At 72.8% G+C, this 57,174-nt stretch carries 47 protein-coding genes and 1 riboswitch (2 of these 48 only partly in view); of the genes, 24 read left to right on the top strand and 23 right to left on the bottom strand.

Annotation, left to right across the window (positions count from 1 at the left end; genetic code table 11):
- From ABZ840_RS19145 to ABZ840_RS19135, 3 genes are all read left to right on the top strand, one after another.
- Positions 1-1,269: the 3' portion of an ATP-binding protein gene (locus tag ABZ840_RS19145; RefSeq protein WP_361561133.1), read on the top strand. 354 nt of this gene lie to the left of the window's left edge; the window shows 1,269 of its 1,623 coding nt (coding positions 355-1,623); its start codon lies off the left edge, out of view; it ends in the stop codon at positions 1,267-1,269.
- Positions 1,266-1,880, top strand: a complete 615-nt coding sequence (locus tag ABZ840_RS19140; RefSeq protein WP_361561131.1) for a hypothetical protein — start codon at positions 1,266-1,268, stop codon at positions 1,878-1,880. The genes ABZ840_RS19145 and ABZ840_RS19140 overlap by 4 nt, the downstream gene beginning before the upstream one ends.
- 76 nt (positions 1,881-1,956) lie before the next feature.
- Entirely contained in the window at positions 1,957-3,585 is a 1,629-nt protein-coding gene (locus ABZ840_RS19135; protein WP_361561129.1) for a GMC family oxidoreductase N-terminal domain-containing protein, read from the top strand.
- A 65-nt stretch (positions 3,586-3,650) separates the two neighbouring features.
- Here ABZ840_RS19135 and ABZ840_RS19130 read toward each other — a convergent pair whose 3' ends face one another.
- Entirely contained in the window at positions 3,651-4,958 is a 1,308-nt protein-coding gene (locus tag ABZ840_RS19130; RefSeq protein ID WP_361561127.1) for a DUF4185 domain-containing protein, read from the bottom strand.
- A 35-nt stretch (positions 4,959-4,993) separates the two neighbouring features.
- A complete protein-coding gene (locus tag ABZ840_RS19125) occupies positions 4,994-5,983 on the bottom strand; it encodes a multicopper oxidase domain-containing protein (RefSeq protein ID WP_361561125.1) in 990 nt (329 codons plus the stop codon).
- A 194-nt stretch (positions 5,984-6,177) separates the two neighbouring features.
- Here ABZ840_RS19125 and ABZ840_RS19120 point away from each other — a divergent pair, with 194 nt between their 5' ends.
- Together ABZ840_RS19120 and ABZ840_RS19115 are read left to right on the top strand one after the other, a co-directional pair.
- Positions 6,178-8,658, top strand: coding sequence for a ThuA domain-containing protein (locus ABZ840_RS19120; protein WP_361561123.1), 2,481 nt, complete (start codon positions 6,178-6,180; stop codon positions 8,656-8,658).
- Positions 8,655-10,832: a family 16 glycoside hydrolase gene (locus tag ABZ840_RS19115; protein ID WP_361561121.1), complete on the top strand. Its 2,178-nt coding sequence runs from the start codon at positions 8,655-8,657 to the stop codon at positions 10,830-10,832. The genes ABZ840_RS19120 and ABZ840_RS19115 overlap by 4 nt, the downstream gene beginning before the upstream one ends.
- Positions 10,833-10,912: 80 nt before the next feature.
- On the opposite strand, the gene ABZ840_RS19110 is transcribed toward ABZ840_RS19115, so the two are convergent.
- Positions 10,913-12,205, bottom strand: a complete 1,293-nt coding sequence (locus ABZ840_RS19110; RefSeq protein WP_361561119.1) for a YeeE/YedE family protein — start codon at positions 12,203-12,205, stop codon at positions 10,913-10,915.
- A gap of 269 nt (positions 12,206-12,474) precedes the next feature.
- Here ABZ840_RS19110 and ABZ840_RS19105 point away from each other — a divergent pair, with 269 nt between their 5' ends.
- Both ABZ840_RS19105 and ABZ840_RS19100 read left to right on the top strand, forming a co-directional pair.
- Entirely contained in the window at positions 12,475-12,918 is a 444-nt protein-coding gene (locus ABZ840_RS19105) for a YchJ family protein (RefSeq protein WP_361561117.1), read from the top strand.
- Positions 12,919-13,034: 116 nt separating this feature from the next.
- Positions 13,035-13,628, top strand: coding sequence for a hypothetical protein (locus tag ABZ840_RS19100; protein WP_361561115.1), 594 nt, complete (start codon positions 13,035-13,037; stop codon positions 13,626-13,628).
- A 24-nt stretch (positions 13,629-13,652) separates the two neighbouring features.
- Here ABZ840_RS19100 and ABZ840_RS19095 read toward each other — a convergent pair whose 3' ends face one another.
- The 10 genes from ABZ840_RS19095 to ABZ840_RS19050 all read right to left on the bottom strand — a co-directional run bounded on the left by ABZ840_RS19095 (position 13,653) and on the right by ABZ840_RS19050 (position 26,116).
- Positions 13,653-14,801, bottom strand: coding sequence for a thiolase (locus tag ABZ840_RS19095; protein ID WP_361561113.1), 1,149 nt, complete (start codon positions 14,799-14,801; stop codon positions 13,653-13,655).
- Positions 14,798-15,175, bottom strand: a complete 378-nt coding sequence (locus tag ABZ840_RS19090; RefSeq protein WP_361561111.1) for an OB-fold domain-containing protein — start codon at positions 15,173-15,175, stop codon at positions 14,798-14,800. The genes ABZ840_RS19095 and ABZ840_RS19090 overlap by 4 nt, the downstream gene beginning before the upstream one ends.
- Positions 15,176-15,186: 11 nt before the next feature.
- Entirely contained in the window at positions 15,187-16,332 is a 1,146-nt protein-coding gene (locus ABZ840_RS19085; protein ID WP_361561109.1) for an acyl-CoA dehydrogenase family protein, read from the bottom strand.
- Positions 16,333-16,495: 163 nt separating this feature from the next.
- Positions 16,496-18,835, bottom strand: coding sequence for a penicillin acylase family protein (locus tag ABZ840_RS19080; RefSeq protein ID WP_361561107.1), 2,340 nt, complete (start codon positions 18,833-18,835; stop codon positions 16,496-16,498).
- A complete protein-coding gene (locus ABZ840_RS19075; RefSeq protein ID WP_361561105.1) occupies positions 18,832-20,493 on the bottom strand; it encodes an amidohydrolase in 1,662 nt (553 codons plus the stop codon). Before ABZ840_RS19075 ends, ABZ840_RS19080 begins: the two co-directional genes overlap by 4 nt.
- Positions 20,490-22,037, bottom strand: coding sequence for a sodium:solute symporter family protein (locus tag ABZ840_RS19070; RefSeq protein WP_361561103.1), 1,548 nt, complete (start codon positions 22,035-22,037; stop codon positions 20,490-20,492). Before ABZ840_RS19070 ends, ABZ840_RS19075 begins: the two co-directional genes overlap by 4 nt.
- The gene (locus ABZ840_RS19065; protein ID WP_361561101.1) at positions 22,034-22,402 is read right to left on the bottom strand and encodes a DUF3311 domain-containing protein; all 369 of its coding nucleotides are present in this window, start codon (positions 22,400-22,402) and stop codon (positions 22,034-22,036) included. Before ABZ840_RS19065 ends, ABZ840_RS19070 begins: the two co-directional genes overlap by 4 nt.
- A gap of 111 nt (positions 22,403-22,513) precedes the next feature.
- Entirely contained in the window at positions 22,514-23,314 is an 801-nt protein-coding gene (locus ABZ840_RS19060) for an SDR family oxidoreductase (protein WP_361561099.1), read from the bottom strand.
- Between the two features lie 122 nt (positions 23,315-23,436).
- The gene (locus tag ABZ840_RS19055) at positions 23,437-24,891 is read right to left on the bottom strand and encodes an aldehyde dehydrogenase family protein (protein WP_361561097.1); all 1,455 of its coding nucleotides are present in this window, start codon (positions 24,889-24,891) and stop codon (positions 23,437-23,439) included.
- Positions 24,881-26,116 (bottom strand): M20 family metallopeptidase, encoded by a 1,236-nt coding sequence (locus tag ABZ840_RS19050; RefSeq protein ID WP_361561096.1) that lies wholly within the window; start codon positions 26,114-26,116, stop codon positions 24,881-24,883. Before ABZ840_RS19050 ends, ABZ840_RS19055 begins: the two co-directional genes overlap by 11 nt.
- A 135-nt stretch (positions 26,117-26,251) precedes the next feature.
- On the opposite strand from ABZ840_RS19050, the gene ABZ840_RS19045 reads away from it, so the two are divergent.
- Positions 26,252-27,025, top strand: a complete 774-nt coding sequence (locus tag ABZ840_RS19045; RefSeq protein WP_361561094.1) for a FadR/GntR family transcriptional regulator — start codon at positions 26,252-26,254, stop codon at positions 27,023-27,025.
- A 132-nt stretch (positions 27,026-27,157) separates the two neighbouring features.
- Positions 27,158-28,078: a cyclase family protein gene (locus ABZ840_RS19040; protein WP_361561092.1), complete on the top strand. Its 921-nt coding sequence runs from the start codon at positions 27,158-27,160 to the stop codon at positions 28,076-28,078.
- Between the two features lie 21 nt (positions 28,079-28,099).
- Here the strand turns inward: ABZ840_RS19040 and ABZ840_RS19035 are convergent, their stop codons facing one another.
- Both ABZ840_RS19035 and ABZ840_RS19030 read right to left on the bottom strand, forming a co-directional pair.
- Complete coding sequence (locus ABZ840_RS19035; RefSeq protein WP_361561090.1) at positions 28,100-30,064, bottom strand: FAD-dependent oxidoreductase; 1,965 nt, start codon at positions 30,062-30,064, stop codon at positions 28,100-28,102.
- A 182-nt stretch (positions 30,065-30,246) separates the two neighbouring features.
- Positions 30,247-30,879 carry a TetR/AcrR family transcriptional regulator gene (locus tag ABZ840_RS19030; protein ID WP_361561088.1) on the bottom strand — a complete coding sequence of 211 codons (633 nt, stop codon included), beginning with the start codon at positions 30,877-30,879 and terminating at the stop codon, positions 30,247-30,249.
- 181 nt (positions 30,880-31,060) lie between these two features.
- Between ABZ840_RS19030 and ABZ840_RS19025 the strand changes: the two genes are divergently transcribed.
- The 7 genes from ABZ840_RS19025 to ABZ840_RS18995 all read left to right on the top strand — a co-directional run bounded on the left by ABZ840_RS19025 (position 31,061) and on the right by ABZ840_RS18995 (position 40,225).
- Positions 31,061-32,545 (top strand): APC family permease, encoded by a 1,485-nt coding sequence (locus tag ABZ840_RS19025; protein ID WP_361561086.1) that lies wholly within the window; start codon positions 31,061-31,063, stop codon positions 32,543-32,545.
- A gap of 130 nt (positions 32,546-32,675) precedes the next feature.
- Positions 32,676-34,598, top strand: a complete 1,923-nt coding sequence (locus ABZ840_RS19020; protein WP_361561084.1) for a M64 family metallopeptidase — start codon at positions 32,676-32,678, stop codon at positions 34,596-34,598.
- A 53-nt stretch (positions 34,599-34,651) separates the two neighbouring features.
- A complete protein-coding gene (locus tag ABZ840_RS19015; RefSeq protein WP_361561082.1) occupies positions 34,652-35,977 on the top strand; it encodes a VWA domain-containing protein in 1,326 nt (441 codons plus the stop codon).
- Positions 35,977-36,894, top strand: coding sequence for a hypothetical protein (locus tag ABZ840_RS19010; RefSeq protein ID WP_361561080.1), 918 nt, complete (start codon positions 35,977-35,979; stop codon positions 36,892-36,894). Before ABZ840_RS19015 ends, ABZ840_RS19010 begins: the two co-directional genes overlap by 1 nt.
- A 181-nt stretch (positions 36,895-37,075) precedes the next feature.
- On the top strand, positions 37,076-37,726 hold the full coding sequence (locus ABZ840_RS19005; RefSeq protein WP_361561078.1) for a TetR/AcrR family transcriptional regulator: 651 nt from the start codon (positions 37,076-37,078) through the stop codon (positions 37,724-37,726).
- Positions 37,719-39,386, top strand: coding sequence for an FAD-binding dehydrogenase (locus ABZ840_RS19000; RefSeq protein WP_361561076.1), 1,668 nt, complete (start codon positions 37,719-37,721; stop codon positions 39,384-39,386). Before ABZ840_RS19005 ends, ABZ840_RS19000 begins: the two co-directional genes overlap by 8 nt.
- On the top strand, positions 39,383-40,225 hold the full coding sequence (locus ABZ840_RS18995; protein WP_361561074.1) for an SDR family oxidoreductase: 843 nt from the start codon (positions 39,383-39,385) through the stop codon (positions 40,223-40,225). Before ABZ840_RS19000 ends, ABZ840_RS18995 begins: the two co-directional genes overlap by 4 nt.
- Here the strand turns inward: ABZ840_RS18995 and ABZ840_RS18990 are convergent.
- Entirely contained in the window at positions 40,218-40,658 is a 441-nt protein-coding gene (locus ABZ840_RS18990) for an ATP-binding protein (RefSeq protein WP_361561072.1), read from the bottom strand. The two genes, ABZ840_RS18995 and ABZ840_RS18990, sit on opposite strands and share 8 nt — an antisense overlap.
- A gap of 158 nt (positions 40,659-40,816) precedes the next feature.
- On the opposite strand from ABZ840_RS18990, the gene ABZ840_RS18985 reads away from it, so the two are divergent.
- Both ABZ840_RS18985 and ABZ840_RS18980 read left to right on the top strand, forming a co-directional pair.
- On the top strand, positions 40,817-41,632 hold the full coding sequence (locus ABZ840_RS18985) for a helix-turn-helix transcriptional regulator (protein WP_361561070.1): 816 nt from the start codon (positions 40,817-40,819) through the stop codon (positions 41,630-41,632).
- A complete protein-coding gene (locus tag ABZ840_RS18980; RefSeq protein ID WP_361561068.1) occupies positions 41,629-41,853 on the top strand; it encodes a DUF397 domain-containing protein in 225 nt (74 codons plus the stop codon). The genes ABZ840_RS18985 and ABZ840_RS18980 overlap by 4 nt, the downstream gene beginning before the upstream one ends.
- Before the next feature lie 15 nt (positions 41,854-41,868).
- On the opposite strand, the gene ABZ840_RS18975 is transcribed toward ABZ840_RS18980, so the two are convergent.
- The gene (locus ABZ840_RS18975) at positions 41,869-43,158 is read right to left on the bottom strand and encodes an MFS transporter (protein ID WP_361561066.1); all 1,290 of its coding nucleotides are present in this window, start codon (positions 43,156-43,158) and stop codon (positions 41,869-41,871) included.
- A 180-nt stretch (positions 43,159-43,338) separates the two neighbouring features.
- On the opposite strand from ABZ840_RS18975, the gene ABZ840_RS18970 reads away from it, so the two are divergent.
- Together ABZ840_RS18970 and ABZ840_RS18965 are read left to right on the top strand one after the other, a co-directional pair.
- Positions 43,339-44,118, top strand: coding sequence for an FCD domain-containing protein (locus ABZ840_RS18970; protein WP_361561064.1), 780 nt, complete (start codon positions 43,339-43,341; stop codon positions 44,116-44,118).
- A gap of 66 nt (positions 44,119-44,184) precedes the next feature.
- The gene (locus ABZ840_RS18965) at positions 44,185-45,633 is read left to right on the top strand and encodes a pyridoxal-dependent decarboxylase (RefSeq protein ID WP_361561062.1); all 1,449 of its coding nucleotides are present in this window, start codon (positions 44,185-44,187) and stop codon (positions 45,631-45,633) included.
- A gap of 39 nt (positions 45,634-45,672) precedes the next feature.
- Here ABZ840_RS18965 and ABZ840_RS18960 read toward each other — a convergent pair whose 3' ends face one another.
- The 3 genes from ABZ840_RS18960 to ABZ840_RS18950 all read right to left on the bottom strand — a co-directional run bounded on the left by ABZ840_RS18960 (position 45,673) and on the right by ABZ840_RS18950 (position 50,395).
- A complete protein-coding gene (locus ABZ840_RS18960; RefSeq protein WP_361561060.1) occupies positions 45,673-46,446 on the bottom strand; it encodes an IclR family transcriptional regulator in 774 nt (257 codons plus the stop codon).
- A gap of 133 nt (positions 46,447-46,579) precedes the next feature.
- The gene (locus tag ABZ840_RS18955) at positions 46,580-48,820 is read right to left on the bottom strand and encodes a helicase (RefSeq protein WP_361561428.1); all 2,241 of its coding nucleotides are present in this window, start codon (positions 48,818-48,820) and stop codon (positions 46,580-46,582) included.
- A gap of 201 nt (positions 48,821-49,021) precedes the next feature.
- Positions 49,022-50,395: a cytosine permease gene (locus tag ABZ840_RS18950; RefSeq protein ID WP_361561058.1), complete on the bottom strand. Its 1,374-nt coding sequence runs from the start codon at positions 50,393-50,395 to the stop codon at positions 49,022-49,024.
- 59 nt (positions 50,396-50,454) lie between these two features.
- Positions 50,455-50,550: riboswitch (TPP riboswitch) on the top strand.
- A gap of 3 nt (positions 50,551-50,553) precedes the next feature.
- Between ABZ840_RS18950 and thiM the strand changes: the two genes are divergently transcribed.
- Together thiM and thiE are read left to right on the top strand one after the other, a co-directional pair.
- Entirely contained in the window at positions 50,554-51,390 is an 837-nt protein-coding gene (gene thiM, locus ABZ840_RS18945; protein ID WP_361561056.1) for a hydroxyethylthiazole kinase, read from the top strand.
- Positions 51,387-52,073, top strand: a complete 687-nt coding sequence (thiE, locus tag ABZ840_RS18940; protein WP_361561054.1) for a thiamine phosphate synthase — start codon at positions 51,387-51,389, stop codon at positions 52,071-52,073. The genes thiM and thiE overlap by 4 nt, the downstream gene beginning before the upstream one ends.
- A 72-nt stretch (positions 52,074-52,145) precedes the next feature.
- Here the strand turns inward: thiE and ABZ840_RS18935 are convergent, their stop codons facing one another.
- Positions 52,146-52,889: a GNAT family N-acyltransferase gene (locus tag ABZ840_RS18935; protein ID WP_361561052.1), complete on the bottom strand. Its 744-nt coding sequence runs from the start codon at positions 52,887-52,889 to the stop codon at positions 52,146-52,148.
- A gap of 960 nt (positions 52,890-53,849) precedes the next feature.
- On the opposite strand from ABZ840_RS18935, the gene ABZ840_RS18930 reads away from it, so the two are divergent.
- Positions 53,850-55,487 (top strand): penicillin-binding transpeptidase domain-containing protein, encoded by a 1,638-nt coding sequence (locus ABZ840_RS18930; protein WP_361561050.1) that lies wholly within the window; start codon positions 53,850-53,852, stop codon positions 55,485-55,487.
- Positions 55,488-55,509: 22 nt separating this feature from the next.
- On the opposite strand, the gene ABZ840_RS18925 is transcribed toward ABZ840_RS18930, so the two are convergent.
- Both ABZ840_RS18925 and ABZ840_RS18920 read right to left on the bottom strand, forming a co-directional pair.
- Positions 55,510-56,277: a dienelactone hydrolase family protein gene (locus tag ABZ840_RS18925; protein ID WP_361561048.1), complete on the bottom strand. Its 768-nt coding sequence runs from the start codon at positions 56,275-56,277 to the stop codon at positions 55,510-55,512.
- A 27-nt stretch (positions 56,278-56,304) separates the two neighbouring features.
- Complete coding sequence (locus ABZ840_RS18920) at positions 56,305-56,724, bottom strand: DUF3662 domain-containing protein (protein ID WP_361561046.1); 420 nt, start codon at positions 56,722-56,724, stop codon at positions 56,305-56,307.
- A 210-nt stretch (positions 56,725-56,934) separates the two neighbouring features.
- Between ABZ840_RS18920 and ABZ840_RS18915 the strand changes: the two genes are divergently transcribed.
- A protein-coding gene (locus ABZ840_RS18915; RefSeq protein WP_361561044.1) for an STAS domain-containing protein crosses the window boundary here: on the top strand, positions 56,935-57,174 show its 5' portion. It continues 237 nt past the right edge of the window; the window shows 240 of its 477 coding nt (coding positions 1-240); its start codon is at positions 56,935-56,937; its stop codon lies off the right edge, out of view.

The raw sequence follows: 57,174 nt of genomic DNA, 5'->3' as shown, positions 1-57,174 counted from the left end.
GAGCTGCGGGATTCCGTGGAGCGGCGGCACGTTCCGGCGTTCCAGCGGGTCGAGCGCGACGGCGAGCCGTGGCTGCTGATCGGCATGCCGGTCACCCGGGCGCACGACCGCGCGCCGTCGAAGCTCTCCGTCTACGCCCGGCTGCCGCTGCGCGCCGAGGAGGCCAACGTCGAGGAGCTGGTGAGCGCCGCGCGGCGGGGCGCGCTGCCGGTGCTGGCGCTGGCCCTCATCCCGGCGCTGTTCGCGGCGCGGGGCGTGCTGCGGCCCGTCCGCAAGCTGCGGCAGGCCGCCGGGCGGATCGCCGAGGGCAAGCTGGACACCCGGCTGGAGGTCAAGGGCGAGGACGAACTGGCCGAGCTGTCCCTCACGTTCAACGACATGGCAGCGCACTTGGAGGAGAACGTCGCCGAGCTGCGCCGCCTGGAGTCCAACTCGCGGCGGTTCGCCGCGGACGTCTCGCACGAGCTGCGCACGCCGCTGGCCGCGATGACCGCGGTGACGGACGTACTGGACGAGGACGCGGAGGCCGGTGGGCTGGACCCGGACACCGCGTCGGCGGTGCGGCTGATCAGCCAGGAGACCGGCAAGCTGGCCCGCATGGTGGAGGACCTGATGGAGGTCTCCCGGTTCGACGCGGGAGCCGCCGCGCTCCATCCGTACGAGGTGGACGTCGCCGAGGCGATCCGTAAGACGCTGCAGGCCAGGGCGTGGCAGGAGCGGGTGGCCGCGGAGCTGCCGACGGGCGTGCGGGCACGGCTGGACGCGCGCCGGCTGGACGTGGTGGTCGCCAACCTGGTCGGCAACGCGCTGCACCACGGGGGCGAGCCCGTCGCGGTACGGCTGCGCGCGCCGGTGGACGGCCGGCTGCTGATCGAGGTGGCGGACCAGGGCCCCGGCATCGATCCGGAGGTGCTCCCGCACGTCTTCGACCGCTTCTACAAGGCCGATTCCGCCCGCGCCCGGTCCGAGGGCAGCGGCCTGGGCCTGGCGATCGCGATGGAGAACGTACGGCTGCACGGCGGCACCCTGCGCGCCGCCAACGCGCCGGACGGCGGCGCGGTCTTCACCATCGACCTGCCTCTGCGCATGGACGGGACGGACGATCCGGAGGACGAGCTGGAAGGCGAGCCGGACCGGCCACACGCAACGGGCGCAACGGGCACGAAGAGCGCGAAGGGCTCGCCCCGCCCGACCGGCACGACTCGCCCGACCGGCACAACCAGCACATCCGGCACGACTCGCACGACCGACAGCGAGGAAGACGCATGAGCCGCCCCCCGAAAGCGCGCACCCGCACCGCGGTCGCCGTCCTCGCCGCGCTGCTGGCCGGTGCGCTCGCCGGCTGCGGCATCGAACCCAGCGACGTGATCGACGCCGGGGAGCCGGCCACCGGGCTGAAGTCGGACGGGCAGGCCCCCGCCGACGTGCAGCTGTTCTTCCTCGCGTCCACCGGGCTGCGGGCCGCGGCCCGGTCGGCGGATCACCCGGCCACCCCGCAGCGCGCCGTCGACCTGCTGCTCGCCGGGCCGAACACCGCCGAGCGGCAGCGGGGCCTGACGACCGCACTGCCGGACCTGCACGACAAGGTCACCGTCACCCCGCGGGACGGCCGCATCACGATCACCGTGCCGACCGACCCGGAGCGGCTGGACCAGCCCGCGCTCAGCCAGCTGGTGTGCACGGCGGCCAACGGGCAGGTGCCGGGCGGCCGGTCGCCGGAGGAGATCTCCGTGACGGTGCGCGGCAAGGACGTGGAGGTCGGCCCGCTGGTGTGCGGCGGCAACAACGCCTATCCGTACATCACGCCGCGGTCGGCCTCGCCGAGCCCCGCCACCCCGGCGGCCCCGCGGAGCACCCCCGAGCCGTCCTCGCGGTCCTGACCGGGCGGCCCGCTTCCTCTACGCTGCTCTCGGCGATCAATCCGGTCACCATGCCGATGGGGCAAGGGAGTTGCGGATGGTACGGCGGTCAGCGGCGCGCGGGAGAGCGGCCTCGGGAACGTACGACTACATCGTCGTCGGGGCGGGTTCGGCGGGCTGCGTGCTCGCGGCCCGGCTGTCCGAGGACCCGACGGTGCGGGTGGCGCTGGTCGAGGCGGGCGGCCCCGACCGCCGGCAGGAGGTCCGGATCCCCGCCGCCTTCCCGAAGCTGTTCAAGACGGCGTACGACTGGGACTTCAACACCACCGCGCAGCCCGCGCTGAACGAGCGGGAGCTGTACTGGCCGCGCGGCCGCACCCTCGGCGGCTCGTCCTCGCTGAACGCGATGATGTGGGTGCGCGGCCACCGCGCCGACTACGACGCGTGGGCGGCGACGGCCGGCGAGGAGTGGGGGTACGACCGGGTCGCCCGCTACTTCCGGCGGGCCGAGCGGTGGGCGGGCCCGCCGGCGCCGGCGCTCAATGCCGACACCGGGCAGCGGGCGCACGGCTCGGCCGGGCCGCTGTGGATCTCCCCCGCGCGTGACCTGCACCCGCTCTCGTCCGCCTTCCTCGACGCCTGCGTGGAGTCGGGCCTGCCGCGGCTGGCGGAGCTGAACGGCCCGGACCACGGCGGCTGCGCGGCCACCCCGCTGTCGCAGCGGCGCGGGCGGCGCTGGAGCACGGCCGACGGCTATCTGCGGCCCGCGCTGCGGCGCGCCAACCTCACGGTGCTCACGGACAGCGAGGCGCGCCGCGTCCTCTTCGACGAGGGCCGGGCCTGCGGGGTGGAGCTGGCGGACGGGGTGCTGCGGGCCCGCCGCGAAGTGCTGCTGAGCGCCGGGGCGATCGGCTCCCCGCAGCTGCTGCTGCGCTCGGGCGTCGGGGACGCCGACGACCTCAAGGCGCTGGGGATCGTGCCGGTGGCCGACCTGCCGGGGGTGGGACGCCATCTTGAGGACCATCTGTCGGTGCCGGTTCTGCGGTACGCGGTGGACCCGGTGACGCTGACCGGAGCGGACACCCCCGTCAACATCGCGCGCTATCTGGTGGCCCGGCGCGGACCGCTGACCTCGAACGTCGGCGAGGCCGTCGCGTTCATACGGAGCGAACCCGGACTGCCTGCGCCGGACCTGGAGCTGATCTTCGCGCCGGTGCCGTTCGTCCGGCACGGGCTGGAGCCGCCGGCCGAACACGGCGTGACCATCGGGGTCGTGCTGCTCCAGCCGGAGAGCCACGGCCGCATCACGCTCACGGATGCCGATCCGGCCGCGCCGCCGTGCATCGAGCCCGCGTACCTGAGCCGGCCGGCCGATCTGCGGCGCATGGTGGCGGGCGTGCGGTTCGCCGAGGAACTGTTCGACAACGCGGCGCTGCGCCCGCACGTCGGCGGGGCGCTGCCGCCGTGGCGGTCGAGCGAGGACGACGCCGGTACGGAGGACACGGTGCGGGCGCTGGCGGAGACGCTGTACCACCCGGTGGGCACCTGCCGGATGGGCACGGGCGACGACGCGGTGACCGACCCGGCGCTGCGGGTGCGGGGCGTGACGGGCCTGCGGGTGGTGGACGCGTCGGTCATGCCGCGCATCACCCGGGGCCACACCAACGCCCCCACCGTGATGATCGCCGAGCGCGCCGCCGATCTCATCCGGCACGGGGACGGCTGACGCGCGCCCCGGGCCCACGCCCTTCGGGTGGTCATCGGCCGGGCTCCGTCCTCGGGCGGCGTCCGTCATCGGCCGGGGTCCGCCGTCAGCCGGATCCGCAGGAAGCGCGGCCGGTAGAGCGACACGTCGTCGTTGACCGCGCCGGTGGCCGCGGTGCCGGGCGGGCCGAGGGTGTTGACGTCGTAACTGAGCAGCAGGCCGGAGCGGCCGGTGAACTCCGGGTGCGCCTGCGGGTTGTAGACGGCGGTGCGTTCGGCGGAGCCCGCGGGGTCGGGCGGCCGGGGCGGGGTGACCGATCCGTTCGGGCCGTGCCAGGGGCCCCGGGCCGAACAGGACCAGTAGCTGGTGAAGGTGGCCAGGCCGTGGCCGCCGCCACCCGCCGCGTCCATGGTGAACAGCACCCAGGTGCCGCCGTCCCGGACGACGGTGTAGGCGCTGCCCACGCCGCGCCGGCCGTCGTTGCGCAGGACGGGCGCGGCCCGCTCCGGGTCGGCCCGCCAGCCGTGGCCGTCCCAGTAGCGCCAGGCGCGCGCGTCGGCGAGGCGGCCGGTGGGGACACGGGCCACGTACGCCTGCCCGGCCGGCCGGTCCGCGGGGGCATCGTTGCCGTAGACGTAGGTGTGGCGCCCGTACGGTACGGCCGCCGTGCCGTACAGCACGCGGGTGCCGGGGTCTGCGGCCGGTGAGCGGTCGCCGACCGTGGTGACGCCTGCCGGCCGCAGCCCGGGCAGGGAGAGCGTGGCGACCTCGGTGGTGCGGGGCTCGCCGAAGAGCCAGGGGCCCTCGCCGGGGGCGCGGTTCCACAGCAGGACGCGGAGCACCCGTGCGGAGGAGCCGGGGGCGCGGGGTTCGACGCGTGCGGCCACCGGCCAGCGCCACGCCCCGGCCGGGCCCTGGGAGCGCGGCGGGTCGGGGAAGTATCCAGTGGGTCCGGCCGGGGTGCGGCGGATCAGCGTGTCGTACGGGCGCCCCGGACTCCCCCACAGGACGAGGGAGTTGCGGATCAGGCCGGGCGTGCCGCCGTCGGCCCGCGTGCGCCAGAAGTGCGGCTGTCCTTTGGGGTTGGGCGGCGGCTGGATACGGTCGAGGAAGGTGTCGGAGAAGAGCCAGAGGGTGCGGCCGTCGGGGAGGCGTACGGAGTGGGTGCCGTCGCCGCCGGTCCAGTCGTCCAGCCGGGAGTTGTCGTCACCGTAGCGGGCGAAGGCCCGGGTGAAGCGGGAGTCGGGGGTCCAGGAGGCGATCTTCCGAGCGGTGCAGGGGGCGGCGTTCCCGCCCGTCGGTACGGTGACGAGTACGGCGGTCACGACGGCCGCGGCGAGCAGCGCCGCCAGGACTGCGGTACGCCGGGACACCCGGCCGACGGGACTCCACATGCCCCGATCATGCCGCGCCGGAGCACGTACTTCGGTCAGTGATGTCCCTCGTGTCCCGGAACCGTGCCGTCCGGCTTGGCGACGAGCAGCATGCCGGCCATGCCCATGTCGGAGTGGCTCTGGACGTGGCAGTGGTACATCCAGGCGCCCGCGCCGACTCCCTCCCCCGCGAGGAACTGGAAGCCGAAGGAGTCGGCGGGGCCGGTGATCTTGTTGTCGATCACCCGGCTGGGGTCGTCCGGGCCCTCCAGCAGCCCCGTACGGTTGTCGGCCCAGCGGTGCCCGTGCACATGGAACGTGTGGTAGTACTCGCCGTGCGTGATCATGATGATCTCCACGCGGTCGCCGACGGTGACCTTGAAGTCGGGCCCCTTCGGCAGGTTGTTGATCGTCATGTCGTTGAAGACGATGGTGATCTGGCGCTCCGGGTCGGGCAGGATGTCGCCCTCCCTGCGCACCACGACCGGCCCGTAGAGGCCCTTGCGGATGCCGCCGGTGCCGTGCTCGGTGCCGACGACATGGTCGTGGTAGTGCCAGTAGCCCGCACTGCCCGGGCGCCAGGTGCCGTCCTTGCGTCTGCCGGGTTTGTGCGTGCGCCAGGTGTAGGTGCGGGTGCCGCCCGGCGCGATGTGGCTGCCGTTCATCTTCGTGCCGTCGCTGGCGGTGTCGTAGTCCACGCCGTGGACGTGCAGACTGGCCTCGATGTCCAGGGTGTTGGTGACTTCGATGTGCAGGGTGTCGCCCTCGGTCAGCTCGATGAGCGGCCCCGGGATGCTGGCCTTGCCCTTCTCCAGGCCGTATCCGAGCTGCCCGTCGGGGAGCTTCTCCATGTAGAGCTTGAGGTGCCTGACCTCACCGCCTGCGCCGGCCCTGCGTACGTTGCCGGCGGCCCTGGCGGGTGGCGCGGCGGCCGTGGCCCCCACGGCCAGACCGACCGCGCCGAGCGCCGCGGTGGCGGCCCCACCGGCGAACAGCCGACGGCTCAACGCCCCTTGCACAGCGGAAGTTCTGGCTTCCTCGGTCATCGTGCTCCCCTCGCAGAAAGCGCTCTCGGCAGTGAGCCGTCCGGAACGGTAGCGCCGTGATCTTCGTTTATCCACGGTCAGGACAAAGTTTGTTGACTTGCGGTCATAGCTATTGGCGGACCGCCGAAAGAGGTCTAGCTTCGTCGGCTGTTGCTGTGCGCTCACAGCTGTTCCTCAGAGGGGTGGGTGAACCAATGCGTCGCGCACCACGTCGGAAAACCTCCACCACCGGACGGTGGAGACGGACGGCCGGCCTGTCGGCCCTGGCCGTCGCGGCGGCCCTGCTGGGCGGTACCCCCGCGCTGGCCGGTGCGCCACCGGAACCGTCCGTACCGAAGCTGGCACTGCCGTCCCCGCCGGGCGGGGAGAACGTCCGCGTACTCGTCTTCCACGCCTCGGCGGGCGAGGAGCCGCCGACGGTGAACGCCGGTATCGAGGCGATCGAGAAGATCGGCCGGCAGGGTCCGGCCCTTGAGCACTTCACCGTCGATGCCACCGCCGACGCCTCGGTGTTCACCAGGCCCAAGCTCGGCAAGTACAACGCGGTCGTCTTCCTGACCGGCGGCGGTGACATCCTCGACCCGGAGCAGGAAGCGGGCCTGGAGAGCTACATGAAGGCCGGCGGCGGGTTCGTCGGCATCCACGACGCGGCCCGCGCCGAGCCGTACTCCGCCTGGTTCACCGGCCTGATCGGCGCCCGCCCCACCGGCGGCACGGGCACCGTGCAGCGCGCCACCGTCGAGGTGGGCGACCGGGAGAACCCCGCCACCAAGAGCCTGCCGCTGGAGTGGAAGCGCCCCGACAAGTGGCTCAACTGGGCGGAGAATCCCAGCGGTTCGGTGCACACCGTGGCCCGCGTACGGGAGAACACCTTCAAGCCCGGTGACGGCGCGAACGGCGCCGACCACCCCGTCTCCTGGTGCCGTGACTACGACGGCGGACGCTCCTTCTACACCGGCATGGGCGGCACCGCGGCCGGCTTCCAGGAGAGCGACTTCCGGGCCCACCTGCGCGGCGCGCTGCTGTGGACGACCCGGCTGGCCCGTGCCGACTGCCAGGCCACCATCACCTCGAACTACAAGGCCGAGCGAGCCACCCGGCCCAACCAGCCGGGCCGGCACGACCAGATCGGCGAGCCGCACGGCGTGGTGACGGCGAAGGACGGCCGGGTGTTCTACATCGGCCGCGGCGGCGAGGGCTCGGACGCGCCCGTCGTCACCGACTGGAACAACCCCGACATCGGCAAGGGCAAGGGCACCGTCCACATCTACGACCCGAAGACGAAGCAGGTCACGCTCGCGGGCGAGGTCACCGTCTTCGGCAACAAGGGCGGCGGCGACGAGCTGGTCAAGAACGAGGAGGGGCTGCTCGGCATCGAGCTGGACCCCGACTTCGCCGACAACGGCTGGGTCTACCTGCACTACACGCCGCACTCGCGGATCGATCGCGAGACGCACATGGCCGAGCGCCGCGTCTCCCGCTTCCACCTCGACCCGAAGACGAACAAGCTGGACCTTGCCTCGGAGAAGGTGCTGCTGAACTGGCCGGTGCAGATCCACAGCTGCTGCCACGCGGGCGGCGGCATGGCGTGGGACTCCAAGGACAACCTGTACATCGCCACCGGTGACAACAACTCCAGCCGGTTCAGCGACGGTTACTCGGGCAACAACCCGGAGCCGAACTTCAAGGGCGTGTCGTTCGCCGACGCCCGCCGCACCGCGGGCAACACCAACAACCTCAACGGGAAGATCCTGCGGATCCACCCCGAGGACGACGGCACGTACACCCTGCCCGAGGGGAACCTCTTCACCGGCAAGGAGCCCGACGAGGGCGGCGGCAAGACCCGCGGCGAGATCTACGTCATGGGCGTCCGCAACCCCTCCCGCATCTCCGTCGACAAGAAGACCGACACCCTCTACGCGGGCTGGGTCGGCCCGGACGCGACCGATCCGAGCGAGACCTGGGGCCCGGCGAAGTACGACACGTTCGCCGCGATCACCCATGCCTCCAACCGCGGCTGGCCGTTCTGCATGGGCAACGAGCAGCCCTACCGCGACCGCAACCTCCCGGACCCGAGCAAGCCGCTGGGCTGGTACGACTGCGACAACCTGAAGAACGAGTCGCCCAACAACGACGGGCTGGTCAACATCCCGCCCGCCGAGGGCAACAACATCTGGTACTCCCCCGCCGGCGGCGGCCCGGACTTCCCGCGGGGCGCCGACGGCGTGCCCAGCTACAAGAAGAGCGAGCAGAAGTTCCTGCTCCCGTGGCTCAAGGGCGGCGGCCAGGCCGCGATGGACGGCCCGGTCTACCGGTACGACGAGCGGACGGCGGGCAAGGACGCCTGGCCCGCGTACTGGGACGGCAAGTGGTTCGTCGGTGACTTCTACGACGCCGACCAGCCGCGGCACGCGGTCGTCATGGACCCGAAGACGGTGGGTTCCGGCGGGCTGCCGGTGCACGCCGAGACGCTCGACAAGATCGTCCCGGCCGGTGCCGACGGCATCCGCAACCTGATGGGCTGGACGTTCGCGCCCGACGGGTCGCTCTACGTCCTGGACTACGGGCGCGGCTTCTTCACCCATGACGGCAAGTCCGCACTGTGGCACATCACGTACCACGGCGGTCCGGCGACTCCGCTCCCCGCGGACCTGGCCCGGAAGGACGCCCGATGAACCGGCGACTGACCGCTCTGCTCTCCGTCCTGTTCCTGCTGCTGGGCGTGGGCGCCACCACGGCGTACGGACAGCCGGCGCCCGTCGCGGAGCAGCAGGTGCTGACCTGGACGGCGGGCGACGACATCACCAAGTACACCTCGGCGCCCACCACCGCCGTGGCCGGGAAGGCGACCATCGTCTTCGAGAACAGCGAGGCCACCGGCAACACGATGGGCATGCCGCACACGCTGACCTTCGTGACCTCCGACTCGGAGTACAACCAGGACGTCAGCCTGAACATCCTGGCGAACCCCGGTGACTCCTCGGGCGGCAAGCACACCGCCGAGGTCACGCTGACCCCCGGCAAGTACCGCTACCACTGCACGATCCCCGGCCACGAGACGATGCAGGGCGTCCTCGTCGTCACCGAGGGCGGCGGCGAGGACACCACGGCGCCGGAGACCGCGGCGAAGGTCGAGGGGCAGAAGAACTCCGACGGCGCGTACGTGGGCAGCGCGACCGTGTCCCTCTCGGCGACCGACGAGGGCTCGGGCGTGGACCGGATCGAGTACGCGGTCGGGGAGGCCGGCTTCCAGCCGTACACCGCGCCCCTCGTGGTCGATCAGGTCGGCTCCCACAAGGTCCGCTACCGCGCGGCCGACAAGGCGGGCAATGTCGCCGCGGAGAAGTCCGTCGACTTCACCGTGGTCGCGCCGGACACCGATGACACGACCCCGCCGGAGACCTCGGCGACGGTGACCGGCGAGAAGAACGCGGACGGCGCCTACCTCGGCATGGCGACGGTGACCGTCACCGCCTCCGACACCGGGTCCGGCGTCAACACCATCGAGTACGCGGTCGGGGACGGCGCATGGCAGCCGTACACCGCACCGGTGATGGTGCACGAGGCGGGCACCCACAAGGTGCGCTACCGGGCCGCTGACAAGGCGGGCAACGCGGCGGCGGAGAAGTCGGTGGACTTCACGGTCGTCGAGCCGCCGGCCGAGGACACCACGCCGCCGGAGACCGCCGCGAAGGCCGAGGGGCAGAAGAACTCCGACGGCGCGTACGTCGGCAGCGCCAAGGTCACCGTCACCGCCACCGACGCCGAGAGCGGCGTGGACAAGGTGGAGTACTCCCTCGACGGCGGCCCCTACCTCGCGTACGAGGCGCCGGTCGTCGTGGACCGCACCGGCCACCACTCGCTCGCGCACCGGGCGACCGACAAGGCGGGCAACACCTCGCCGGCCCGTACGCTCTCCTTCGACGTCGTCGCGGGCGGCGGGGTGCCCGCACCGCCCTGCCCCGAGCACGACGAGCGGCTGACCGTCATCGTCGGCACGGTGGACACCGGCGTGCCGAACCGGATCACCGGCAACCGCTGCATGATCAACGAGCTGATCGAGGACGAGAAGGACTGGTCCTCGCAGGCGCTCTTCCTCAAGCACGTGACCGAGGTGACCGCCAAGCTCCTGAAGGACGGCGTGATCGACAAGCGCGAGTCCAAGGCGATCAACAAGGCCGCCCGCCAGTCCGGCATCGGCAAGCCGGGCCAGCACACCGGCTACCGCGACCTCTTCGACGGGACGCAGGCGTCCTTCGAGAAGTGGCAGCAGGTCGGCGGCGGCGCCTTCTCGCTCACCGGGGACGGCGCGATGACCAGCAGCACGAAGGTCGACGGCATGGGCATGCTGTGGTTCCCCGAGCGCCGCTTCGACGACTTCTCGCTGAAGCTCCAGTTCCGGGACGACGCGCCGGGCACCGGCAACGCCAACGGCGGGGTCTTCGTCCGCTTCCCCGACGTCCACGACCACCCCGAGGAGCCCCGGCCCGAGTGGGTCGCCATCAAGTACGGACATGAGGTCCAGATCCTGGACCGCCCGGACGGCGACATGTACAAGACGGGCTCGCTCTACGGCTTCGACCGGGTCGGCCTGGGCGGTGCGGGCGTCACGCCCAAGGGCACCTGGAACGACTACGAGATCCGGGTGGTCGACCAGCACTACGAGATCTACCGCAACGGCAAGCTGATCAACGAGTTCGACAACACCGGCGGGCAGACCTTCTACCCGCCGCGGGACGACGACCCGGGCACCGACGGCCGGCGCTACGCCTCCGGCTATGTGGGGCTCCAGGTCCACAGTACGAGCGACGTCATCTCGTACCGCAATATCCGCATCCAGGAGCTGTGAGCACGCGCTCGCGGTGACGGAACGGCGGCCGTCGGGGGTCCTCCCCGGCGGCCGCCGCTCCGTTCGTGTCCGTCAGGCGGTCAGCAGACGCCGTCGCCCGGCTTGGGGTTGCCGAGCCCGAAGGCGGGGCGCAGGCGGAGACCCGCCCAGGTGCCGACGAGGGCGACCGCGCCCCAGATCCAGCCGTGCAGGCTGCCGGAGGCGATGCCGGCGAGGTACGCGCCGATGTTGCAGCCGCCGGCCATCCGGGCACCGACGCCCATCAGGATGCCGCCGAGCACGGCAGCGAGCGCGGTGCGGGCGGGAATGCCGCGGTGCAGCTTCCACACGCCGCCCGCGGCGGCCGCGACCGCGGCACCGATCATGATGCCGATGTCGGTGAGGCTGGTCTTGTCCGCGAGCACCGGGCCCGCGTACGAGGCGGCGTTCTTCGGGTCCTGCCAGAACGCCCAGGTCTCGGGCGAGGCGCCCAGCGCGCCCGCCAGCTTCGAACCCCACAGCGCGAAGGCGCTGGTGATGCCCCAGGCGCCGCCCGAGACCAGCAGTACGGCGGCGCCGAGGACGGCGAGGGCCAGGGCGCCGGCCCACAGGGTCCAGGAGCCGCGGAAGGCGCGGGCCAGGGTGGTGCGCGCGGACGGCGGGGTGCCGAGCGGCGGCGGGTTGCGGCGGGCCTGCACGCGGCGGGAGACCAGCACCACCACGGCAAGCAGGACCATGGTCACGGCCCAGGAGCCGCCCCAGCCGAGGTGGTCGGAGAAGAGCACCGGGTCGAACGCGGGCAGGTCGCGCCAGAGGTCGAACTGCCAGGCGGCCAGCGTCGAGCCGGCGATGAAGCCGCCGAGGGTGAGCACGATCGTGCTCTGGCCGGAGCCGACCGCGAAGAGCGTGCCGGAGGCGCAGGCGCCGCCGAGCTGCATGCCGACGGCGAAGAGGAAGGCGCCGACCAGCAGGGCGACGCCCAGCGGCCCCGCACTGGGCGCAGGAACCGAGCCGAACAGCCCGGTGCCGGTGCCGATGACCAGCGCGAAGAGCGTCGCGGTGGTGCCGAGCAGCAGGGCGTGCGCGCGCAGCCCGGTGCCGTTGCCGACGGCGATCAGCTGCCGCCAGGCGGAGGTGAAGCCGAAGCGGGAGTGGAAGAGGGCGAAGCCCAGGGCGATGCCGAGGAGCAGCAGGATGCCGGGCTTGGCGCCGTTGGCGGTCCACACGTACGCGGTGAGGGCGGCGCCGATGAGGCCGGCGACCACGAGGGGCGTGCGGCGGACGGGCGGCGCGGGCTCCGCCGTGGGCGCGGGCGTGTGGGTGGGGGCCGGGGTGAGCAGGGCACCGGAACGGGGCGGGGCCCCGGCCGCCCCGGCGGGGGGAGCGGTCGTCACGTGGGGTCTCCGTGGGAGGGGAGGCGGTACGCGCGGTACCGGAAGGGGGAGAAGGCCGGACCTGTGGGCGTCAGCGGCTACAGAGCGCGTCGTCGACGTCCCACGGCGTCGCCGCAAAGAGCGCGAGCGTGAGCACACTGGCGGGTCCGGACATGCCGTCCACGGTAATACCGGGTGTAAGCCGCACGTAACGTCGTCTCGAATGGCGAGACGGTTCGTCCGCTCGGCGATATCGCGGCCGTGCCTCCGCGACCGGGCACAATGGGCGCATGTCCCGTCGCACCCCGCGCCCGAAGCAGGCCAGGCAGACCGCAGCGCCCGCCGTCACCGCCACCTCGCCCTGCCCCTGCGGCCTGTCCGCCCCGTACGGGGAATGCTGCGGGCAGTTCCACGCCGGGACGGCGGCGGCGCCCACCTGCGAGCGGCTGATGCGGTCGCGGTACAGCGCCTTCGTGGTCCGGGACGAGGCCTACCTGCTGCGGACCTGGCACCCGGACACCCGGCCGCCCCGTGTCGAGCTCGACGCGGGACAGCGCTGGCTGGGCCTGGAGATCCTGGGGACCTCCGAGGGCAGCGCGTTCCACACCACCGGCACGGTCGAATTCCGGGCCCGGTTCCGGTACGCCGGCACGGAGGACTCGCTCCACGAGCACAGCCGCTTCGTCCGGCACGACGGTGCCTGGGTCTACCTGGACGCGCTCTTCGCGGAGTGAGGACGCCGCGGCCGGTGCCGAGTCACGCGGACCAGGGGTACCCCCGGTCCTCCCCCAGGGGCCAACCAGGGATGTCCCGGATGGAGTCGGCGTCCGGCCGTCAAGATCCTTGAAGCATGACCACCACACAGCGCGCGTTCCTCTACGGCCCCCTCCTGTTCGGTGCCTACGGAGTGATCCGTCTCCTCGACGGGCTCGACGGAACCAAGGGGCCGGGGCTTGCCTGGACGACGGGGCACCTGTGCTTCCTCGCGGGCCTCGCCTTCTTCGCGCAAGGATTCGCCGTGATGCGGAGGATGGCGGGGAAGGACCGGTGGTCCTCGGCAGGCTTCTGGATCGGCGGCGCGGGGGTCGTCGCGCTCGCGGTCCAGTTCGGCGTCGACATCGTGACGGGGCTGATGGCCGGCAGCCATGCGGAGATGGCCGAGCTGACGGGCGGCTTCCAGTCGGTGCCGGGCGTCGAGCTCGCCTTCTACCTCCTCGGCCCGATGCTCTTCTTCCTGGGCCAGCTGCTGCTCACCGGCCGGCTGGCCGCCCTGCGCGTGCTCGCACCATGGGCACCGGTCCTCGTCCTCGCCGATTCGTTGGCCTCCTACGCCCTCAAGGACCTGATCCCGCTCGGTGCCGCGCTCCTGCTGCTTTCCTACGCTCCGCTGTGGCGGGCCGGCGCCTCCCGTACGGGCTCCCCCGCGCCCCGGGAGGCGGCCTGAGCCGGCGAGCCGCCGCGCTCGTCCTCAGACGGCCGCCTCCGTGCCCAGGATCGCCGTGACCTGACTGGAGAGGACCCCGCCGTTGCCGTGCGCGAGCGCGGTCCTGGCGCCGGACACCTGCCGCTCGCCGCAGTCGCCGCGCAGCTGCCGGACGGCCTCGATGACGGTGAAGATGCCGTACATGCCGGGGTGTCCGTAGGAGAGGCCGCCGCCGTTGGTGTTGACCGGCAGCCGCCCGCCGGGCGCGATCCCGCCGTCGGCGACGAACGCGCCGCCCTCGCCCTTGGCACAGAAGCCCAGGTCCTCCAGGAAGAGGACCGGGTTGATGGTGAACGCGTCGTACAGCTCCACCACGTCGATGTCGGCGGGGGTCAGCCCGGCCGCCGCGAAGGCCCGCCGCCCGGAGTCGGTGGCCGCGGTCACGGTGAGGTCCGGCATCCGCGAGATGTTGCGGTGCCAGACCGCCTCGCCCGCGCCCAGCAGGTAAGCGGGCGTGCCCGGGAGGTCGCGGGCGCGCTCGGCGGAGGTGACGACGAGCGCGCCGCCACCATCGGTGACCAGGCAGCAGTCCCGTACGGTCAGCGGGTCGCTGATCATCCGGGAGGTGAGCACGTCCTCCCTGGTGAGCGGCTTGCGCTCGAACGCGGCCGGGTTGAGCTGGGCCCACTCCCGCGCCGCCACCGCCACGTCCGCCAGTTGCTCGCGCGTCGTGCCGTACTGGTACATGTGCCGGGCGGCGGCCAGCGCGTACATGGTGATGGGGTAGCGCGGCCCGTACGGCGCCTCGTACGGGTCGGGCCTGCTCGGCGAGACCAGCCGGCCGCCGTCGGAGCGCTGGGTGGAGCCGTAGACGATGAGCGCGGTGGTGCACTGTCCCCGCTCGATGGCGGTGGCGGCGTGCAGCAGGTGGGAGACGAAGGAGCTGCCGCCGATGTTGGTGCCGTCGAGGTGGCGCGGCCGGATGCCGAGGTACTCGGCGGTGTCCATGGCGGCCATCGGCAGGTACGAGGAGGCCGTGAACAGGCCGTCCACCTCGGACTTGCGGATTCCGGCGTCGGCGAGGGCGCGGGCCGCCGCCTGGCCGGCGAGGTCCAGCGGGGTGAGCCCCGGCGCGACCTCGCCCAGGTCGGATTCGGCGACGCCGACGACGGCGGCCGTGGCGTGCGGGCTCATCGCTGTGCCTCTTTCATGAAGGCGGCCACCCGCTCGTCTCCTTCGTCGGCGGCCGTGAACCGCACAGTGGTACCGATCTCCACGGTCGCCGGGTCGATGCCGTCGACCCGCGACATCATCCGGAAGCCCTCGTCGAGGTCGACCAGGACGACGCCGCGGGCGCCGTCGCGGGCGCGTACGACGGTGGCGGCGTACACCGTGCCGCGGCCCGCGCTGCGTTCCCAGGTCAGCTCCTGGGAGCCGCAGTCCGGGCAGAGCACGCGGGGCGGGAAGACGGCCCCTTCGCAGTGGTCGCAGCGCTGGTAGCGGAGTTCGCCGCGGTCCAGCCCTTCGCGGTAGGCGCGGGCCGGTGCCGTTGCGGTGGGCTCGCTCATGCGTCGTCCTTTCAGGTCGTCCCCCGCAGCAGCTGCTTGCCGATGATGAGTTTCTGGATCTCGCTGGTGCCCTCGTAGATGCGGAAGAGCCGCGCGTCGCGGTAGAGGCGTTCGGCGGTCGTGCCGCGCATGTAGCCGGTGCCGCCGTGCACCTGTACGGCCCGGTCGGCGACCCGGCAGACCATCTCGCTGCAGAACAGCTTGGCGCTGGAAGGGCCGAGCCGGGTGTCGGTGCCGGCGTCGAAGTCGTCGGCGGCGGTCAGCACCATCGAGCGCCCGGCGTGCAGTTCGGCGTACGAATCGGCGAGGAGCTCCTGCACCAGCTGGAAGCGGCTGATGGCGGCGCCGCCCTGGTGGGCCGTGGCGGCGTACCGTACGGCCTCGTCCAGCGCGCGCGAGGCGAGGCCGACGCAGAGCGCGGCGATGTGCAGCCGGCCGCGGGTGAGGGAGGCCATCGCGGCGCCGAAGCCGGCGTTCTCGCGCTCGCCCAGCAGGGCCGAGCCGGGCAGCCGGACGTCGTCGAAGGAGACCTCGGCGGTGTGGGCGCCGCGTTGGCCCATCTTGTCGTCGGGCGGGCCGATGCGGACGCCGGGGGTGCCGGTCTCCACGAGGAAGGCGGAGATGCCCTTGTTGGGGGCCGCGTCGGGGTCGGTGCGGGCGAAGACCACCAGCAGGTCGGCCACGTCGGCGTTGGTGATGAAGCGCTTGGCGCCGGTGAGCACCCAGCCTTCCCCGTCCCGTACAGCCCTGGTGCGCAGGCCACTGGGGTCGGATCCCGCACCGTCCTCGGTGAGCGCGAAGGAGGCGATGGCGGTGCCGGAGGCGAGCGCGGGCAGCCAGCGTTTCTTCTGCTCCTCGGTACCGGAGTTGACCAGCGCCTTGCCCGCGATGCCGTTGTTGGTGCCCATCAGGGAGCGGAACGCGGGGGTGGTCCAGCCCAGTTCGAAGGCGAGCCGGACGTCCTGGCGCATGTCCAGGCCGAGGCCGCCGTACTCCTCCGGCAGCGACCAGCCGAAGAGGCCCATGTCCGCGGCGGCGCGGCGCAGCTCGTCCGGTACGTCGTCGGTGCGTTCGATCTCGTCCTCGCGCGGCACGACCTCGCGGCGTACGAAGTCCCGGACGGTGCGCAGGATGTCCTGGAAGACGTCGGCGTCCATGTGTGCCCCTTTCCGATACGGGTGGGGTGGTGCCGTGAACCGTTGTGGTGCCGTGAACCGTTCGTGAGCAGGCCTGCGCCGCGAACGTACCAGCAAGGTGGTGGATACAACTACCGCTCCAGCAGATCGATCCACTGGAGCGGTAGGTGGGTGCGGCGGCCCTTCACTCCCCCGTCGTGCCGCCCGGTACAAGGGTGATCCGTCGGGTCGTGTGCTTCTCGACCTGCTCGCGCGAGTACAGCAGCGGGAACGCGCCGTCCGCCGCCCATGTGTCGAACAGGTCGCGGTAGTGCGGGCTGGCCGGGTCGCCGGACTGGCCCGGGGTGCTCATCACCAGCGACTCGTCCCATGCGCCCACGTCCACGACCAGCCGGAAGCTGGCGCCGCCGGTCTGCCGGAAGCCGGGTCCGTAGGAGGTTGCCGACACCGTCTCGCCGCTGCCGCCACGCGGGGCCGGCCCCACCGAGGACCAGTCCGAGGCCTGCTCGCCGAACAGCTTGGCGAGGGGGTGGTGCAGATGCGCCTGGTGGAGCGTGCCCCACCGCCACGTGCCGGTGTCGGGGCCGAGCAGCCGCCCGGTCTCCGCCATCGCGGGGCCGAGCGTGGTGAGCACGGCCGTACGGATCACCGCGTCCGGGTCGGGGCCCAGCCGGTCCCCCGGGTCGAGGAGCAGCGAGAGGTCGACGCGGGCGTCGGCGGTGGCGTCCTCGGCGGGCAGCACGCGGGCCAGCGCCGCGGCCACCCGTTCCGCGGGGAGCAGCCGGCGGAGGGCCTGTCTCAGCAGTTCGGCGCGGAAGTGGCGGCGGTACCAGATCTCGAAGAGCGCGGCGGCGGCCGAGTCCGCGTCGAGCGCGGCGTCCCAGTCCCGCAGCAGCTGCAGCCCCTCGGCCACCCGCGGATCATCGCTGGTCAGCCCGGCCAGCAGCGGCTGCATGCGGCGCGCCGGCAGGCTCACGTAGTCGTTCTGGAGGGCCACGCAGTCCGCCACGGTCCAGTCCGACCGCGCCGCGAGCACCTCGGCGATGCGCTCGTGGCGGTGCGGCGCGTACCAGTCGTGGGTGACGGTGCGTTCGACGTGCGGGTAGTCGTCGGGGAGGTTGAGCTGGTTGGCGGTGGCGAACCAGCCGTCCGCCGGGTCCCGTAGGGAGGGCAGCGCGCCGACCGGGTGGTGGCCGTCCCATTCGTACCGGCCGTCGCCCGGCACCGGCAGTGTGCCGTCCCAGCCGCGGCGGACCGGGACCCGGCCGGCCGGGCGCCAGCCGATGGTGCCGTCGGGCGCCGCGTAGACCTGGTTCTCGCCGGGCGCGCCCCACCGCTCCATGGCCGCGACGAAGGCGTCGGGCCCGGTCGCGCCCATGTAGTCCATGCTGCCGAGGTAGGGCGCCATGCCGGGCTCCAGCCAGGCGGCACGGACGGCGAACGCGGCGTCGCGGTCGGGTCGTTCGTCGATTACGGGGCCGTGCCGGGTGAACCACAGGTCGGCGGTGACGGGCTCGCCGCCGCGCACCGGGATGGTCTCGGTGACCTTCGTCATCGCCTCCCAGCCGGCGCCGTACGCGTACCGCTTCGGGTCGGCGGGGTCGGTGCGGTAGACGTACAGGTCCTCCTGGTCGATCGGGAAGATCGTGAGACCGAAGGCGAGGCGGCCGTTGTGGCCGATGGAGACGCCGGGCAGCGCCGGTTCGCCCGCGCCGATGACGTCGAGGCCCGGCGCCGAGAGGTGCGCGAGGTAGCGCAGCGCGGGCAGCGTGACGGCGCGGTGCGGGTCGTTGGCCAGCACGGGGCGGCCGGTGGCGGTGCGGGACGGGGCGAGCACCCAGTTGTTGCTCCCGTCGATGCCCTGTCGCGGGGCCTGCGGAGCCCACGGCGGGGTGGTCGCCATCCGGTAGACGCGCAGCACGTCGTCCGGGATGACGGAGAGGTCCAGGCCCTCGGGCACGCGCAGCGTGTGGGCGGGCTCGCGGACCTTGCGCAGGTCCTCCACCTCGGGGCCGAAGTCCCGCATCGTGCGGGCCCGTTCGACCTCGTCGTGGAGGTTGTAGTGGAGGCCGTGACTGCGGATGCGGGCCACGTCGGCGGGCTGCCAGTACGCCGGTTCGTAGTCCAGCAGCCGGAACTCCGGCGGGAGGTGCTCGCGCCGCTCGCGGCAGAACGCGACGAACGCGTTGATGCCCCGCACGAACGCGGTGGTGACCCGCTCGGCGTCCGGGCCGTACGACGCCCACTCCGCCGCCATGTCGCCGCGGTAGAGGAACAGCCGGGCCGCCCGGTCGTGTTCCGCGTACTCCGGGCCGAACACCTCCGCCAGCAGGCCGAGGCCGCGCCGCCGCCACAGGTCGATCTGGAAGAGCCGGTCGCGCGCCGCGTTGACGCCCTGCGCGAGGAAGAGGTCGGCGCGCGAACCGGCGTACAGGTGCGGAACGCCCCAGCGGTCGATGAGGATCTCCACGGGCGCGGACAGCCCCGGCACCTCGAAGGTGTCGGTGGCACCGGCCGCGGTCATCGGGCGGCCTCCTCGTGTACGCGCCGTCCGCCCACGTAGGTCGCGCACACGGGGATGGCGGCGATGCCGTACGGGTCGGCGGTGAGCGGGTTCTCGCCGAGGACGGTGAAGTCGGCGAGGTGGCCGGCGGCGATCCGGCCCTTGTGGTGGGCCGTGCCCTCCGCCTCGGCGGACCCGAGGGTGAAGATCCGCAGCGCCTCGGCGGCGGTGACGCGCTGCGCGGGCCCCACCTTCGCGCCGTCCTCGATGCCCTCGCGGGTGACCATCGACTGGAGGCCGAGCAGCGGTTCGTAGGGGCCGCAGGGGTAGTCGGAGGAGCCGGCGACGGTGACGCCCGCGTCCAGGAAGGAGCGGTGCGCGAACATCCGCTCCGTGCGCTCGGGCCCGTACCAGGTGTTCAGTGCCCCGCCGTGGTAGCCCGCGTAACCGGCGAACGGTACGGCGATGGCGTCCAGCGCCTTCATCCGGGCGAGGATCGGATCGTCGATGAGGGTGCAGTGCTCGATGCGGTGCCGCAGTCCGGGGCGCGGCAGCTCGCGCTGTGCCGCCTCGAACGCGTCCAGGACGAGCCGGATCGCGGCGTCGCCGTTGGCGTGCACACCGATCCGGTCGCCGGCCGCGTGCACCTCCCGTACCTGCGCGAACAGCTCCTCGGTCGAGGTGGTCTGCAGGCCGTGCCCGTCGGCCCCGCCGCACTCGGGGTCGGCGTAGGGCTCCGCGAGCAGGCAGGTCCGGCCGCCGATCGCCCCGTCCAGGAACGCCTTCACGCCGACGAACCGCAGTAGGTCGTCGCCGAAGCCGCTGCCGACGCCGAGCGCCCGCGCCTTGGCGTAGTGGTCGATGGAGAGCAGCATGCCCGTACGCAGCGTCAGCAGGTCCCGGTCGCGGGCGGTGCGCAGCAGGGCGACGTCGTCCGGGGCGATCAGCGCGTCGCAGATCGAGGTGAGTCCGGCGGCGTGCCACAGCTCCTGTGCGCGCAGCAGGCCACGCAGCCGGTCCTCCGGTGAACTGGGCGCGAGTGGCGAGTCGCCGCGTGCCGTGGCCGGGTAGACCACGTTCATCAGGGCGCGTTCGATCAGCCGGCCGTCGAGGCGGCCGTCCGCGTCACGCCCGAAGTCACCGCCGTCGGGCGCGGGGGTGTCCTCGTCGATGCCGAGGGCCCGTAGCGCGGCGGAGTTGACGACGCCCCAGTGTCCGGCGACGTGGACGACGAGCACCGGGTGGGCGGGGGCCGCCCGGTCCAGTTCGTGCCGGGTGATCCGGCCGGTCTTGATGTCGTCGTACCGGCTGCCGCGCACCCACTCCCCCGGCGCCGTGCGGGCCGCCTCGGCGGTGACGGTGGCGAGCAGCGCGTCGGCCGTCGCGACCGCGGCGGCCGACAGGTCCAGGTGGAGCAGGTCGGTGGCGGCCATCGCGAGGTGGATGTGCGCGTCGTTGAGGCCGGGGATCACGGTGGCGTCCCCGAAGTCGACCTCGGGCGCGCCGGGGAAGCGGTCGCGCAGCGCGGCGAAGCCGCCGGTGGCGCGTATGCGGCCGTCGGCGACGGCGAAGCCCTCCGGCTCGGGCGCGCCGTCCGCGCCGGTGCCGTCCGTGCGCTGGCCGACGATGCGGGCGGCGCGGTAGAGGACGGGGGTGGTCTCGTCGGTCACGTCGGTCACGGAGCCTCCTTCGGGGCCGCCGGGGCGGCCGGGGCCTGGTCGGTGCCGGTCGTCGGAGTCGTACCCACCCGCCGCGGCGCGGACGGCTTCCCCTCGGGCCGGGCGAAGGTGACCGCCGCGGTGACGACGAGGTTGACGGCCAGTCCGACGATGCCGCCGTTGACACCGTGCAGCGGGTCGTTGCCGGTCGCCCAGAGCACCACCACGACCGCCAGACCGGCGAACATCCCGGCCAGCGCGCCGGCCTTCGTCATCCGCCGCCAGAACAGCGCGAGCAGCACGATGGGCACCAGCTGCGCGAGCCCCTCGTACGACAGGACCGACAGCTGGACCAGGGTATTGGGGTAGAAGAGGGCGCCGCCCAGGGCGATCAGCCCGGCGATGAGGCAGACCAGCTGGGAGAGCCGCTTGGTGCGCACGTCGTCGGCGGGCGTGCGGCCCGTACGGCGGCTGCGCGGGTCGGCGCCGTTGCCGCCGCCGAGCAGTGTGCGGCCCCAGAGCGTGCCGATGGCCAGCATGAACACGCTCATCGGGACGATCGCGGAGAGCGCGCCCGCGACGCCGATGAGGGCCACGACGGGGGCCGGGAGGGAGTCGGTGACCAGGCTGAACAGCGCGAGGTCGGGATTTCCTAGGGCCGGCATGACGAACAGCGCGGTGGCGCCGATCATCATGGGGACGAAGAGCAGCAGCTGGTACCAGGGCAGCAGTACGGCATTGCGGCGCAGCGCGTTCGGGCTCCGCGCGCTGAGGTAACCGGCGACCGTGGTCGGGAAGATGGTGATGGTCACGGCGTTGAGCAGCGTCGTCGTGATGAACCACATCCCGCCCTTGCCCCCGGACTCGTGCCCGGGGAAGGTCAGCCAGTCGGCCTTCTCCGTGACCATGCGGTGCATGAAGTCGCCGACGCCGTCGAGGTAGTGCATCGGTACGTACACCGCGAGGAAGACCACCGCGAAGATGACCAGTACGTCCTTGAGCGCGCTGACCCATGCCGAGCCGCGCAGCCCGGAGACCAGGATGAAGACCTCGGCGACGACGAAGGAGATGACGGCGGCGACCCGCAGGTCCACGCTCCCGTACGTCATCGCGTTGACGACCACGCCCATGCCCTGGATCTGCACCTGGATGTAGGGCACGAGGAACACGGTGGCGATGACCGCGACGACGATGCCCACCGGCCGGGAGCGGAAGCGGTGTTCGGCCAGGTCGGCGATGGAGATCAGGCCGTGCCGGCTGGCGTACGTCCAGATGGCCGGGCCGACGACGTACCCCACGGCGAAGCCGACGGTGAGGTACGCGACGAGGTAGAGGATCGGCACGCCGAAGGAGTACGACCAGCCGGCCGTGCCGAGGAAGGAGAAGCTGGTGTAGGTCTCCCCGGCCATCAGCAGCCAGATGAAGAGGACGCCCAGGCCCCGGCTGGAGACCGACCACTCGGCCAGGCCCTTGTCCCGGCCGCGCGCGCTGAGCACGCCGATGACGATGGTCGCGATCATGGCGAGGCCGAAGATGGTGGTCGCGATCGCCGCTGATCCGCTCATGCGGCGCCTCCTTCGGGTCCGCCGGGCGCGGCCCCGGACGCGGTGGACGGGCCCGCGTGCGGCCGGTCGCCGGGCAGCGGTTCGGCGGCGTCGACGCGGTACGCGGGGTCCAGGCGGGTGACGGCCCAGATGACGAGGGGGCTGACGACCGTGTCGGCGACGAGCCAGAACAGCAGGAACGGCATGCCGAGGACGCGCGGTTCGATGCTGTTGGCCACCAGCGGCGCCAGGCAGTACAGCACGGCCGGCACGAGCAGCAGCCACAGCGCGGGGCGCCGGGCGCTCACCTCGGGCAGTCCATCGGACGGGTGCGGCCCGGTCTCCGCCGGGCCCTCCCGCCCTCTGTCCTCGGGGGCGTGCGACATGGAACTCCTTCGGGGAAAGGGGTGTGTCCGGGACGGTCGAGCGGGCGGGCGGCCGGGCAGCCGCGGGGACGGCGTCCGGCCGACCGGACGGTATCGCAGGTCAGGCCGGAATCAGACCGAGGGTTCGTACCGGCCGTCGACCGCTGTCCAGCCGCCGTCCACGGCCAGCACGCTGCCGGTGACGAAGGTGGAGGCGTCCGAGACCAGGTAGTGCACGGCACCGGCGAGTTCCTCCGCACCGGCCCACCGCCGCAGCGCCGACGCCTGCGCGTACGCCTCGTACCACTCGGGGTCGGCGGCGATCTGGTCGGTCAGCGGCGTCCGCACGACACCGGGCGCGATGGCGTTGAACCGCACCCCGCGCGGCCCCCACTCGGCCGCCGCCGTCCGCAGGAACTGCACCAGCCCCGCCTTGGACGCGGCGTACACGCTCTGGCCCGGCTCGACCTGCACCGCGCGCATCGAGGCGAGCCCGACCACGCTCCCGCTGCCCCGCTCGGCCATGGCCGGGGCGACGGCCTGCACGAGCGCGAAGTGCGCCCGGAGGTTGAGCGCCACCACCCGGTCGAACTCCGCCAGGGTGTAATCGGCGATCCGCTTGCGGACGTTGGCGCCGACGGTGACGACCAGCCCGTCCGGCGCGCCCCACGTCTCCGCCGCCGTGCGCACCGCCTCGTCGTCCAGCACGTCGAGCGCGTACGCGGTCGCCGTCCCCGTACCGCTGCCGGGAGCCGCGGGTTCCTCCCCCGCGAGCCGGACGGTCTCCTCCGCGCCCTTCAGGTCCCGGTCGGCCACGGTCACGTCGGCGCCGTGCGCGACCAGCGCCCGTACGGCCTCACGCCCGATGCCACTGCCGCCGCCGACCACGACGACATGCCGCCCGTCGAGCCGGAAGAGATGCGCGTACGTCATACGGGGCTCCTTCGCCCGGTCGTCGTGGGTTGGTCCGGCGGCAGCGTCCGGGGCCGCCGCCGCGGGCGCCACCGGCCGCGCGGGCGTCACCGGCTGTGCGGGCGTCACCGGCTGTGCGGGCGTCACGGCCTGATCACCGCCATGCGGGTCACGGTCAGTTCCTCGATGGCGAAGCGCGGGCCCTCGCGGCCGATGCCGGAGTCCTTCACGCCGCCGTACGGAGCGACGTCGCTGCGGTAGCCCGGGACTTCGTTGATGACCACGCCGCCGACGTCGAGCGCGTCGATCGCGGTGAACGCGGCACCCAGGTCGCGGGTGAAGACCGCGGCGTGCAGGCCGTACCGCGAATCGTTGACCAGCGCGTACGCGGCGTCCAGGTCCGGCACCGCGCGCAGCGCGACGACCGGGCCGAAGATCTCCTCGTCCCACGCGGGCAGCCCGCCCGGCACCTCGGCCAGCAGCGCGGGCGCGAGGCAGCGCCCCACCCGCTCGCCACCGGCGATCACCCGGGCGCCGGCCGCGCGTGCCTCCTCGATCCAGGCCAGCACCCGGCCGGTGGCCGCCTCGTCGATGAGCGCGGCCACCCGGGTCGCCTCCTCGCGCGGATCGCCGACCACCACGTCCGCGAGCCGGTCGGTGATCTTCGCCGCCAGCTCCTTGGCGACCTCCTCGACCGCGATCACCCGCTGCACGGCGATGCACGCCTGGCCCGAGGCGTAGTAACCGCCGCGGACCACGGCGTCGGCCGCGGCGTCGAGGTCGGCGTCGGCGGCCACCACCAGCGCGGCGTTGGAGCCCAGTTCGAGGACGACCTTGCGGGGCGCGGCGTCCCGCGCGATCCGGTGGCCGATCTCCGCGGAGCCGGTGAACGAGACCGCCGCCACCGCTTCGTGCGTGGTCAGCGTGCGGCCCACCGCCGCGTCCCCGGTGACCAGCTGTACCGCGCCCACGGGAGCGCCGGCCGCGGCAAGTTGCTCGCGGACCAGGTGGACCAGCCAGAGCGTGGCGAGCGGCGTGGCCGGCGCCGGCTTGATCACCACGGGGCAGCCGGCCGCCAGCGCGGGCGCGATCTTGTGGGAGGCGAGCAGCATCGGGTAGTTGAAGCCCGCGATGCCCACCACGACGCCGATGGGGCGGCGGGTCCAGAAGCCCGTCATGCCGTCCCCGGAAGGCAGCATGTCCAGTGGCACCGTCTCGCCGTGCACATGGACCACCTCGTCGGCCGCCGCCTCCCAGGTGGAGACCGTGCGCTGCACCTCCGTACGGCAGTCCACCCGCGGCTTGCCGGTCTCCAGGACGAGCAGGTCCTCCATGGGGCGCGCGACCTCGGCGAGCGCCGCCGCCACCCCGCCGAGCACCCGGCGCCGTACCCGGGAGGGCAGCCGTGCCACGTCCTTCCGCAGCGCCGCCGCGTGCTCCACGGCCTGCCGCGCCAGCGCCTCGTCCCCCACGGGCGCCCGAGCGACCTCACTGCCGTCGTACGGGAAGTGGACCGGCTCGGTACGGGGCGCCGGCGCCCAGCCGTCACCGACCGGCAGCCCCGCCGGGAAGCGCCCGGCGATCTCCTCAGGCGTCATCGTCGCGCACCCCCTGGGTCAGGAAATGGCGCGCCGCCTCGGCGTAGACCCGGGTGTACTCGCCGATCTCGCGTACCTCCACGTACTCGTCCTTCTGGTGCGCGATCCACTTGCCGCCGGGTCCGTAGACGACCGTGGGCAGCCCGGCGTCGCGGGTCAGGACCGTGCCGTCGGTGGTGCCGGGCACGGCTCCGAAGGGCGGGGGGCTGCCGTGCACCCGCTCGTGCGCCGCCACCAGCCCGGCGACCACCGGGTGGTCCTCGGCGATCTCGATCGCCGGGCGGTCGTCGACGACGGTCAGCGCGACGGTGACGCCGGCGGTCGCTGCGGCCTCCTCGGCCTCGTGCCGGATGCGGTCGATCAGCTCGGCGTGGTCGGTGCCCGGGACGGTCCGTACGTCGACGCCGACCAGGCCGTGCGCCGGGATGACGTTGAGCTGGTCGGGGTCGCCGCCGTGCAGCACGGTCGGGGTGACGGTGACCTGCCCGGCGTGCGGATGGGCGCCGAAGCGCACCTCGGCCCAGGTCTGGGCGCGGCTCAGCGCCTCGACGATCCTGGCGCCCGCGACGACCGGATTCTTGCCCTCCTGCGGCATCGCGCCGTGCGCCATCACCCCGGTCAGCTCCAGCCGGAGCCGGATGCCGCCGCGGGCCGAGGTGCACACCTCGTACCCCTCCGGCTCGCAGACGATCACTCCGTCGATCTCGGCGGCCAGCGGCGAGGCGGCGAACGCCTTGGCGCCGAGCATCATGCCTTCCTCGTCGCACAGCACGCCGAGGACGATCCGGCCGGGGAAGGGGCCGGCCTGCTGCAGCGCGCGCACGCCGTAGATCATGGCGGCCACCCCGGACTTCATGTCCGCCGCGCCCCGGCCCCACAGCTTGCCGTCGCGGATCTCCGCGGCGTACGGATCGACGCTCCACACCGCCGGGTCGCCCTCGGTGACCACGTCCGTGTGCCCCTCGAACATCAGGGTCGGCCCGGCGCCGCCCTTGCCGTCGACGACGGCGACGACGTTCGGGCGGCCCGGCGCGACCTCCACCACCTCGTGCTGCCAGCCGAATTCGGTGAAGAGCGCCGCGACCAGGTCGGCGGCCGGGCGTTCGACGTCGGTGGCGCCGGTGGCGTTGACGGTACGCAGCCGGATCAGGTCCTGGGTGAAGGCGACGGCCGCGTCGGCGTCGATCGTGATCTCGGTCGGCGGGTGGGTCTGGGCGGCGTGCATAGAACCTCCAAAACACCTGGCCGGGAGGCCAGTCCACTGGTCAGACCAGTTGATTTCCCGTACTCTGCTCGCACGTTCATGCGTGGGTCAAGAGGCCACCAGCAGCAATCGGCATGGAAACGGAACGGGGTCCCGATGGCCGCCTACGATGCTCCCTTCACCCCCGTCCAGCCGGTACGGGCCTACCAGCGGGTGGCCGAGCAGATCGAGGAACGCATCCTCCGCGGTGAACTGCCGCCCGGCTCCCGCCTCCCCGCCGAACGCGAACTGGTCAATCAGTTCGGCGTCGGCCGCTCCACGGTCCGCGAGGCGCTGCGCGTCCTGCAGTCCGCCGGCCTGGTCCGGTCCCGGCCCGGCGACCCGCTCGGCGCGGAAGTGCTCGGCGTCTCCGCCGACAACCTCAGCCAGGCGCTCGGCCGGCTCACCCGCTCCCACATATCCAGCCTCGGCGAACTGATCCAGTTCCGGATGGTCCTGGAGGCCGAGAGCAACCGGCTCGCCGCCCGGCTGCGTACGGAGGACGACCTGACGCGGATGGCGGGGCTGATCGACCGGATGCGGTCGCTGTCCGCCGGACCGGGCGCCGGACTGCGGGCGTTCAGCGAGGCCGACGCGCTGTTCCACCAGGCCGTCGCGGAGGCCAGCCGCAACGCGCTGCTCGGGCTCTGCGCCCGCGCCGTCCACGACGCCGTCGTGGACATCATCGAGCGCAAGATCGCCGATGCCTCGGACGCGGCGGCCTGGCGGGAACGCTCCATCGACCACCACGAGCAGGTGCTCGCCGCGATCCGCGCCGGCGACGCCCCGCACGCCGCCCGGCTGGCCCGCCAGGCCCTGTACGCCTATTACGCCGAGCACGTCGAACCGGATACGCGGGCGCTGCTCAATGCGGCGTTGGAGCAGGAGTAGTACGGCCCGGTCGGCTCCTGCTCGGGTATCGCCCGGCTGTGACAGTGACGCGGCTTTGACAGTGACGGAACCGGTTCGTTAAAGATGGTTAGTACACCTTATTAACTCGAGTTCGAGCGAGGAACGTCTCCGATGACCGATGCCATGCGCGCACTCGGCGCCGAGCTGCGCAACTGGGGCCGCTGGGGCGCGGAGGACCAGCGCGGCACCACGAACCTGATCACCCCCGAGAAGGTCGTCGCCGCGGCCGGGGCGATCCGGACCGGCAAGGTCTTCGACCTCGGCATCCCGCTGGACGCCGACGGCCCGCAGACCGGCCGCTTCCGGTCCAACCCGCGCCGCTTCATGTCCCGCACCGGCCAGGAGCGGGAGCTGCCCGGCGGCGGACGGGGCGCGGACGACTGGGTGGTGATGCCGCTCCAGTCCGGCACGCAGTGGGACGCGCTGTCGCACATGTTCTACGACGATCACCTCTACAACGGCTTCCCGGCCGCCGCACACGTCACCGCCCTCGGCGCCTCCCGCAACGCGATCCAGCACCAGGCCAAGGGCATCGCCGGCCGTAGCGTACTGCTCGACGTCGCCCGGCTGAAGGGCGTCGACCGCCTCACCGCCGGAGAGGCGATCACCCCGGACGACCTGGACGCGGCCTGCGCCGAGCAGGGCGTGACCGTCGGCGCGGGGGACGTCCTGCTGGTACGCACCGGCTGGTGGTCCGTGTTCGCGGCCGACGGCGACCGGGAGCGGTTCATGGACGCCGAGCCGGGGCTGTCCCTGGAGTGCGCGCGCTGGCTGCACGCACGGGACGTGGCGGCGGTCGCGGCCGACAACTGGGCGCTGGAGGTGCTGCCCGCGCAGCAGGAAGGGCTGACGCTCCCGCTGCACCTGGTGCTCCTCCGCGACATGGGAATGACCATCGGCGAGATGTTCGACCTCGACGAGCTCGCCGCCGACTGTGCCGCGGACGGGGAGTACGCGTTCTTCTTCACCGCCCCGCCCCTGAAGTTCACCGGCGCCGTCGGCTCCCCGCTCAACCCCCTCGCCATCAAGTAACCCGTCGGAGGGAGGGCGGCGTTACAGCTCCGCCGCCGCCCGCAGCCCTTCCAGTACCGCCTCCTCGACCGTGCGCGGCGACACGCAGTCGCCGATGGATATCAGGCTCCCCGGCGCCGGATCGGCCGGTACGTCGGGGCCGGGCACGGGCTCGTGCCCCTGCGCGAGCACCACCGAGCCCACCCCTTCGAGCAGCACCGGCTCCTCGGTGAGGGTGTGCTGGAGGTACACCGTGTCGCTGTCCGCGCCGTACAGCCGGACGTTCGGCACCACCCGGACCCCGGCCCGCACCGCCTCGCCGAGCATCGCGCCGCGCACGTACTGCTGCAGGTGCTCGCCCGCGCCGAACCCGGTGACGCACAGCGTCACCTTCCGGCCCTGCCCTGCGAGCTGGACGGCCACGCCGAGTCCGATCCAGTCGCCGCGCCAGTCGGCCACCACCACCCGGCCGCGCGGCACCCCGGCGCCCCGTACGACGTCCCAGGCGTCCAGCACCACCGGCTCGTCCACCAGCTCCAGCTCCGGCCGGCGGGGCCGCGCGCCCGTCGCCACGATCACCGCGTCGGGCCGCTCGGCGCGCAGCAGCTCACCGTCGACCCGCGACCCGGTGACGATACGGGCACCGGCCTGCCGCGCCTCCCGCTCCAGGTTCGTGATCGCGCCGCCGAACTCGGCGCGCCCGGGCAGCCGTTCCGCCAGCAGCACCTGGCCGCCGGTCCGGCGCGCCGCCTCGTGCAGCGTGACGTCGTGCCCGCGGGCCGCCGCGACCGCCGCCGCCTTCAGCCCCGCGGGGCCGCCACCCGCGATCAGTACCCGCTTCCGGCGCGTGATCGACGGCAGCACGCCGAAGGTCCGTTCCCGGCCGGTCTCCGGATGCTGGATGCAGGAGATGGCGTAGCCCCGCTGGAAGTGGCCGATGCAGGCCTGGTTGCAGCCGATGCAGGCCCGGATGTCCTCCGCGCGCCCGGCGCCCGCCTTCTCCGGCATCTCCGGATCGCAGATCAGCGCGCGGGTCATGGCACAGGCGTCGGCCTGCCCCCGTTCGATGATCCGGTCGGCCTCCTGCGGCTGGTTGATCCGGCCCGCGACCATGACCGGGACGCGTACCGCCGCCCGTACCTTGGCGGCCAGCGGTGCCGTGTAGCCCGCGGGCTGGGACATGGGCGGTGCGATGTGCAGCGCGCCGGAGAGGGTGGCGGAGCTGCCGGCGCACACGCTGACGTAGTCCAGCAGGCCGTCCTCGTCCAGCCGCGTCGCCACGTCCACGACCAGCGCGGAGGACAGCCCGTCGTGGCTCAGCTCGTCGCCGGAGATCCGCAGCCCGACGGTGAAGTCCCGGCCCGCCGCATCCCGTACCGACGCGATGATCTCGCGCAGGAACCGCAGCCGCTTCTCGTCGCTGCCGCCGTAGTCGTCGGTACGGTGATTGACCTGAGGGTTCAGGAACTGGGCCGGCAGGTAGCCATGGCTGGCCACGATCTCCACGCCGTCCATGCCCGCGTCCCGCAGCCGCCGTGCGGCGGCACCGTACCCCTGGACCACCTCGTGGATCTCCGCCACCGTCATGGCCCTCGGCATCACGTGGAACCGCTCGCTCGGCGTCGCCGACGGCGCCCAGGCGACCGGCGCCGAGCCGTCCCGCGACTCCAGGATCTCCCGCCCGGGGTGGAAGATCTGGCCGACGGTCCGCGCGCCGTGCCGGTGTACTGCGTCGGCGAGGCGCCGGTACCCCTCGATGCAGACATCCTCCGTCGCCATGAGGACGTGGGTGGTGTACCGCGCCGACTCGTGCACCCCAGCTACCTGCACGACGATGAGGCCGACCCCACCCGCGGCCCGCGCCTCGTGGTACGCCACGAGGTCGTCGGTCACCCGCCCGTCCCGCACGAGCACCGTGTCGTGCCCCGAGGACACGATGCGGTTCTTCAGCGTGATCCCCCCGACCCGCAACGACCGGAACAGAAACGGAAACGCCTCACCACTCACCAAAACCCCTCCCTCCACCGGAACCACCTTGAGTCGCTCCCCCGCTGCACCGGGGCCCCCCTCCCCGCCCCCTGCTCTGCCAGACGATCAGTCGGTACCGGTCAGCCGGCGCCGCTTAGCCGGCGTCCGGTCAATGGCCAGCCGCTCTCGGCCAGTCGGCCGGCCGCCGCTCGCCCCTCCCCTCACACGCCGTCCCGCACCCCGAAGACCGCTCGGCCCGTGGCGAGGAGTACTTCGGCGTAGCGTTCCGGGGTCATGCCGCCGTCCGCGGCGATCGCCATGTCGCAGCCGTCGACCACCGCCATCACCGCGCCGACCGCTGTCTCCTGCGGCACGACGGGAGCGAACTCGCCGGTCTCCACGCCCGCGGCGAGAATGCCGGAGACCAGGGCGCGCCACTCGTCGTGCACCCGGCGTATCCCGTCCCGCAGTTCCTCGTGGCGGGCGGCGCTCGCGCAGAACTCGGTCCACGTCGTGCAGCGCCGGGCCAGGTCCGGGTCGCCGGTCAGCTCCTGCACCAGCAGCTCGAACCGGCGCCAGGGGCCGAGCTCGCCGAGGGCCGCGCAGCGCCAGCGGCCGGTCAGCTCGCTTATCGACCACTCGAAGGCGTGCCGGAAGAGCAGGTCCCGGGTCTCGAAGTGATGCTGTATCGACCCTATGGAGACTCCGGCGGAGTTGGCGACGTCGCGCAGCCGGGCGGCGTCGAAGCCGTGCTCCGCGAGGGCGAGGGCCGCCGCCCGCAGTATCCGTTCCCGCTGGACGTCCGGCCCGGCCGGCACCGTCCCGGTCCGCTCCGGCACTCCCCGCTCGGCCATGCCGCCCACCCCGCCCCTTCACACCCACGCCTTGCCGGCATTTTCGTCCGGCCTCTTGTCTTCCAATAATACCCAATTATTGTGACGGCGAACACATTTTTGGCACGCCCGCTCAACGGACACGCGTCCGAGCCGAGTTCCTGCAAGGGCCTGATTTCCTCCTAGAGACGGGCGGCAGTTCATGACGCACCTGCGCAAGTCCCTCACCTGGCGCGACGGCTTCGCGATCGCCCTGGTGATCCCCAACGGCCTGCTCCTGACCGTGGGTTACGGCATCGGCGCGATCGGCGCGTGGACCGCCATCGCGCTCTGGGTCGGCGGCGCGGTGATCGGGCTGCTGCAGAACATGCTGTTCGCCGAGACCGCGGCGATGTTCCCCGGCAAGTCCGGCGGCGTCAGCCGGTACGCGGCGGAGGGCTGGAAGCGCTACTTCGCGCCGCTCGGCGCCATCGCCGCGTACGGCTACTGGATCGGCTGGTCGTTCAGCATCGCGGTGAACGCGGCGGCGATCGGCGCGCTGGTCACCGCCCAGTGGTTCCCCGACGCGCCCGAGGTCGCCCTGCCGGGCGGCCATGCCGTCGGCGCGGCCGAACTGATCGGCGTGGCGGCCGTCTTCGCCGCCTGGGCATGCAACTACTTCGGCGCCCGGCTCACCGCCCGCGCCTCGAAGATCACCAGCGGGATCGTGCTGTGCGGTCTCGTCGTGGTCGTGGCGGCTCCCTTCCTCAACGGCCACAGCTGGCACGTTTCCCGCCTCACCTGGTACCACGGCGACAGCTGGCTGACGCTGATCGTGTGGTTCTACGTGACCGCGTGGACCACGTACGGCACCGAGATCTGCGCCTCGTTCGCCCCCGAGTACAAGGACACGGTGCGCGACACCGCCAAGGCGCTGCGCGCCACCTCGCTCCTCTCCCTCGTCCTCTTCTTCGTCGTGCCCCTCGCGATGGTCGGCTCGGTCGGCGAGGACGCGATCCGCGAGGATCCCGTCGGCGCGTTCGCCCTCGCCTTCGAGCAGGCGCTCGGCGGCTTCTCCTCGCTCGGCGTGCTCATCCTGGTCGCCTCGATGTTCCTCGGGATGGTGTCCACCACGGCGGACGGCGGCCGCGCGCTGTACGGGCTGGCCCGCGAGCGGATGACCGTACGGCAGCTGGACCACCTGAACCGCTGGGGCGTGCCGGGCCGGGCGCTCACCCTCGACGCCGTACTGAACAGCGCGATCCTGCTGCTCCTCGGAGAGCCGCTGAGCATCCTGATCGCCAGCAACTTCGGCTATCTGGTCGCGGTGGTGCTGGCCGTCTCCGCGTTCCTGCTGCTGCGCAAGGACCGGCCGGACTGGCCCCGCCCGATCCGCCGCGGCCGGATCTGGATACCGATCGCCTGGGCGGTGCTGGTCATCGATGTCGTGGTGGTCGCCGTGGGGGTCACGCATCCGTCGCTGGCCGGGCAGGGCGGTCCGAAGGACACCCTCATCGCGGTGGGAATCCTGTTGCTGTCGGTCGTGCTGTACGTGCACCGCCGCGTCGTCCAGGACAAGGAGCGCATCGCCTGGCGCATCGAGACACCGGCGTTGCCGGAACCGGAGACAGAGCCGGATTCGGAGCAGGATCCGACACAGGTGCCGTCGAGCAGTGCGGACGGTCCCGCCGGCAGAAGCCACGTGTAGCGCGACAGCCCCGTGGCCAACTTCCGCCTCTTTACGACCTGTTGCTCACGCCCGTACGCTCCGCCACCGTACGCGGAGAGCCTCGTACACGGATACCGCACCGAGACCGCACCCCGAGGAGGGCGTCGTCATGACCGCGAGGGCTGGGCGCAGGGGCCGGACCGCCATCGGGCTGTTCGCGGCGGCGGGGCTGCTGTGCGGGGCGTCCGTGCTGGGGACGGCGCCGGCGGCCGCGCGGCAACAGGACGCCAGCACCGGGAGCAGCGGCGCGAAGGTGCTGCCGATGCAGTCGACCGGCCCCGCGGAGAGGCGTTTCAACCTGGTTTTTCTCGGTGACGGCTACACCGCGGACGAGATGCCGGAGTTCCGGGCGAACGTCGAGAAGCACCTCAACGTGCTGTGGAGCACCGAGCCGTTCGCCTCCTACCGCTCGTACATCAATGTCTGGGCGGTGGAGACGCCGTCCGCCGAGTCCGGTGTCGACTGCGATCCGGGGCTCGGAGCGCCGCGCCGGAACACGGCGCTGGACATGGGGTTCTGGGGCGGGTGCGACGCGCAGAGCGTGCAGCGGCTGATCACGATGGACGACGGGAAGGCCAGGGCGGCGGCCGATCTGGTGGCCGGCACCTCGGCCGGGAACCGGCAGATCGTGGGGCTGGCGCACAGTGACACCTACGGCGGCGCGGGCGGCACGTACGCCACCGCCTCCGGCGGCAACTCGCTGTCCTCGCTGATCACGCCGCACGAGATCGGCCACTCGCTGGGGAAGCTGCAGGACGAGTACGACTACTACCAGCGCGGCGTTCCCGGCGGCCGGTACGCGGAGGGCGAGCCGGACTCGGCGCACCACACCGTGCTGAGCGCGCGGCAGATGCGGGAGCAGCGCAAGAAGTGGTGGCGCTGGCTGGGTGAGGAGAGCGAGTCCGGCGGCCGGATCGGGCGTTACGAGGGCGGCATGTACAGCACGAAGGGGGTCTGGCGGCCGAGCGCGCATTCGATGATGAAGACCCTCGGCTACCCCTTCGACCAGGTGGAGCGCGAGGTCATGACACGCGCCATCGCGTCCAAGGTGAACCTGGTGCAGGGCCACACCCCGAACGGCGCGCCCATGGGCGCCGACCGCTCCGTGTGGGTCGACACGCTGCACCCCACGGGTGGCGAGCTGGACGTGACCTGGCGGCTGGACGGCCGGCCGCTCCCCGGGACGGCCGGGCTGCGCACGGTGGACCTGCGCCGGTACGTCCCTTCCGGCGAGCGGCCGCGCCGCCTCACGGCCACCGTCACCGACCCGACGCCCTTCGTGCGCGATCCGGCCGTGCGCGCCTCGGCGGCGCTGACCCGTACGGTCACCTGGACCGTCGACCCGTCCGTGACCACGGATCCGGCGCCCGTCGCGGCGGAGTTCACCGGGCACACCGCCACCGACGCCCCCGTGGGCGCGTCCTCCGTGCTGTACGCCGACACCACGCACCCCGTACGCGGCGCGGTGCGGGTCTCGTGGGCGGTGGACGGCCGCCCCGTGGCGAACCGCGGCAACGACCGTGACCTGGACCTGGGCGCGCTCCGGCTGCGGCCCGGCGACCACACCGTCACCGCCCGCGTGGCCGGCGCCCGCCCCTCCCCCGCCACCCGTCTGACGTGGACTGTCGACGCGACCCCGGCGACCGTCTCGTACGCCCTGTCCGAGCCGCTGCGGACGGTGCAGCGTCCGGGCCGGCCCGTGGAGTACGTGTACGACGGTCCCTTCACGATGAGACTCACCGGGAAGGACGACCACGGCGGTTACGTGGTGACGCAGTTCCGGGTGGACGGGGACGGCTGGTTCACGTACTTCGGGTGGCCGACGGACGCGGACGCACCGTTCCGGTTCTCCCCGGGCGGCACCGTCATCGACGACCTCGTGTACGGAAAGCTCGGCACGCCGCGGGCCGTTCCGTGGGACGACGCCACGCCGGACTACGGGACCCACACCATCGAGTACCGGGCGCTGGACGCGGCGGGGAACACCGGTCCCACGAAGCGCTTCCGGGTCACCCTGAGGCCGCCTCAGTAAGCGCCGCATGCCGCGAGTTGGGTAGTTCGCCCCGACATCACTATGATCCGGCGATGATCATAAGAAGGCGACTGGCGGCCGTGGTGTGCGGCTTGCTGGTCAGTTTGACGGGCGGGCTCGCACCGGCGACCGCCGCGGCCGACGGACCGGCCACCTCGGAGACGTCGGCGAAGACGTCGGAGACATCGGCGGAGACGGCCAAGGACGCCCCCAAGGTCGACCTGGTGCTCGACGTGAGCGGCTCGATGCGGGCCCGCGACATCGACGGGCAGTCCCGTATGTCGGCGGCCAAGCAGGCGTTCAACGAGGTGCTGGACGCGGTGCCCCAAGAGGTGCAGCTCGGCATTCGTACGCTGGGTGCCGAGTACCGCGGTAACGACCGCAAGGTGGGCTGCAAGGACACCCGCGCGCTGTACCCCGTCGGCCCGGTGGACCGCACCGAGGCCAAGACCGCGGTCGCCACGCTGACGCCGACCGGCTGGACGCCGATCGGCCCGGCCCTGCTGAAGGCCGCCGACGACCTGGAGGGCGGCGACGGCGCCCGCCGCATCGTGCTGATCAGCGACGGCGAGGACACCTGCCAGCCGCTCGACCCGTGCGAGGTGGCGCGCGAACTCGCGGCCAAGGGCATCCACCTGACCGTCGACACGCTCGGCCTGGTGCCGGACGCCAAGACGCGTACCCAGCTGAGCTGCATCGCCGAGGCCACCGGCGGTACGTACACCTCGGTGCAGCACAAGGACGAGCTGTCCGGTCGCGTCAAGCAGCTGGTGCACCGGACGGTCGAGCCGTCCCTCACCCCCGAACCGGCGAAGGGCACGGACAGCTGCGAGCGCGCGCCGCAGCTGAAGCCCGGCCTCTACACCGACCGCGAGGAGTTCGGCGAGCACCGCTTCTACAAGGTGGACGTACGGCCCGGCCAGGAGCTGCGCGCCTCGGTGAGCGTGGCGGCCGACCGGGCCGTCAACGACGACTACGGCGTCCAGCTGCGCGCCTCGACGCTGCGCGGCCGGGAGATCGTGCGCGGCGAGGCCACCGGTGACGGCCGTACGGACGTCCTCTCGACCGGTCTGCGCTATCCGAAGGCGGACGACGGCAGCGCGGCGGAGGACGCGGACGGTGAGCCGGTCCCCGAGACCGTCTGCCTGCGCGTCAGCAACGCCTTCTCGGCGCCCGCTTCGGTCAAGACCGCCCCGGGTCTGCCGGTCGAGCTGTCCGTCGATGTCGTGGACGGGCCGGACGAGGCGTCCGACGCCGCGTTCCTGGGCCTCGGCCACGGCTGGTGGTTCCTGATCGCCGTCACGCTGATCGGCCTGCTGGCCGGGCTGGTGTGGGGCTGGATCTCGCGCTGGCGCGTCACCGTCTGGAGGACCCACTGATGTCTGCCGCAGCTTCTGTACGGACACGCCTGTCCGCCGCAGCTTCTGTACGGCGGTGTCTCCCCGCCACAGCTTCTGTACGGCGGCGCCTGTCCGCCGCTCTGCTCGCCGGTGCGGCGCTTCTCGGGACGGCCGCGGGCGGGGTCGCCCTCGCCGGGCCCGCGTCGGCCGCCTCCGTGGCGCCGGCCGAGGACCCCACCCCGTCGTCCGGCACGCCGTCGTCCGACGCGTCCGCCTCCGCCGACCCGGAGGACGCGCCGCCGCCCACCGAGGCCGGCACCTCCTTCCGTACCGCCACGGTCATCCGGCCGGGCCAGCAGGCCACCGCGCCGGCGTCCACCGGTGACTACCTCTACTGGCAGTTCCCGGCCGACGCGGAGCAGGGCGCCAGGGTGGACGCGAAGGTGAAGCTGCCGGACGCCGAGGCCCGGCACGGCGACTCCACCTGGCAGCTCGACGTGTACGACGGGCTGCGCCGCCGGCAGGCCTGCCGGTACGGCACGCAGACCAGGACGGCCGCGACCGACGCCGCGACGGTCGAGCTGTCCTGCACCCTGCGGACGGTCCGGGCCGCGGCGGAGCCCTGGTCGAACGACCCGCTCCCCGGCGCGTACTACGTCCGGCTCACCGCCGTGCGCACCGCCTCCGCCGACACCGGTCTGCCGGTCGAGACCGCGGTGACCGCCACCACCACGGACGCGGGCAGCGCTCAGGCGGTGGACGGATCGCTGGGCGCGCCCCTGGTCCAGGGCTCTGCCGCGCGGCCCGAGCCGGACGGCGGCTGGTCGTCCGGCTGGTGGTCGGCGCGCTGGCTGTGGACCGCGGCGGGCGCGGTGCTCGCGGCGCTCGCGGGCATCGCGGGGTACGCGGCCACGCGGGGACGCGGGCGGCCGTCACACCTGCCGCCGGCCGTCTGACCTGCGGCGCGCTCCTCGGGGCGGGCCGGGTGGTACGTCCACCCGGCCCGCCCCTTCGACTGTCCGCGCCGCGCCCCTTGTCGAGACACGAACGCATCCCATACATTCGCGTATCGAACGGCGCTCGACGAACGACGGACGGCGCACGATGAACGGCGCACGACGGAAGGCGGGGCCGGTCATGACTTCGGCAGAGGCAGCCGCCCAGCCGCGGCGCGTCACCCGGCGCCGGGCGCAGACCCGGCAGCGGCTCCTCGACGCCGCGCTGACGGTCTTCGCCGAGGAGGGCTTCGGCCGGTCCACCGTGGACCAGGTGTGCGAGCGGGCCGGGTACACCCGGGGCGCTTTCTACTCCAACTTCACCTCGCTCGACGAGCTGTTCCTCGCCATGTGGGAGCAGCGTTCGGGGGCGATGCTGGCCGATCTGCGGACCGCCTCGGCCCGGCTCGGCACGCTGGAGTCGGTCTCCCCGGACGAGGCGCTGCGCGCCGTGCTGGAGGTCATTCCGGTCGACGACGCGTGGTATCGCGTGACGGCGGAGTTCACGGCGCACGCGCTGCGCAATCCTTCCCTGCGCCGGGTGATGGCCGCCCGTGAGCGGGCCGTCCAGGACACCCTGCTGCCGCTCGTCGAGACCGCGCTGGCCCGGGCCGGACGGCGGGTCACCGACCGTACGGGCCTCGGACACGCCCTGGTCGCCGTGCACGACGGCACCGCGGTGCAGTGCTTGATGGAGCCGGACGACGCGGCCGTACGGCGGCGCCGCGAGGAGTTGTTCCGGCACGTGGTGAACGCCTACAGCATCCAGAGCGAAGGGGCTCGGCATGAGTGAGCGCGAACAGGCCGATGTGATCGTCGTGGGCGCCGGCCTGGCCGGCCTCGTCGCGACGTACGAGCTGGCCAGGGCCGGGCGCAAGGTGCTGCTCGTGGACCAGGAGAGCGCGGCCAACCTGGGCGGCCAGGCGTTCTGGTCGCTCGGCGGGCTGTTCCTGGTGGACAGCCCCGAGCAGCGCCGGATGGGCATCAAGGACTCCTACGAGCTGGCGCTGCAGGACTGGCTGGGCTCGGCCGGGTTCGACCGCGAGCGCGAGGACCACTGGCCGCGCCAGTGGGCGCAGGCGTATGTGCAGTTCGCCGCCGGGGAGAAGCGCGCCTACCTGCACGACCTGGGGCTGCGGCTGATGCCGAACGTCGGCTGGGCCGAGCGCGGCTCCGGGCTCGCCTCCGGGCACGGCAACTCGGTACCGCGCTTCCACCTCACCTGGGGCACGGGGCCCGAGGTCGTACGGGTCTTCCGGGAGCCGGTGCTGGCGGCGGAGCACCGCGGGCTGGTGACGTTCAAGCACCGCCACCAGGTCGACGAGCTGATCGTGGAGAACGGCACGGCGGTCGGCGTCCGGGGCACGGTGCTGGAGCCGTCGGGCGAGGCGCGCGGGGTGAAGTCCTCCCGTAGCGGAACCGATTCCTTCGAACTCCGCGCCCAGGCCGTCGTCGTCACTTCCGGCGGCATCGGCGGCAACGCGGACCTGGTGCGCAAGAACTGGCCGGTGGACCGGCTGGGTCCGGCGCCGGAGCGGATGATCTGCGGCGTGCCCGCGCATGTCGACGGGCGGATGCTGGAGATCACCGAGAGCGCGGGCGGCAACATCGTCAACCGCGACCGCATGTGGCACTACGTCGAGGGCATCCGGAACTGGGACCCGATCTGGCCGGACCACGCCATCCGCATCATCCCCGGCCCGTCCTCCCTCTGGCTCGACGCCGCCGGCAAGCGCCTTCCCCCGCCGCTCTTCCCGGGCTTCGACACGCTGGCCACGCTGCGGCACATCCGGGCCGGCGGCCACGACCACAGCTGGTTCATCCTCACCCAGTCGATCATCGAGAAGGAGTTCGCGCTCTCCGGCTCCGAGCAGAACCCGGACTTCACCGGCAAGGACCTGAAGATGACGCTCGGCCGGACGAAGAAGGGCCCGACGGGACCGGTCGCCGCGTTCATGGAACACGGCGCCGACTTCGTCGTCCGCGACAACCTCCGCGACCTGGTGACCGGCATGAACGCGCTGGGCAGCGGGCCGGAGCTGGACTACGACCAGGTGCGCCGGGAGGTGGTGGCCCGCGACCGCGAGGTGGGGCTGGCGTACTCCAAGGACATGCAGCTGATGGCGGTCCGCAACGCGCGCGCCTACCTGGCCGACAAGATCGTCCGAGTGGCCAAGCCGCACCGGCTGCTCGACCCCGCGCACGGCCCGCTGATCGCCGTACGGCTGAACCTGCTCACCCGCAAGACCCTCGGCGGCCTGGAGACCACGCTCGACGCGCAGGTCGTACGCCCCGACGGCACCCCCTTCCCGGGCCTGTACGCGGCGGGCGAGGTGGCCGGGTTCGGCGGCGGCGGGCTGCACGGCTACAACGCGCTGGAGGGCACGTTCCTCGGCGGCTGCATCTTCTCCGGCCGCGCGGCGGGCCGGGCGCTGGCGAAGGAGCTGGCATGACGGGCGGGGCGGCGCGGGAGTCGCGCCGAGCACCCGACGAGCGTCGTACGGCACTGGTCACCGGGGCCTCCTCCGGCATCGGCCAAGCGGTCTGCCGGGCGCTGCTGGCCCGCGGCTACCGGGTGCTCGCCACCAGCCGCAGCCCCGAAAGGATTCCCGAGGCCGACCGCCTCCCCGGCGCCGAGTACCTCGCCCTCGACCTCACCGACCCGGCGAGCATCGAGGCGTGCGCCGCAGCGGCGGGCGAGGTGGACGTCCTCGTCAACAACGCGGGCGAAAGCCAGCTGGCGCCCCTCGAAGAACTGCCGATGGACGCCCTGGAACGCCTCTTCCAGCTCAACGTCTTCGGCGCGGTACGGCTGACGCAACTGCTGCTGCCGGGCATGCGGGAGCGGCGCCGCGGCCGGGTCGTCATGGTCGGCTCCATGCTGGCCAGCTTCCCGCTCGCCTTCCGCTCCTCGTACGTCGCGTCAAAGGCGGCGGTGAAGGCCTTCGCCACCGCCTCCCGCCGCGAACTCTCCCCCTACGACGTCTGGTTGACCACCGTGGAACCCGGCTCCATCAACACAGGCATCAGCGAGCGCCGCACCCGCTACCTCGCCGACGACTCCCCCTACGCCGAAGCCTTCGGCACCGTCTCCGCCCGCCTGGACCGCAACGAGGCGACCGGCATCAGCGCGGCCACGGTGGCGGCCACGATCCTCAAGGCCATCGAGGCACCTCGCCCGAAACCCCTCTACGCGGTAGGCAGCAACGCCCCCCTCGTCTTCACCCTCCGCCGCCTGATCTCCCGCCGCCGCGCCGAGTCCCTGGTGTCCCGCAAACACGGCCTCAAGTGAGCCGCGCCGGGGACGGACACGCGACCTCGCACCACACGGTCTTCGTACACGGCTCGCTGGCCGTGTCCGTCCCCCAACGCTCGGCCAACGCCTCGACCAGCAGCATCCCGCGCCCCGACTCCCCGTCAGACGCGTAGCACCCGACGGTGGGCAACCGCTCGGGACGCGGATCGGTCACCTCGATACGGAGCACTCGACCGTGATCGAGGAGGGTGAGCCCGAGCCGGAAGTCCCGGCCCCGGACGCGGCCGTGCCGTACGGCGTTGGCCGCCAGCTCCGCCACGAGGTGGGCCGCGGCGTCCGATACCGCGCTGCCGTACGGCCGGCCCCAGTCGGCCAGTTGTGCCACCGCGAGTCGGCGGGCGAGGCGTGCGCCGCGCGGCGTGGCGGAGAGCTGGATACGGAAAGCCGGGTGACCGGTCTGCTCGTTCATGTCACTCAGCGTGGTCAGTTGTGCGTAGGCTGAATACCCAGGTCGGCCGTACGCGCGGTCGCTGTCCGGCTGCCGTCCGGGCTTGTACGGGCGGCGCCCCGTGACGCTGCGTGCGCCGCGGCGTTGGGTACGGGCGGGACGGCCCGGAGGGGGCTCACATGGACGTCGGCCGGGAAAACGACGACGACGAAACGGCGGCGGTACTGCGCACGGTCGGCAGAGTCATCAAGTCGTGCCGCGAGCGAGCGGGCCTCCGCCAGGCGGAACTGGGCGCCGCCATCGGCTACAGCGAGGAACAGGTCTCCGCGGTCGAACGCGGCCGCCGCGTCCCGAAACCGGAGTTCCTGGACGCGGCGGACGGGGCCCTGACGGCGGACGGCCTGATCTCCGGCCTGAAGAAGGACGTGGAGACAGCCCGCTACCCGAAGAAGGCTCGAGATTTGGCGAAGCTGGAAGCCGAGTCGGTCGAGTTGGGGGCGTACGCCAACCACACGGTGGCCGCACTGCTGCAGACCGAGGAGTACGCACGGACGCTGTTCGGGATGCGCCGCCCGGCGCATCCCGACGACATCGTCGAGGGCAATGTCGCCGCACGTATGGCACGGCAAGAGATCATCGCCCCTTCCAGAACCGTGCCCGGCTTGAGTTTCGTACAGGAGGAGGTGACGCTTCGGCGTCCCATCGGGGGCAGAATGGTGCAGCGGCGGCAACTCGAACGCCTGTTGGAAGTCGGGCAGTTCCGGAACGTCGAGATTCAGATCATGCCGACGGACCGGGACGACCATGCGGGCCTGGAAGGCCCGTTCCGACTCTTCAAGCTTCGGGGCGGTACCACACTGGGGTACAGCTCGTTCCTGATCTCCGACCCGGCGGAAGTGCAGTCGCTGGAAATGCAGTATGGGATCATCCGGGCCCAGGCTCTCAGCCCACGGGAGTCGTTGGCCTTCATCGACGGACTGCTGGGAGAAACATGACCACCAAGCTCGTTGCCGGGGGCAAGTGGACCAGGAGCAGCTACAGCGGAAACGAGCACGGCTCGGACTGCGTGGAGGTCGCGGTCGGGCAGGACGCCGTCCTCATACGCGACTCCAAAGACATCCACCGGGCGCGGATTGCCGTCGGGCCGGAGGCATGGGCCGCGTTCCTCGGGGCGGTCACCGTGCTTGTCGACGGTACGGGGGCAGGAATTCGGTGAGGCGCGTGGCGGCTACTACGCGCTGCGCGGTGGGCGGTGGAGCATCAGGCACGCTGCGCTGAGGGCCGCCATCGTGGCGAAGGCCAGGGCTACCGGGGTCCAGGAGTTGCCCGTCGTGGAGAAGAGCCACGTCGCTGCGGACGGGGCCGCGCTGCCTATCAGGCCCGCCAGTTGGAAGCTCATCGAGAGGCCCGTGTAGCGGACGCGGGGTGCGAACCAGCCCGACAGGAGCGTGCCGATCGACGCGTACGCGACCGTGCTGGCCAGCATCGGGAGGCACATCGCCGCCCACAGGCCGCCGACCGTACGGGTGTCGGCGAGCCAGAACATCGGGAAGGCGATGAGTAGATGGAGGAGGATCCCGGCCAGCGTCACTCGGCGCATGCCGAAGCGGTCGGCGGCCAGGGCGGCCAGTGGGGTGCAGACGATGACGACGACGGAGGCGGCCGTGCCGGCGCCCGCCGCCTCCGACTCGGAGAAGCCGAGCTGTCCGACGGCGTACGTCGACATGAAGGTGACGACCACGTAGTAGCCGCCGACGGTGATCAGGAAGGCGCCGGTCGCCAGCAGCCAGGTGCGCCAGGCGTCGCGTACCACGCCGACCACCGGCGCCGCTTGCTTCGCCTCGTCCTTCTCCGCCGCCCGCGCCGCTTCGAACTCGGGTGACTCCTCGATCGAGGAGCGGATGACGAGGCCGACGAGGACGAGGACGGCGGAGAGGAGGAAGGGGATGCGCCACGCCCAGGCCACCAGGGCGTCGTGGCCGAGGAGGGCGACCAGCGAGAACACGCCGGTGGAGAGGAAGTAGCCGACGCCGTCCCCGACTTGGGGGAAGGAGCCGAAGAAGGCGCGGCGCCGGGGCGGGGCGTGTTCGACGGCGAAGAGGACCGCGCCGCCCCACTCACCGCCGACGGCGAGCGACTGCGTCATGCGTATCAGGACGAGGAGTACGGGGGCCGCGACGCCGATCGTGGCGTAGCCGGGCAGCAGGCCCACGGCGATGGTGGCCAGCCCCATGAGCAGCATCGACCAGATCAGCGCCTTCTTGCGGCCGTACCGGTCGCCGATGTGCCCGAAGACGATCGCGCCGAGCGGGCGGCCGAGCGAGCCGACGAAGAGGGTGGTGAACGAGAGCAGCGTGCCGAGGGCCGGGCCCGCCTCCGGGAAGAAGAGGCGGGGGAAGACCAGCGCCGACGCGGTCGCGTAGATGCCGAAGTCGTACCACTCCACGCTGGTACCGATGAGCGAGGCGCCGGCGACCTTCCAGGGATTGGCGCGGCGGGGCGGTGCGGCTGTGCTCGTCATTCCTTGCTCCTTCTGGAAGGGGTCCGGCCACGCTGCATGAGAACGGGAAAGAGAATGGGTCCAGAGAGACCCGAATGAAGGTTCAGTGGACGGTAAGGTCGGCCCCGAAGGCTGTCAATAGGGTCCGAGGAAAGTCCCGCAGCGGGCTGAGCAGAACCCTTCACCCACGGGGAGTCACCGATGAGCGGTACGGACGCGGAGCAGGACGGCGCGCGGCGGTCCGCGTCGCGCGACGTCGTCGCCGAGGCGCTGCGCAAGCGGATCGCGCTGGGCGGCTTCGAGCCCGGCGACCGGCTGCCGACCGAGCGTGAGCTGGCGGCGGCGTTCGGCGCGGGGCGCAACACCGTGCGGCAGGCCCTGCGGCAGCTGGCCGACGAAGGCCTGGTCGTGACGACGCTCGGCCGCAACGGCGGTACGCGCGTGGCGGAGGCGGCCCCCGTGGGCACCGCCGGCACGGGCGCGCAGGCCGCGGTGGCCGCCGACATCCGGGCGACGCTGCGGGACTACATGGAGTACCGGGGCGCCGTCGAGCCGCTCGCGGCCCGGCTCGCAGCGGAGCGCGGCTCCACCCCGGCCCGCCGGGAGCTGGTGAAGCTCCTGGACGCCGGGATCGGGACGGCCGGCGCGGCCGTCGACATCAGTGCGTACCACCGGGTGGACAGCCGGTTCCACCTCGCCGTGGCGGCGGCCGGCGGCAACGAGGTGCTGCACGAGGCGGTGGCGAGAGCGCGCGCCGAGATGTTCGTGGGCGGCAACGCACTGTGGCTGCGTGCCGACTGGCATGTGGTGTACGGCGCGGAGGCCGACCTGAGCTGCGTCTTCCGTGATGAGCACGAAGGCATCGCGCTCGCCGTGCTCGCCGGTGACGGGGCGGCGGCGGAGCAGCGGATGCGGGACCACTTGGCGGACTCCTACCAGCAGTTCGTGCGGCTGCTGGACCACTTCGAGGGCCGCGGCTGACGTCCGGGGCGCCCGAACCGTCTTGACCACCGCTCCCGGGCTCGCCTACTCTCCGAATTGGGTCCGATGGGACCCAAACTCCAGATCCCGGTCCCGCACCCCGAGCGGCTCCCACCTGCACGCCCCAGGAGGTACCCCCTGCACACCTACGACGAGGACCTCACCCGTCAGGTGATGGACCACCTCCGCCACCGCATCGCCCTGCCCGAGCCGCCGCTCGGCCGCACCGGCGACCCCGCCGAGCTGGACGTCGCCCTCAAGGGCGCGATCGGTACGGCGCCGCGCCCGGCTGCCGACGTGCTGCGTACGTACGCCGAGGACATCGAGCCCGCCGTCATCTCCTGCGACCACCCGGCCTTCCTCGCCTTCATCCCCGGCGCCCCCACCAAGGCCGCGGCCCTCTTCGACATGGTCGTCTCGGGGTCGTCGCTGCACGGTGTGTCGTGGCTGGAGGCGTCCGGCGCCATCGCCGCCGAGAACCAGGTGCTGCGGCTCTTCGCGGACCTCGCGGGCCTCCCCGAGAGCGCCGGCGGCTGCTTCGTCAGCGGCGGCTCGGCCGGCAACCTCTCCGCGCTCGTCGTCGCCCGCGACACGGGCCGGCACCGGCTCGGGCTCACCGGGCACGCGCCCGTCCGCATCGCCGTCAGCGACCAGGTGCACTCCTCCGTCGGCAATACCCTGCGCATCCTCGGCATCGACAGCCTTATCGTGCCGACCGAGGACCACCGGCTCACCGGCGAGGCCGTACGCACGGCCCTGGACGCCGCCGAGCGGGACGGCGACGCGCCCGTCGTCGCCGTCGTCGCCACCGCCGGCACCACCAACGCCGGCATCGTCGACGACCTGGCGGGCGTCGCCGCGCAGGCCCGCACCCGCGGCCTGTGGTTCCACGTCGACGCCGCGTACGGGGGCGGCGGCCTCTTCGTACCCGAACTCCGGGCCCGTATGGCCGGTATCGAGCACGCCGACTCGCTCGTCGTCGACCCGCACAAGTGGATGTTCGCGCCATTCGACTGCGGGGCGCTGCTCTACCGGGACCCACGCCCGGCCAAGGCCGTCCACACCCAGGACGCCTCGTACCTCGACGCCATCCACGGGGACGGCGCCGGCGCGGACGACCTGGAATGGAACCCGAGCGATTACGCGTACCACCTCACCCGGCGGCCGCGCGGCCTGCCGCTGTGGTTCTCCCTCGCCGTGCACGGCACGGACGCGTACCGGGACGCGGTCGCCCGCGGACTCCGGCTCGCCCGACACACCGCGCGGCTCGCCGAGCGCACCGACGGCCTCGAACTCCTCCGGGAGCCCGAGCTGTCCGTCGTCCTGATACGCCGCGCCGGCTGGCAGCCGCGCGACTACTACGCCTGGTCCAAGCGGCTGCTGGCCGCCGGCACGGCGTTCGTCACACCGACCGTGTGGGAGGGCGAGACCGTCGTACGCCTCGCCTTCCTCCACCCCGGCATCACCGAGGAGACCGTCGACCGCATCCTCGGCTCGCTGCTGTCCGACGGCTGACGAGAAAGTGGCTGACGCATCGTCAGCCCAGGGGTCCGGTCACCGCCAGGCGCCCCGGTGGCCCAGACTCGTGGACAGGTCGCGGGCGCCCTTGGTGGCCAGCTCCGCCAGGTCGGTCTCGCTGGAGTCGGTCCAGCGGATCATCGGGACGGAGATGGAGAGGGCCGCGACGACCCGGCCGGTGCTGTCGCGCACCGGGGCCGCGACGCAGGAGACATCCGGGTTGGACTCGCGGTGCTCGGTGGCGGTACCGCGGTCCCGGACGGCGGCGAGCTCGGCGCGCAGCGCGGCCGGATCGGTGATGCTGCCGGGCGTCAGGGCGACCAGCTCGCGGCCCTCGATGCGGGCGTCCAGCTCCGCGTCCGGCAGCGAGGCGAGGAGCATCTTGCCCACCGCCGTGCAGTGCGCGGGCAGCCGGCGGCCCGCGGCGGAGACCATGCGGACGGCGTGCGTGGAGTCCACCTTGGCGATGTAGATGACGTCGGCGCCCTCCAGGATGGCGACGTGCACGGTCTCGTCGCAGGTGGCGGCCACCTCGCGGGCCACCCGCTGCCCCTCGGCCGCGAGGTCGAGCTGTTCCGCGTACCGGCTGCCGAGCTGGTACGCGCGGACCCCGAGGCGGTAGCGGCCCGGCTGGTCGGGTACGGGAACGAGGTACGAGCGGGCCGCCAGCGTGGTGAGCAGCTCGTGCACGGTGGTACGCGGCAGTTGCAGCTTCCGGACCACGTCCGGGGCCGACTGCGGACCCTCCGCCTCCAGGAACAGTTCGAGTATGTCCAGTGCCCGGGTCACCGCAGGGACCAGTCGTCCCATGCCGCTCACCCACCCTCCGCCGCGCCGACTGTGTTCGTCATTCCGGTCAACGGCCGGAATGACGAACACAGGGTAGGGCGATGAGGGTTCGGCTGTCGACGGCCGTGACAGCACTGCCGCCCGGCCGCCGTGCTCAGTGCGCCGCCAGCCCCTCCAGCCCCGCCGGGAGCGGCTGCGTGTGGACCACGCCCAGCCGCTGCGTGGCGCGGGTGAGAGCGACGTAGAGGTCGCTCACGCCGAACTCGGCCGGCTCCGCCACGAGCACCGTGTCGAACTCCAGCCCCTTGGCCTGCCGCGGGTCCAGCAGCACGACCGGGCTGGTGAGGTCGGGGGCCGCGCCCGCCGACGCGGTGGGCACGGCGGCCAGCAGCGCTTCGTGGTGGTGGCGCTGGGCGATGACCGCGAGCCGGCCCTCGCTGCCGGTCTCCCGGGCGACCGCCTCGGCGACCGCGCGCGGCAGGTCGTCGGTGCGGTGGGACCAGGGCGGTACGCCGGTGGAGCGGACCGAGCGCGGCGGTTCGAAGGCCGCGGCCGTCGGCGTACCGGCGTACGCGGCCCGGAGCGCCGCCGCCGCGACCTCCATGATCTCGGCGGGGGTGCGGTAGTTGACGCCGAGGCGCACGTGCTCCCAGCGGTCGCCGACGTACGGCGTGAGGATGGCCTCCCATGTGCCGCAGCTGCCGGGCTCGGCGGTCTGCGCCGGGTCGCCGACCAGCGTCATCGAGCGGGTCGGGCAGCGGCGCATCAGCAGCCGCCACATCATGGCGGACAGCTCCTGCGCCTCGTCGACGATGATGTGGCCGAAGGCCCAGGTGCGGTCGGCGGCGGCGCGCTCGGCCGCGGTGCGGTGGTCGGCCTCCTCCTGCCGGTCGGCGAGCAACTCGGCGTCGATGAGGTCCTGGACGCCCAGTACCTCCGAATCCTCGTCGTCCTTGCCCTCGAACTCGTGCGTCCGTGAGGCGTACGCGAGGTCGATCACGCCCTGTGCGTAGGCGATGCGCTCCTGGCGCTCGGCCTCGGCGGCGGCCTGCGCGGCCGAGTCGTCGTCGCCGAGCAGCTCGGCGGCCTCGTCGAGGAGGGGGATGTCGGCCGGGGTCCACTCCCCTCCCTCGCGCCGGATCGCGGCCGCGTCGGCCTCGGGGAGGTGCACCGGGTCGGCGAGGAAGTCGGCGACCAACTCCTGCGGGGTGAGGACGGGCCAGAGGTCGGCGATGGCGGCGTGCACCTCGCCGCTGGCCACGATGGCCTTGCCGAGCTGGGCGATGTCGTCGGGCCCGAGGAAGTTGGGGCCGCCGTACGGGTCGGCGCCGAGCCGGTCGGCGAGCTGGGCGGTCAGCGCGTCGATGATGCGGAAGGCGAAGTGCGCGCGTGCGAGGTTGTGCGGCAGCTTGGTCTCGCGCGCCTGGTGCCGGGCCTCCAGGACGATGTCCGCGTCCAGCAGCAGATCGCCGTCCTCGTGCGGGACGATCGTGTCCGGCTCGGGCAGCCGCTGCCGGTCGCGTACGTACGCGGCCAGTGCGTCGGCCATCGCGGCACCGCCCTTGACCGCGGCGGCCCGGGGCGCGTCGGTGCCGGTGGCCGCGACGCCGGGGAAGAGTTCGCCGGGCGAGGCGAGCAGCACGCCGGTCTCGCCGAGCGCGGGCAGCACCTCGCCGATGTAGCCGAGGAACGCCGGGTTGGGGCCGACGATGAGGACCGCGCGCCGGGCGAGCACCTCGCGGTGCGCGTAGAGCAGGTACGCGGCGCGGTGCAGGGCGACGACGGTCTTGCCGGTGCCGGGGCCGCCCTCGACGACCATGACGCCGCGGTGCGTGGCGCGGATGATGCGGTCCTGCTCGGCCTGGATGGTCTGCACGATGTCGTGCATGCGGCCGGTGCGGGCCGCGTCCAGCGCCGCGAGCAGCACGGTGTCGGCGTCGGTGCCCTCGTGGCCGGTGCGCACCGTGTCGGCGAGGTCCATCAGCTCGTCGTGCAGGGCGGTGACGCGGCGGCCCTCAGTGGAGAGGTGGCGCCGGCGGCGCAGCCCCATCGGGGTGTGGCCGGTGGCGAGGTAGAAGGGGCGCGCGACGTCGGCGCGCCAGTCGATGACCAGCGGCGTGTGCTCGGCGTCGTCGCGCCGGATGCCGATCCGGCCGATGTGGTGGTCGCTGCCGTCGCGGAAGGAGAGCCGGCCGAAGCACAGGCCGTGCTCGCCCGCGTCGAGGGCGGCGAGCACGCCGGCCTGCTCGGCGACGGTGACGTCACGCTCCAGCCGCGCCTGCATCGTGCCGGCGTCGGCGACCGCGAGGGCGCCCTGGACCGCGGCGCCCGCCCCGGCGCGCAGCTCGCCGAGGCGCTCGTAGAGCATGTCGATGAATTCCTGCTCGCGGCGCATCTCCTCGTCGGCGGCCCGGTCCGGCCCCACGCCCGATTCCCCGCCCGGCACCTGGATTGACAATTCGACTCCCGCCTGGTTAAGATGACTCCAGTTAGCTTCGCCCTGCCTGATTTCTTTCTTGGCATGCGAATCTCCCAATATACGCGGAAGTCCACCCCGGCCGCCAATGCGACCGGGGTTTGTTGTGTCCGGAAGCGGTCAGTCGCGGCGTGCGCGGCGCAGCCGAAGCGGCGCGTAGACCACCACGGAGACGACGAAGGCCACGTAGTACGCCAGGTCCGCGCCGTGCAGCGCCTCGGCGACCGGCCCGACGTACAGCGAGGTGTTCATGAAGGGCACCGCGACGGCGAACGCACCGACGAAGGCGAGCGCCGCCGGCCACCACGGCTGCGGACGGGCGAATTCCTCGTGCACCTCGACGGGCCGGCCGCCGCGTGCCCTCGCGCGGGCGAGCCAGTCGACCACGACGACGCCGATGAAACCGGGAATCCAGTAGCCGACGAAGAGCAGCACGTTCTGGAAACGGGCGGTGGTGTCGGCGGCGTGCATCCACAGCACGAGCAGGAAACCGAGCACGGCGGCAATTGCCGCGGCGAGCGGCCGGGGAATGCGCACGCCCGCCGTCTGCAGTGCCAGCGAACCGCTGTAGTCGTTCATGGCGTTGCTGCACACCGCGGACGCGGCGATGGCCAGCAGCCCGAAGGCGCCGAGCGCCCCGCCGCCGAGCAGTTCGTGCACGCCCGCCGCCGTCTGGTCGGTGAACAGGCCCGCGGCCCACAGGCCCAGCGTCTGCACCCAGAGGTACGCGGCGGCCATGCCGAGCAGCGTGTACCAGAACATCCGCTGCCGGGACGCCGAGCGCGGCAGGTACCGGCTGAAGTCCGAGGCGTACGGCGCCCAGGAGATCGCCAGGCTCAGCGCGACGGTGGTGGTCAGCAGGAACGCGCCGGCCCGGTCGGCGCCGTGCGCGGTGGCGGCCGACGGCAGCGGAACACCGTTCAGGAGCTTGACGCTGAGGGCGAGGAAGGCCGCGCCCAGCACGAAGGTCATCACGGTCTGGAGGCGGTGGATGGCCTCGTACCCGAGGACGCCGACGACACCCTGGAGCAGCAGCACCGTCAGCGCGCCCAGCCAGAACGGCCAGCCCACCAGCCGGGCCAGCGCGTCCCCGCCGAACAGTCCGATCAGCGCGTCCCAGGCGATGGAGGACAGCCACTGAAGGACGCCGGGCAGCACGACACCGCGGCCGAACGCCAGCCGGGAGAGCGGGAGTTGACCGGCACCGGTGAGACTCCCCCACGTGCCGAGGTACGCGGACGGGGCGGCGCCGAGCAGCGTGCCGAGCGCCATCGCGGCGAACGCCGTCCAGAAGTCGAGCCCGAGGCCGATGCCGACGGTGCCGGTGAACACGCCGGTCATGGTGAGGTTGGGCGCGAACCACACGGTGAAGAGGCGGCCGGGCCGGCCGTAGCGGTTGCTCTCGGGCACCGGGCCGATGCCGTGCTGTTCGACGGACAGGTCGCCGGCGCCGGCGGGCATGCGCCCGTCGAAGACGGGCCTCTCGATGGTCATGGGGATTCCAGAGGTCGGGGTTCCCGATCGGGAACGGGGTGCGGGTAGCATGGTGAGGCACACGAGACACGGGGTGCCCCATCTCAAGGGCTGAGATCACACCCGTCGAACCTGATCTGGATCGCACCAGCGAAGGGATGTCACGGAGGAATGCCCCTATGACGCGTCCGGCCGACGACCTGCTCGCCTTCACCCGGCAGGCCCTCAACCGCGTACGCCATGAAACACCACTGGTCCAGTGCCTCACCAACCAGGTGGTCGCCAACTTCACGGCGAACGCCCTGCTCGCACTGGGCGCGGCCCCGGCGATGGTGGACATCCCCGAGGAGGCCGGCCCGTTCGCCGGCGCCGCCTCCGGAGTGCTGGTCAACCTGGGCACCCCGCACGCCGAGCAGCGCGCGGCCATGACCGAGGCGGTCGCCGGAGCGGCCGCGGCGGGCACGCCCTGGGTGCTGGACCCGGTCGCGGTCGGCTCGCTGCCCGTGCGGACCGCGCTGGCGCGCGAACTCGTCGCCCAGGGTCCGGCCGTCATCCGCGGCAACGCCTCGGAGATCATCGCGGTCGCCGGGACGGGCGGCGGCGGGCGCGGCGTGGACGCCACCGACGAGGTCGAGTCGGCGGCCGCCGCCGCGGGTGAGCTGGCCCGCGCCACGGGTGCCGTGGTCGCGGTCTCCGGCCCCGTCGACCTGCTCACCGACGGCGAGCGGGCCGTACGCGTCGCCAACGGGGACCCGCTGCTGACGCGGGTGACCGGCGGCGGCTGCGCGCTGGGCGCGGTACTCGCGGCGTTCGCGCCGCCGACCACGCCGCAGGGCGCGGCGCAGACCGACCGGCTCGCCGCCGCGACCGCCGCCGTGGCGGTCTACACCGTGGCCGCCGAGATCGCGGCGGAGCGCAGCGCCGGACCCGGCAGCTTCGCGGCCGCTTTCCTGGATGCGCTGTACGGCCTGGACGAGGACACGCTCGGCAAGCGGGCGGCGATCTCGTGGGCGTGAACAGCACTCCCCCGGACGGCACTCCGGGCACACCCCCGGACCTCTCCGTGTACCTGGTCACCGACGCGGCGCAGGCCGCGGCGTGCGGCCGGGACGTACCGGGCACGGTCGCCGAGGCCGTGGCGGGCGGCGTCACCGCCGTGCAGGTGCGCGAGAAGGACACCGACGCGCGGGACTTCCTGGAGACGGTGGTGCGGATCGCCGCGGTGCTGCCGGAGCGGGTCGCGCTGTTCGTCAACGACCGGGTGGACGTGTACCTCGCGGCACGTGCGGCCGGGGCGCGGGTGACCGGGGTCCATGTCGGCCAGTCCGACCTGCCGGTGGCCGCCGTCCGCTCGCTCGTCGGGCCGGACGCGGTGATCGGGCTGAGCGCCGCGACGGAGGAGCAACTGCGGGCCGCGGCGAAGGAGCCGGCCCGGGTCGACTACGTCGGCATCGGCGCGCTGCACGCGACCCGTACCAAGGCGGACGCGCCGCCGGAGCTGGGCGTCGAGGGCTTCGGCCGGCTGGCGCTGCCCACCCCGCTCCCGGCGGTGGCGATCGGCGGGGTGACAGTGGCGGACATGCCGCTGCTGCGGGCCGCGGGCGCGGCGGGCGGGGCGATCGTCTCGGGCATCTGCGCCGCCCCCGAGCCGCGGACCGCGGCGCGCGCGTACGCGAAGGCCTGGTCCGGTACGGCCTGACGGCCGGGGCAGGCCCTCCCCCCGCCCGCACCCGCCCGTGACGCTCAGCCCGTCCGGTCCGCCCGTACCGCCTTACTCCTCCGGAAAGTGGCGTCGGTGGCGGCCGTCCATCCGTTCCGTGTCCAGCAGGAGAAAGAAGTCCGCGACGCCGGAGTCCGGGTCGTGGGCGGGGGCTCCGCACATCCATGCGCCGGTCCGCAGGCAGCCGCGGAGGAGCGGCGGCAGCAGCGCGTAACTCGGCTCGTTCTCGCTCACGCCGCGCGGCGTCCAGGGGCGGTACGGGTGGACGCGCAGCTCGACCGGGGCGCAGTGCTTCATGTTGCCGAGCAGCCAGGCGCTGGAGGCGGCCTGGCCGCCGTCGGCCAGGGGGACGGCCGCGCACCCGGCCAGGTAGCGGGCGCCGTTCAGCAGGACGTACCGCGCGAGCCCGGCCCACATCAGGTCGAGCACCGTGCCGGTCCGGTGTCCGGGGTCGACGCACGAGGGGCCCGCCTCCACCAGTCGGCCGCGCAGCGGCTGGAGGGCGCGGAGGTCGAACTCGCTCTCCGCGCGGAGGGTTTCGGTGCGGCCCGGCGGCAGCAGCCGGTAGGTGCCGACCACGTCGCGGCACGCCGTGTCCGTCACGATCAGATGGTCCGCCGCCGCGTCGAACCCGTCGGCGTCCCGGCCCGCGCGCCGGGTGCGTACGGCTGCTCCCTTCGTCCCGGCGAAGACCCGTTGGCGCAGCCGCTGGGCGGCCCGTATCTCTCCTGCTGTGTCGGCGATGGAGACGACGTACGAACCGGTGGCCGCGACTGCGGTGGATCCCGAGAGCATGTGAAACGTTCTCCCTTCCTGGAGACGACCGGCGCCGACACAGAGCGCCCGGCGGAGCCCCGCGTCGGGCCGGCTGGTGCGCCGTTGGACCATGAAAGCCATGCGCGGCCCCCGGGGCCCGGCATCGGCCGAAAGCCACCGCCCGCGCCCGGCTTCCGGCAGGGGCTGTCGGAGTACCCCGGCAACGCGCCCGACAGGCCCTCCGGCCCGCTGTCCAGAGGCCGACCGGCCCATGCCCGCCGGCCGCTCGCGGTGGCAGAATCCCAGTCGCTCCCGCGTCGCCCCCGCGTCGCGCCACGGCGGGCCGCGACGGCTAGTCCCAGCAGGTCCTGATGCCGAGGGAGACCGCGATGACGTGGACCGCTCCTTCCCTGCACCCGTGGTGGGCCGCTGTTCGCCACCGGCTCCGTACGCAGCTCGCGCCGGTTCCCGCCCGGGCGGCCGGGACGGACGGTGCCGCGTTGTCCGGTCCCGCCGCCGCGGCGACCGGGCCGTCCCCGGTCGCGGTACGCCGGTACGTCGACCGCACCGTCATCGAGGTGCACCGCCCGATCCGCCCGGCGGCCGAACCCCATCTGGGGCGGCTGCTCAACGCCGTCATCCGTCCCGGCAGCGGCGACGTCGTCGTCGATCTGCACCGCGTGGGCCGGACCGGCGACACCGCGGCGCTCGTACGGCTGGCCGAAGTGCTGTGCGCCCACCACGAGGTGGAGTGCTCCATCGAGTACGAGGCCACGTCGGCACCGGCGGTGCAACGGGCTCCGGAGGCCGTCGCCCGGTCGGCGCCGAGCAGACGCGGCCCGCCGCCGAACGGACCGCCCCACTCCGGAACGGTATCCGAAGATCGCTATCCCATAACGGACTTCCGTTCGAATGCCTCGGTCACCCCATCTGCCCCGTACCGTGCCTCTCGTTGCCTTCTTGAACTCGTTCAAGGGGCTCTCAGGGGAGGGAGCGCGGATGCGCAGCGGGGTGAAGATCACCATTGTCGGCGGGGTGCTGACGGTAGTGGGCGGGGGCGTGCTGTACCTCGGCTACAACCTGGTCAACGGCGTCATGGGGTACGGCGGTTCGGACACCACGGCACAGGCGGCGCCCGTACGGACCGGGCCCCCGAGCGCCGACGAGACGACAAAGACGGCCGCGGCCTTCCTCGCCGCGTGGGCGAAGGGCGACAGCGCCACCGCCGCCGGCCTCACGGACAACCGGGCGGTCGCCCGCACCGAACTGGCCGGATTCCATGACCAGGCGCACTTCACACACGTGGTGATCAAGCCCGGTGAGCGGCGCGGCACGACCGTTCCGTACACCGTCAAGGCCGAGGTGTCGTACGACGGACGGACCAAGCCCCTGTCGTACGCCTCGGAGCTGCGGATCGTGCGGGGCCGGACCACGCACAAGCCGCTGGTGGACTGGCGGTCCTCGGTGCTGCACCCGCAGCTCCGGGACGGCGAGTACCTGGTGACGGGGGCGAGCGAGACACCCGAGATCCGGGCCGTCGACCACGAGGGGCGGACCCTGGCCAAGGAGGAGTACCCCTCGCTGGGTCCGCTGCTGGACGGCCTGCGGGAGAAGTACGGCCGGAAGGCCGGCGGCACGGCCGGCATCGAGCTGCGCATCGACAACGCGTCGGGCGAGCCGGCGCGCACCCTGCTCACCCTCCGCAAGGGCCGGGCCGGGACGCTGCACACGACGCTGGACGCGGACGTGCAGGCGGCGGCGGAGCGGGCGGTGAAGTCGTATCCGGAGTCGTCGGTGGTGGCGGTCCGGCCGAGCACGGGCGAGATCCGGGCGGTGGCCAACAACCGTGCGGACGACTACAACGCGGCGATGCTGGGCAAGGTGGCGCCCGGCTCCACCATGAAGATCGTCACGGCCGCGATGATGATCGAGAACGGGGTCGGGGACGCGAACGCCAAGGCCGCCTGCCCGCCCACCGTCAGCTGGGAGGGCTACACCTTCCACAACCTGGACGACTTCTCGATCGCGGACGGCACCCTCACCGACGCCTTCGCCCGGTCCTGCAACACCGCGTTCATCAAGGCGGTCAAGCCGCTCAACGACCGGGGCGTCGCGGGCACCGCGCTGGGCAGCACGGCCCGCGACTCCTTCGGCCTCGGCGGGGACTGGCAGACCGGCCTGCCGTCCTTCGACGGCAGCGTCCCGGAGTCGTCCGGCGTGGAGTCCGCCGCCTCCTACATCGGCCAGGGCAAGGTGCAGATGTCGCCGCTGGCCATGGCGTCGGTGACCGCGACCGTCGTCAACGGCGGCTTCCGGCAGCCCGTCCTCGTACCGCAGTCGCTCGACGGCCGGACCCTGGCGACCGCACGCCCGCTGTCCCCGGCCGTCGCCCGGCAGCTGCGGCAGCTGATGCACGCGGCGACCGTCGGCCGGGGCACGGCCGTGGCCGCGATGGCAAGCGTCGGCGGGGCGAAGGGCGCGAAGACCGGCTCCGCCGAGAAGGACGGACAGTCCCGGTCCAACAGCTGGTTCACCGGCTACAGCGGCGACCTCGCGGCCGCGGCACTCGTCCAGTCGGGCGGCCACGGCGGCGACGCGGCGGGCCCGGTCGTCGCGCAGGTGCTGCGCGCCGGGTAGCGCCGCGTCGCATGACGCATCGTCAGGCCTGCTTCAGCGTACGGGCGAAGAGATCCAGCAGCGCTTCCCAGTGCCGGGCCAGGCCGGCCTCGCTGTACGCGGCGGTGTCGGCCATGGTGAAGCCGTGGATGGTGTCCGGGTACACCTCGGAGCGGTACGTCACGCCCGCCGCGTCGAGCGCGGTCTCCAGCCGGGAGATGTGCTCGGCGTTCATGGAGTCGTCCTCGGAGGCGTGCCCGAAGTACAGCTCGGCGCGGACGTCACCGGCCGACCGGTGCGGGCTGTCCGCCTCTTCCGTGGCGAGGTGGCCGCCGTGGAAGCTCGCCGCCGCGGCCACCCGGTCGGGGAACCGCGCCGCGGTGCGCAGGGAGAGCACGCCGCCCATGCAGTAGCCCGTCAGCCCCACCGGGCCGCTGCCGACCCTGTCCTGGGCGGCCAGGAAGTCGAGGTAGCTCTCGGCGTCGCGCAGCGCCAGGTCCGGCGTCAGCGCGTGCACCAGCGGCATGACCTTCCCGAAGAACTCCGCCCGGCGCTCCGGGGTCGAGAGGTCGGTCACCTCCACCACGGGCGCCGGGCCACTGCGGTAGAAGAGGTTGGGCACGAGTACGTAGTACCCGTGGGAGGCCAGCTCGCGGGCCATGTCCTCCAGCACCGGGCGCAGGCCGATGGCGTCCATGTAGAACAGCACCGCGGGGTGCGGGCCGTCCCCCGTCGGGTGCGCGACGAAAGCGTCGCACGAGCCGTCGGGGGTGGCGATCGTCACCGACCGGGCTTCCGTCTTCACTGCCACGTTCTCTCCTCACCGGGACCTGCATCGTCAAGATGCATCATGCACCGATGGCGGGTCGTGGAACGCGTCCGGGGGGATGTTCGGCAAGGCTTGGCTGGTTATGCGGTAGCGCCCGTTGGGCAGCGAGTGGCCCGACTCGGCGACGTGGACGGTGAGCGGGCCCGCCCACTCGTAGCCGTGTTCCGCGGCGTGCCGGGCCAGTGTGTCGGTCAGCGCCTGCGCGACGACCTCGTCCCGTTCGCCGAGTCTTTTGTGGACGTACGGGGCGAGTTCGACGTCGTAGGCGTTGGGCACCAGTGTCCGGTCCTCGCTGCAGACGACGGCGTGATCGTCGCACTCTCGTTGCAGCGCGTCGATCAGCTGCACCGGATCACTGCGGAACACCCTGTTGACCAGAGTGTGCTCCCAGTGCTCCACCGTGTCTTCCCATTGCGTGAGCAATCCCATGGAGGGTCGGGTGCCCTGGATGAAATACCTCATGCGGGCCGGAAACGGTGCCGCCGGACGAAACCCGCGGAGTCACTGGCTGATCACCGTGCGCATCATTCCGGCCATTACCACGCTTGGCAGGAAATCACACGCTTTCCAAGAACAAGACCCGCTACTGTCAGCGACGTGAGAGTAGCTCACAACTCCCCCGCACGATGAGGTAGTCAGATGCCGCTCCCCGACGGCTTGGAGATGACCGCGCTCTCCTCCGGTGACGACTGCGTGGTCCTGCAGATCAGCGGCGAGCTCGATCACTTTACCGAGCAGCCGTTCCGCGCGTCCGTCGGCACCTTCCTGGGCCGCGGGCACCGCCATGCCGTCCTGGACTGCTCCGCGCTCACCTTCTGCGACTCGCGCGGGCTGAACTGCCTGCTGAGCGTCGAATGGCTGCTGGAGCGACGGCAGGGC

The organism is Streptomyces sp. NPDC047117 (assembly GCF_040643545.1).
Lineage (GTDB): Bacteria > Actinomycetota > Actinomycetes > Streptomycetales > Streptomycetaceae > Streptomyces.
Note: the sequence above shows the minus strand (reverse complement) of the source record. Positions and strands in the feature narration are given on the sequence as shown.

Coding starts and splice junctions, on each gene's coding strand:
- ABZ840_RS19140 (WP_361561131.1), top strand. CDS start 1,266: ATGAGCCGCCCCCCGAAAGCGCGCACCCGCACCGCGGTCGCCGTCCTC.
- ABZ840_RS19135 (WP_361561129.1), top strand. CDS start 1,957: ATGGTACGGCGGTCAGCGGCGCGCGGGAGAGCGGCCTCGGGAACGTAC.
- ABZ840_RS19130 (WP_361561127.1), bottom strand. CDS start 4,958: ATGTGGAGTCCCGTCGGCCGGGTGTCCCGGCGTACCGCAGTCCTGGCG.
- ABZ840_RS19125 (WP_361561125.1), bottom strand. CDS start 5,983: ATGACCGAGGAAGCCAGAACTTCCGCTGTGCAAGGGGCGTTGAGCCGT.
- ABZ840_RS19120 (WP_361561123.1), top strand. CDS start 6,178: ATGCGTCGCGCACCACGTCGGAAAACCTCCACCACCGGACGGTGGAGA.
- ABZ840_RS19115 (WP_361561121.1), top strand. CDS start 8,655: ATGAACCGGCGACTGACCGCTCTGCTCTCCGTCCTGTTCCTGCTGCTG.
- ABZ840_RS19105 (WP_361561117.1), top strand. CDS start 12,475: ATGTCCCGTCGCACCCCGCGCCCGAAGCAGGCCAGGCAGACCGCAGCG.
- ABZ840_RS19100 (WP_361561115.1), top strand. CDS start 13,035: ATGACCACCACACAGCGCGCGTTCCTCTACGGCCCCCTCCTGTTCGGT.
- ABZ840_RS19095 (WP_361561113.1), bottom strand. CDS start 14,801: ATGAGCCCGCACGCCACGGCCGCCGTCGTCGGCGTCGCCGAATCCGAC.
- ABZ840_RS19090 (WP_361561111.1), bottom strand. CDS start 15,175: ATGAGCGAGCCCACCGCAACGGCACCGGCCCGCGCCTACCGCGAAGGG.
- ABZ840_RS19085 (WP_361561109.1), bottom strand. CDS start 16,332: ATGGACGCCGACGTCTTCCAGGACATCCTGCGCACCGTCCGGGACTTC.
- ABZ840_RS19080 (WP_361561107.1), bottom strand. CDS start 18,835: ATGACCGCGGCCGGTGCCACCGACACCTTCGAGGTGCCGGGGCTGTCC.
- ABZ840_RS19070 (WP_361561103.1), bottom strand. CDS start 22,037: ATGAGCGGATCAGCGGCGATCGCGACCACCATCTTCGGCCTCGCCATG.
- ABZ840_RS19065 (WP_361561101.1), bottom strand. CDS start 22,402: ATGTCGCACGCCCCCGAGGACAGAGGGCGGGAGGGCCCGGCGGAGACC.
- ABZ840_RS19060 (WP_361561099.1), bottom strand. CDS start 23,314: ATGACGTACGCGCATCTCTTCCGGCTCGACGGGCGGCATGTCGTCGTG.
- ABZ840_RS19055 (WP_361561097.1), bottom strand. CDS start 24,891: ATGACGCCTGAGGAGATCGCCGGGCGCTTCCCGGCGGGGCTGCCGGTC.
- ABZ840_RS19050 (WP_361561096.1), bottom strand. CDS start 26,116: ATGCACGCCGCCCAGACCCACCCGCCGACCGAGATCACGATCGACGCC.
- ABZ840_RS19045 (WP_361561094.1), top strand. CDS start 26,252: ATGGCCGCCTACGATGCTCCCTTCACCCCCGTCCAGCCGGTACGGGCC.
- ABZ840_RS19040 (WP_361561092.1), top strand. CDS start 27,158: ATGACCGATGCCATGCGCGCACTCGGCGCCGAGCTGCGCAACTGGGGC.
- ABZ840_RS19030 (WP_361561088.1), bottom strand. CDS start 30,879: ATGGCCGAGCGGGGAGTGCCGGAGCGGACCGGGACGGTGCCGGCCGGG.
- ABZ840_RS19025 (WP_361561086.1), top strand. CDS start 31,061: ATGACGCACCTGCGCAAGTCCCTCACCTGGCGCGACGGCTTCGCGATC.
- ABZ840_RS19020 (WP_361561084.1), top strand. CDS start 32,676: ATGACCGCGAGGGCTGGGCGCAGGGGCCGGACCGCCATCGGGCTGTTC.
- ABZ840_RS19015 (WP_361561082.1), top strand. CDS start 34,652: ATGATCATAAGAAGGCGACTGGCGGCCGTGGTGTGCGGCTTGCTGGTC.
- ABZ840_RS19010 (WP_361561080.1), top strand. CDS start 35,977: ATGTCTGCCGCAGCTTCTGTACGGACACGCCTGTCCGCCGCAGCTTCT.
- ABZ840_RS19005 (WP_361561078.1), top strand. CDS start 37,076: ATGACTTCGGCAGAGGCAGCCGCCCAGCCGCGGCGCGTCACCCGGCGC.
- ABZ840_RS19000 (WP_361561076.1), top strand. CDS start 37,719: ATGAGTGAGCGCGAACAGGCCGATGTGATCGTCGTGGGCGCCGGCCTG.
- ABZ840_RS18995 (WP_361561074.1), top strand. CDS start 39,383: ATGACGGGCGGGGCGGCGCGGGAGTCGCGCCGAGCACCCGACGAGCGT.
- ABZ840_RS18990 (WP_361561072.1), bottom strand. CDS start 40,658: ATGAACGAGCAGACCGGTCACCCGGCTTTCCGTATCCAGCTCTCCGCC.
- ABZ840_RS18985 (WP_361561070.1), top strand. CDS start 40,817: ATGGACGTCGGCCGGGAAAACGACGACGACGAAACGGCGGCGGTACTG.
- ABZ840_RS18980 (WP_361561068.1), top strand. CDS start 41,629: ATGACCACCAAGCTCGTTGCCGGGGGCAAGTGGACCAGGAGCAGCTAC.
- ABZ840_RS18975 (WP_361561066.1), bottom strand. CDS start 43,158: ATGACGAGCACAGCCGCACCGCCCCGCCGCGCCAATCCCTGGAAGGTC.
- ABZ840_RS18970 (WP_361561064.1), top strand. CDS start 43,339: ATGAGCGGTACGGACGCGGAGCAGGACGGCGCGCGGCGGTCCGCGTCG.
- ABZ840_RS18965 (WP_361561062.1), top strand. CDS start 44,185: ATGGGACCCAAACTCCAGATCCCGGTCCCGCACCCCGAGCGGCTCCCA.
- ABZ840_RS18960 (WP_361561060.1), bottom strand. CDS start 46,446: ATGGGACGACTGGTCCCTGCGGTGACCCGGGCACTGGACATACTCGAA.
- ABZ840_RS18955 (WP_361561428.1), bottom strand. CDS start 48,820: ATGCGCCGCGAGCAGGAATTCATCGACATGCTCTACGAGCGCCTCGGC.
- ABZ840_RS18950 (WP_361561058.1), bottom strand. CDS start 50,395: ATGACCATCGAGAGGCCCGTCTTCGACGGGCGCATGCCCGCCGGCGCC.
- thiM (WP_361561056.1), top strand. CDS start 50,554: ATGACGCGTCCGGCCGACGACCTGCTCGCCTTCACCCGGCAGGCCCTC.
- ABZ840_RS18935 (WP_361561052.1), bottom strand. CDS start 52,889: ATGCTCTCGGGATCCACCGCAGTCGCGGCCACCGGTTCGTACGTCGTC.
- ABZ840_RS18930 (WP_361561050.1), top strand. CDS start 53,850: ATGCGCAGCGGGGTGAAGATCACCATTGTCGGCGGGGTGCTGACGGTA.
- ABZ840_RS18920 (WP_361561046.1), bottom strand. CDS start 56,724: ATGGGATTGCTCACGCAATGGGAAGACACGGTGGAGCACTGGGAGCAC.